The organism is Thalassotalea loyana, assembly GCF_030161435.1.
Classification (GTDB): Bacteria; Pseudomonadota; Gammaproteobacteria; order Enterobacterales; family Alteromonadaceae; genus Thalassotalea_G; species Thalassotalea_G loyana.
The window spans coordinates 173,014-229,006 of the sequence record NZ_BSSV01000008.1 but is presented as its reverse complement, the minus strand read 5'-3'; the positions used below and the strand labels follow the sequence as shown (position 1 = coordinate 229,006).

The window sequence follows — 55,993 nt, the reverse complement described above, 5'->3', positions numbered from 1 at the left end:
GGGCTTGAACCAGTGACCCCCGCCTTGTAAGGGCGGTGCTCTCCCAACTGAGCTAATCGTCCGATGCGGTATGCAAATAGAGATTTTAATTGGTGGACGATACTGGGCTTGAACCAGTGACCCCCGCCTTGTAAGGGCGGTGCTCTCCCAACTGAGCTAATCGTCCAAATTCAAAAATTATTGTCTTATTGGTGGACGATACTGGGCTTGAACCAGTGACCCCCGCCTTGTAAGGGCGGTGCTCTCCCAACTGAGCTAATCGTCCAATAAGAAATAATCTTTACAGAGAGTGGTGGACGATACTGGGCTTGAACCAGTGACCCCCGCCTTGTAAGGGCGGTGCTCTCCCAACTGAGCTAATCGTCCGTCTCTGTGGGGGCGTATTATAGGGGGTAGTTAAAAGCTGTCAACAAAATACCGAGATTTTTTTTGAAAAAGTGTTTGTTCGCTATAAATTTCAACATTTTGTTTGTTTTATCTACGGATTTGAAACAATCGCTAGATAAAGATGTATTCATTTTAATTGCTTGCTAAAATAACGCCCAATTTTTATCCCTCTTTATTAATAAGCACATAGCTTATTAAACGACTTTGTGAGCAAAATATGACTTTAACGACTCGATTTGCCCCTAGCCCAACAGGCTATTTACACGTTGGTGGTGCAAGAACGGCACTTTACAGCTGGTTATACGCGAAGAAAAACGGCGGTGACTTCATTTTACGTATTGAAGACACTGACCTTGAACGCTCTACTCAGGAATCTGTTGATGCTATTTTAGATGGTATGAACTGGTTAAATCTTGATTGGAACAAAGGCCCGTACTACCAAACACAACGATTCGACCGTTATAAAGAAGTTATCGCTCAGCTAATAGAGTCGGGTAATGCTTACCGTTGTTACTGTACACCTGAAGAAGTTGAAGCGATGCGCGAAGAAGCAAAAGCTAAAGGTGAAATTGAAAAGTACAACGGTATGTGGCGTGACCGCACGGATTACCCTGAAGACAAGCCATACGTTATTCGTTTCAAAAATCCTTTAGAGGGTGACGTCGTTATTAATGACGTAGTGAAAGGCGACATTACGATTAGCAATCAACAGTTAGACGACTTAATTATTGCCCGTTCTGACGGCAGCCCGACATACAATTTAACTGTAGTTGTAGATGACTGGGACATGAAGGTTTCTCATGTTGTTCGTGGTGACGATCATATCTCTAATACACCTAAACAAATTAACATCTTAAAAGCATTAGGTGCAGACATTCCTGTATATGCACATATTCCAATGATTTTAGGTGATGACGGTAAGCGTTTATCAAAGCGTCATGGCGCAGTAAGCGTTATGCAATACCGTGATGATGGCTACTTACCAGAAGCATTATTAAACTATTTAGTGCGTTTAGGTTGGTCTCACGGTGACCAAGAGATTTTCTCAATTGAAGAAATGATTGAATTATTCGACTTATCAGGTTGTAACCGAGCGCCATCAGCATTTAACACAGACAAGCTAATTTGGGTAAACCAACATTACATGAAAACAATGGATCCAAGCTACGTTGCTAAGCACTTAGCGTGGCACATGGCGGCTCAAGGTATTGAAACTGCAAATGGTCCAGCGTTGGAAGAAATCGTTAAAGTACAAGCCGACCGTGTTAAAACGCTAAAAGAAATGGCGCAAATCTCTAGCTATTTCTACCAAGACTTTACTGAGTTTGATGCAGCAGCAGCGAAAAAACACCTGCGCGGTGTAGCGCAAGAGCCACTAACATTAGTTAAAGAAAAACTAGCAGCGTTAGATAATTGGCAGCCTGAAGCTATTCATGAAGCAATCAATGCGACTGCTGCAGAATTAGAAGTTGGTATGGGTAAAGTTGGTATGCCTTTACGAGTAGCAGCGACTGGTGCAGGTAACTCGCCGTCGTTAGACGTAACTTTAGCGCTATTACCTCAAGACAAAGTTGTTGCACGTATCGATATGGCACTAGCTGTAGTAGCTGAGCGTATTGCAAACAGCTAATTGATGAAAATTTATCATCATGCAAAAGCCACGACATAGTTCGTGGCTTTTTTGTATTCGTGACAAAATACAATGCTTTTCCAAGTGGTACTTTACAAAAATGCTTGTGTTTTATTTGATCACCAGTTAACCTTTATTTAATTGATTTGAAAGCGCTTACATTTTTGTTGTGTTTTCAAGTTTAGCTAGTGTAGGTGGGGAAGCTAGCGCACAAAATTTGAATATTATGTTTGCTAATTAATAATAAAAGGAATTAGCTATGTCGCGTATTTCTGCGTCCCACCAATTGTCTCTCAAAGAAAAGCTTGGTTATGCCTGTGGCGACGTCGCCTCAAATTTTTATTGGCGTGTTTTTGACGTTTTTCTTTTTATCTTTTACACCGACGTTTTTGGACTTCCACCCGCTGTAGTTGGCACGATGATGCTCGTTACTCGTATCATTGATGCGTTTTCTGATCCCATTATGGGCGCCATCGCAGACAGAACAAATACAAAGTATGGCAAGTTCCGTCCATATTTGATTTGGGGCATTATTCCTATTGCGGCGGCAGGTATTTTGACCTTCACCGTACCTGATTTAAGTGATAATGGAAAAGTGATTTGGGCTTACGCCACCTACATTTTTATGATGTTGGCTTACACCTTTATTAACGTACCATATGGAGCATTGCTCGGCGTTGTTACTGCTGATGCCAAACAAAGAACCTCGTTAACTAGTTTTCGATTCATTGGTGCGTTCTCCGGCGGTAGCCTTGTGGCGTACATGACACCTGAACTTGTTGAGTACCTTGGTAATGGCAATGAGCAAGTTGGTTGGCAACTTACAATGGCCTTATATGGCTGTATTGCCGCGTCGTTATTTATTCTAACTTTCTTTTCAACTAAAGAGCGTATTTCGCCACCACAACATCAGCAAACAAGTGTAATGCAAGACATCAAAGATCTCGGCCAGAACAAGCCGTGGTTGGTGCTATTCGTTTTAGCGTTAGTCATCATGATGACCATATCATTACGTGCATCAACGGGTACATTTTACTTTAAATATTTTGTCGAAAGGCCAGATTTAATTGGTAGCTTTTCGATGACTTACCTCATCGCTTTAGCGCTTGGTGCTGCAAGTACCCCGATAATGATGCGTTTTTTTGACAAGAAGCGCTTGTTATTAATATTGATGAGCTTGGTGTCGGTTCTCTCGGTTGCGTTTTATTTCATCGATAAAAGCCAAATTACGTTAATGTTTGTAACACAAGCGTTGATTGGATTTTTCTTAGGTCCTAAATCACCACTCGTTTTCTCCATGTATGCGGACACTGCAGACTATTCTCAGTGGCGAACCGGGCGACGAGCTACCGCAATGATTTTTTCAGCCGCTGCTTTTTCACAAAAGCTAGGAGGCGCTTTAGCTGGCGCTATGATTGGCTATTTGCTTGCCTCTATGGGCTATGTTGCCAACCAAGAGCAAACGGCTCAATCGAATGAAGGCATCTTATTGTTGATGACGATCATTCCAGGAGTTTTTGCGGTTATTGCTGTTGCTATTATTAGCTTCTACCCATTATCTGACGACAAAGTTGCTCAACTTCAACAGGAAATTTTTGATGAAGACGGCGAGTTAGGTGAGGGGACAGCACGTGGCTAAAGAAGATGCAAAACTAGATGCTACAGCCCGTCTCGTCTCGGTAACTGACGAGCAGGTTACACTAACTAGCCCAGTTACTATGCCAAAGGCCAATGGCTATCTCTACAATGATAAAATGTTGTTGCAACTAAATTGTCGTGGCTATGCTATTAGCCAGTTTCTGCAACCAGAACCCGCAAAATATAGCTTTGGGCCAAATTTAGAGGCAACGACATTTATTCAGCCTGAGCATCATTATTATGCTCATCATCCGGGGCGATTCTTTTACTTAAAAGACTTGATTACTGGCGAGCTGATTTCACTACCGTATGAGCCTTGTAGAAAACGTACTGATTCATTTGTATTCATACAGGAAAAGGGCCAAATATCATGGCGAATTTCACATAATGACCTGAATATCAACATTAGGGTTTCACTCTGTAACGCACATATCGCTGAATGTTGGCATATCAGTATTGTTAATCAGTCAGGTAGTGTAAAACGGGTAGCACTTTATCCCTATTTTACTGTCGGCTATCAGTCGTGGATGAACCAAAGTGCAGACTATGACGAGACGTTAAATGCAATTATTGCCAGTGCGATAACGCCATATCAAAAAGTGTCGCAGTATTTTGAAAATCAAGAGTTAAAAGATAAAACCTTTCTTATCAGTGAGAGATCACCAGATGCTTGGTTGGCTAACCAAGAGTTGTTTGAAGGCGAGGGCGGCTTATCAAATCCAACGGCGCTTAGACAACGCTCACTACCTAATTGTGGGACACAATATCAAGTGGCATGTGCGGCGATGCAATATGACATCGAACTAGCGCCGAATGAAGCGTTTGAAAACAAATGGGCATTTGGTGCTGCTAAAAATGTGGATGAAATAGACGCAATCAAACACGTGGCCTTTAGCGATGAATCAAGCATATCGCCTTCATTGTCGGCCAATGTCAGTATACAGGAGCACACTGGCATTATTGGCAGTGAATCTTGGTTGTTTAACTATATCAACACATGGCTTCCAAGACAGATCGATATGCACGGTACAACCAACCGTTTGACCACAGATCCTCAAACACGAAATTATTTGCAAGATAATATGGGCTTGAGCTTTCTAGCGCCAACGAAAGCCAGACGAGCGTTTGTTAGAACTATGTCTCAACAGCACGCTTCTGGTGAGTTGCCAGATGGTATTTTGTTAAACGAAACAGCAGAGCTTAAGTATATTAATCAAGTACCACATAGAGATCATAGTGCATGGTTAAGTATCAGTTTATTGTGTTATTTGGATGAAACTAATGATACTGAGTTGTTGTTGGAACAACTCGATTTTCAAGATAGCGATGAGCAAGCACCGGTATACCTACACCTTACCAAGTCTATAGAATATTTGCTCGAGCAACGAGATGAACGGGGCTTGTGTTTTATTAACCAAGGTGACTGGTGTGATCCAATGAACATGGTGGGGCACAACGGAAAGGGGGTCTCTTCTTGGCTTAGTTTAGCGACTGCTTATAGTATTGAGTGTTTCATTCGATTGATTAATGATTACTTACCTGAAAATCTACAAGGCTCATTAGCGGATAAAATTGCTGAATTCAAAGAAGCTAAAACTGCGCTTAATAATGCGGTTAATACTCATTGTTGGGATGGTGATTGGTACGCGCGTGGTATTAATGACCATGGTCGAAGTTTTGGTATTAAATCTGATGTTGAAGGCAGAATTTACCTGAACCCGCAAAGTTGGGCATTATTGGCTGAAGCTGTTAGTCCGGCGAAACAATATAGTCTGCTCAATGAGGTACAAAAACAGTTATATACCCCGTTTGGCGTGACGATGCTTGCACCAAGTTACACCCAAATGGATGAAGGTATTGGCCGTTTAACTCAAAAATCAGCAGGGATTGCCGAAAATGGCTCGGTGTATAATCACGCCAGTGTCTTTTATGCCTATAGCCTTTATCAAATTGGTGAAAATGATATGGCGTTTGCAGTGCTCGCTAAAATGTTGCCCACGGAAACTGATCAAATCATCCGTGGGCAACTGCCTCATTTTGTGCCTAATTATTATCGTGGTGCCTATCACCAATTCCCTGAGCATGCAGGCAAGTCGAGTCACTTATTTAATACTGGAACTGTGGCTTGGTTTTATCGATGTATCGTCGAAGAGTTATGTGGTTTAAAAGGAAAGCAAGGTCGTTTACTTGTGCAACCTAAATTACCTAAGCATCTCACTAGGTTGTCGGGTACAAGACATTTTAGAGGTGCTGACATTAATTTTGAATATCAGCAAAAAGACATTGAAAGTATGCAATGTTGGCTCAATGGTACTTCGCTTGATAAGCCAGTTATTTGTAACGTAGAGGCTGGTGCGCGCTATCAGCTTGAAGTCCATTTACCGAGAAAACACCTTGAATAGCGCCGTTTATGTATTTGTGATGGGGGTCAGTGGTACGGGCAAATCAACATTGGCTCAAGAAATCGCAAACTCCCTTAACATTGAGATGGTTGATGCGGATGATTTTCATAGTGAAGAGGCCAAAGCAATTATGGCGAGTGGTCAAAGTATTGATCAAGCAACACGATTGAAATGGCTTAACAGGCTCACAACATTTTTGTTCACCCATAAATATAAGCCATGTGTGATAGCATATTCAGGCTTGTTTGCTGCACAGCGTAAACAATTGATGAGCATAAATAAAAATAGTTTAGGTATATTGCTTGAAGGTGACGAAGATATTATCTTTGAACGCCTTGAAAATAGAATAGGGCATTTTGCTCCAAGCACTATGTTAAAGAGCCAGCTTGAACTTTTTGAGCCGCTAGCGTCTGATGAAACGAACGTATTGTCGTTGCCAGTGCTAGACTCAACTGCCGAGCAAGCCCAACAAGCTATTGCTTATATAAATGAATTAGCCATATTTGAGACCAAGTAAATGAAGTTTTCTACCTTTTTTGCACCTATGTGTTTACTCGCAAGTATGCACTGCGTTGGCCAAGATGTACCTTATACACCGCTACCAATAGAAATTGATGGCAAGTTATCAGAAGCTGCATGGCAAACTACATCATGGAAACACCTTGAACATCACATTGTAGGAAGCATTCCTAGTGCAGAAGATTTTTCTGGTTCATACAAGCTCTTATGGGATGAAAATTACTTATATTTAGCTGCAAAGATCACCGATGATATTCTCTACGATCGTTACGCCAATCCACTAGAACGATATTGGGATGATGATTGTTTGGAAGTCTTTCTGGATGAAGATAACTCTGGTGGTGAACATCAGTTTAATTTTAACGCGTTTGCCTATCATATTGCCCTTGATAATCAAGCCGTTGACATTGGCCTACAAAAAAATGGGCAAGGACAATTTCTGTTATTAAATGATCACATAGATAGCGTTTGGAAGCGTCAGGCGGATAAGCCAAATGAAGTGATTTGGGAAGTGGCTATACAAGTGCACAATGACATGTTTTTACCACACGCTAGAATTAATTCACGCGTCCCATTAACGGAAAATAAAACGATGGGATTCATGTTGGCTTACTGTGACAACGATGGCTCCGAATCACGTGAGCATTTTATGGGATCACATAAGATTAGCCCGGTTAATGGCGATAAGAACTTGGGTTATAAAACAGCTGACGTTTTCGGTGAAATTAAATTAATTAAAGAATAATCACACCGCTTAGTGTTGATGGCGCGGATATTCGATATCCGCGTAACGCATCATTCTCTCGTTTTGAATGAATAGAAAGTTTTGTGAAAATAAATGTAGTAACCTGCTGCAACGCTGAGTGCTATATTAAGCGCATTGCCGTTATCGAAGTAACTAAGCCCTATAATTGCTGAGATGATAATCGCCCACAATAATCGCTTTTTGCGACTTACTGTTGCTACAGTCAGGTGGCCTTGTTTGATGGCATACCATTGCCCGAATAGAATAACAGCGATGAGGCCAAAATATAGCAACCAAGTTAATAACATTTCTGTTGGCATTGACGTATCTTCCTTGAGTCAGTTTAGTTTTTTTAAGTGACTATATTTATTCGCTTTTCATAAGCGCAAGCTTAGCACCAAACCCGATAAATACTACACCGGTTAATGAATCTAACCATCTTTTGAATTTAGGGGTTGTCGTAAGTGACTTTATCTGAGTTAACGCAAAAATCATCATTGTGAACCAAACAATGTTTACCAATGCATGAGCAGATATAAGCGTATATGCTGTTAGCGTGCTTTCACCCAACGTAATGAACTGTGGGAAAGCAGCTAGATAGAACATCGATACCTTTGGGTTCAACGCATTTGTTAGAAAGCCTTCTAGAAAAGATCGTTTAAAGCTTGGAGTACTATGACGAGATTGCTCGTTACTAATTTGAGGTGAGTTACTAGTGCTAAGTGCGTTGATAATAGCGTTGACACCAATCCATATCAAGTAAGCTGCGCCCACTATCTTTAGCAAGAAAAAGGCTTGTGCAGATTGAAGCAAAATAACGGATATACCGAGCAGAGATAGTGTGCCATGGAGGTAGAACGCTGCAACAAAGCCCCAAATATTGGCGAATGCTGATTTAACACCTGATGATGCAACAGTTTTCGTTATTAACAGACCATTAGGGCCAGGGGAGATAACGAGTAATGTTGCAACTGCAACAAATGTTAGCAAATTTTGAATATCCATATTTTCGCCTCAAATTAGTGTGATGAGGCCCGAGTGGCGAACCTCAGATATCCAATATGTTATCAGCTCGGCGAATAACTCGCCACAATACCCTAAATGGCCAAAATAGTAATTCAATTGGTAATTCAACAATGATTTCTAAGATATCAAGTAGCGCATTTTCACGCTTTCTCTGATTCTTCCGCTTACTTGGCCATATAAAATATGCCAGTAGAAATCCTGAAAAGATTATGACCAATTGAATCCAATCAAACGTGTTGTTGAATAGTACAATGAGTAAAACCGTTGAACAGATAAATAAAAGTAGGGCAATGAGTTCTCTTAATGCTTCCATTGACTGAGTGTTGATTCCTTGCGTCCGTTAATCATGCCAAATAGGGTAAATTTTCTCGCGTGATTACGCAATGCGATTTGGGTTATTTGCACACAACGCGATTCTTGTTCACTGTGATTGTTACTCGTTTATGCACTTCGTTATTGGTGACATAGCCACAGGTGCCTTCAAGCAGGGTATCGTTTGAGAGCATAAAGGCAAAGCCATATTGACCATCGGGTTGTTTAAGCATGTAATGCAAGGTGCTTTTTTGATTGGGCGCTAGTTGGCCATAGTCTAAGCGACTTGCAGGTAAATAAACATGAGCTGTTGTAATGGTTACTCCAGAGTTGTTCTCTACGCTAATACTCGGCAATACATAGAAACTCAGGTGATATATGGCTGCCGATATCACAATGAGTCCAATGAGGAGTTTGACAAGGTGCTGCTTTAGTTTGGCTATCATTGTGGGTCCATGTCTTAATCGTTTGTTAGATTGTATGAAAGCTCGTGACAGCTATATCGCTGGTTGTTGATACTGAGAAAGTCTTGAATTGTACGTGTTTTAACAAAGCCTGCTCTTTGAAGCAGATGCAATGAAGCTGGGTTGTTGTCGAGTACCTGGGCATGTAATCTACTTAACATTAACGACTCTTTAGCAGTAGATATTAGATGGGATAAACAATGCTTACCGAGACCCATAGAGGTTTTTTGATGCGCGACACGATAACCGACGGCTGCCGATCCTTGCGAAATATCTTTTAGATTTGCGCGAGCGACAATTTCATCTTCTTGAAGTACTACATAACTGCGTGATTTACCTAATTTATGCATAACATCTAACTGCTTGATGTGTTCTTCGATACCTTCAAGTGAATAAAATGTATTAGGCCTAGCTTCTATTAGTGATTCAAACCATTGCTTATTGGCAAGTTCAAAGGCAAGAAGCTTAGCGTCGTGATGATAGTTAAGTAACTCAAATTGCATGTGTATCTAGTTATTTTCTTCCTGACATTGCCAACAAATATCAAAGGAGGCGTCGTTAACCTCTTGGCAATTGTTACAGATCCAGTCAGATGAATAGGTATTTTTTTGTGAAGCTTCGATAATATTTGTTGCTCTTTCAAAGTCAGCATCATCGACTACCCAGAGTTCGGGCCAAGCATCAAACGCAGAAATATCGCCCACGGCACCTTGAGCAAACTCATTCTTAATAAATACCTCGATGCCTTGGGCTTCAACCATGTTTTTAACATTGTGAACGAGAAAGTTATTCTCGTTTGAGTAAATCTTTTTCATCAACTAGCTCTATGAATGTCTACCTAATAAGTTAAAAAACAGCGCAAAACCAAAAAGACTCCATCCACAAAACTTCAGTATTTTGGCAAACTGTTTATATTTGTGCTCGTTATCGCGTTCATCGTAATGATCAATTATCGTCGATAACATAACTAACACGCCACAAATAAACGCACCGTACATCATGATCGCAGGCGTATCTGTTAGGTGAATGCCACCATTTCTTTTGCCGGGTATGTATAAGTCATTGTTAATGATGCCATAACCACCGTAGCCGATTAAAAAAATAGAAGCAATTGTGTTCCATAAACGCTTGGACAAGGAGATTTTGTTGGGTAAATGACTCATCGACAAGCTAAGTTCGTTGATGGAACTCAGGCTTGATTAAGCCAAAGCACTTTAAATCATGGAAAGCGCCTTTCCAAAATCCACCGCTTCTACGTGTTCCTTCCTCTTTAAAACCAAGCTTTAATAAGACGGCCTGAGAAGCATGATTGCCAAGCATGGTATCGGCTTGTACTCGATACAATTCACCAAGTGGAAGTTCACCTGATAATCCCTTATCGAGAATTTCAGTTAGTGCCTCAGTCGCGTAACCTTGGCCCCACTGGTTTGAGGCGAGCTCATAACCAATACCTGCATTTTTCATTTTGGCATTCCAGGCGTTAAATCCACAGGTACCAATAAATTCATAGGTTTCCTTTATACGAATTGACCAACGAATGCCTATTTTGTCTTTATATCTTTTATTGAAAAAATCAATTAACTGGGTTGCTTGCTCTGGGCTACTGAATTGATCAATATCGTAATACTCGATAACCAATGGATCAGAAAAAATGCGAAAAAGCTCGTGACTATCGTCATGAGTCAACGGTTCAAGTATTAATCTTGGTGTTTGTAAAACAGGGATTGTCACCTAACTTCCTTGGTTAATTTTCTTAGAAAGGCTCCACGTTGACAAAACAATCGTGGAGCTAATTCATTTAATTTGTGAATAAATCAAACACATTACCTAACGTACTCGTACTGCCACGGTAAAACTCGGTATAGGTACAGTTTGAGCAAATAACCGCAGTAAATTTACGATTTTGCATATCAAATATTTTTGACCAGCCACTGCCCGTTGTCGCAATAGTATCGGTTTCGTAATCTGTGCAGTCACACTTTGGACATTTCCAACTTTTAGACATGATAACTCCTTGTTTTATAAATGGCTAAATACCTACTGTTAGGCAGTCTTATTTAACAAAAATAACACAAGTTCCTTGTATTCGTCATATGATTTTATGTTATCGAGTACCGGCTTATATTTGTTATTGATAATTAATGTTGGCACCGCGCGATGTCCTTGTGCACGAATAGCTTGAGTGTTTTTTTGCATTTGTTTTGCTTTAACATTTACGCTGAAGCTTGCAAAAGCTTTATCGAAGTCTTTTGCACTTACGCCATTTCGTAAAAACAAGTTTCTAATGTCATTGTCATTACTAAAATCTGCTCCTTTTACGTGAATGTAATTGAAGATTGCAGGTACTAATTTATCCTCAGATTTTAGGTGTTGAGCTGTCACAAGTGCTTTAGTCAAACTATGTTCAACCGACATATCTCGTTTCGGCATTCCGTCAACATGATTTTTTCTAAATACAGCACCCTCGGGCATACTTGCTTTTAGTTCGTTCATGAATGGCTCTTGTTTAAAGCAAGCCGGGCAGTAAAAAGAGAAATATTCTGTGATTTCCATTTTCTTCGACGGCTCACTTGCCAATGTTACATAATAATCACCCTCCGTAAATTTTGCTGCTTCAACAGGAAGGGTGGGTAATGCAAGACAAAAAAGTAAAGCGATAAGTGTGCGCATATCAATCCTTTTGCGTTGTTTTTAACTGTAATAGTTCTTTGACAAACCACCGGATAATAGTTCCACAGATTTTTTAGTTAATTGTCAGATAATTACTGGTTAGAGCGAGGTTTTCTTTATTCTTGGGTGCTTTCATAAAAGTTGTCTGAATTGATAGCAAGTGGCTAAATTACTTGTCGTTCAGCATATTTAGTGGATTATTTGAGTAAATATTTCTTTAAAAAATGATGATTTCGGCTATTTTTAAACCGAACAACCACTTATTTTTACATTAACCTTTAGATAGTTAAAAAAAACGAGTAGAATATCGGCGGCCTAAGTTAGGCCTTAATGGCTAACTTTCATCTATAGGAAAAAAATATGAGCACCAACCCAAAACCTGTTTATCGTAGAATTCTTTTAAAACTTAGTGGTGAAGCCTTAATGGGCGATGAAGGCTTTGGTATTGATCCAAAGATCTTAGATCGTATGGCACAAGAGATTAAAGAACTTGTGGAAATGGGTATTCAAGTGGGACTTGTTATCGGTGGTGGTAACTTATTCCGTGGTGCTGGTCTTGCTGATGCGGGTATGAACCGAGTTGTTGGTGACCAAATGGGTATGTTGGCAACTGTAATGAACGGTTTAGCTATGCGTGATGCTCTTCATCGCGCTTTTGTAAACGCACGTTTAATGTCGGCAATTGATTTAGCGGGTGTATGTGATACTTACAACTGGGCTGAAGCAATTAGCTTATTAAAGTCTGGCCGCGTCGTTATTTTTAGTGCTGGTACAGGTAACCCGTTCTTCACAACAGACTCTGCAGCGTGTTTACGTGGTATTGAAATTGAAGCAGATGCGGTATTAAAAGCGACAAAAGTTGATGGTATCTACTCTGATGACCCAGTAAAAAATCCAGACGCCGAGTTATACCAACACTTAACTTACACTGAAGTGTTAGACAAAGAATTAAAGGTTATGGACTTAGCTGCATTTACGCTAGCTCGTGACCACTCTATGCCAATTCGTGTTTTCAACATGAACAAACCTGGCGCATTAAAGAATGTAATTATGGGTGAAGACGAAGGTACAACTATCGATCACTCAGAGAATATTTAAATTAAAAACAATTATTAAGTGAGATAACCTATATTTGTATAGGTGAATTACCAAGGATATTTATTGTGATTGACGAAATTAAACAAGACGCTCATGAACGTATGGGCAAAAGCGTAGACGCGCTAAAAGTGAACTTAAATAAAGTACGTACAGGTCGTGCTCACCCTTCGTTATTAGATAACGTAACTGTTGAGTATTACGGTGTTGACACTCCACTTAATCAAGTAGGTAACGTTTCAGTGCCAGACGCACGTACTCTAGCGGTTACTGTTTTCGACAAAGGTCTTATCGGTGCTGTTGAGAAGGCAATCTTAAAGTCTGATTTAGGCTTAAACCCTGCATCTCAAGGTACGTTAATTCGTATTCCTTTACCACCATTAACAGAAGAGCGTCGTAAAGAGCTTGTTCGTGTTGTTAAAGGTGAAGCAGAAAATGGTAAAGTTGCGATTCGTAACATTCGTCGTGACGCCAACTCTGACATTAAGTCACTAAACAAAGAAAAAGAGATTAGTGATGATGAAATGCACCAAGCTGAAGATGAGATCCAAAAGATCACTGACACATTTGTTAAGCAGGTTGATGCAATTTTAGCCGAAAAAGAAGCGGAGTTAATGGAAATCTAAGGTTTTCATTGCTTATTCAATTACGCCGTAGATAATAACTACGGCGTTTTTGTATGAAGGAGATAACGTGAGCGAAAATACTGCCGCAACACAACAAGGTTTTATCATTCCCAAGCATGTAGCTATTATCATGGATGGAAATGGTCGTTGGGCGCAAATGCGCGGTAACAAAAGAGTCGCAGGCCATAAAGCAGGTGTTGAGAGTGTTCGCTCAACAGTAACAACTGCTCGTAAACTTGGTGTTAAAGCGTTAACCTTATTTGCATTTAGTAGTGAAAACTGGCAACGTCCAGAAAAAGAAGTATCCGTATTAATGGATCTCTTTATGTATGTCTTAACTAAAGAAGTTAAGCGCTTGCACAAAAATGATATTCGCTTCAAAGTGATTGGCGATAAATCACGTTTTTCGGAAAAGCTACAAAAAAACATAAGTAAAGCTGAAGAATTAACGTGTGAAAATACCGGCATGGTATTGTCCGTAGCTGCAAACTACGGTGGTCGTTGGGATATTACTCAGGCGGCAAAATCACTTGCACAAAAGGTTCAAAATAATGAAATGAGCCTAGATGATATTACCGAGGAAACTCTTGATCAACAAACATCGTTGGCGGAGTTTGCCGATCTTGATCTACTGATAAGAACCGGTGGTGACTACCGTATTAGTAACTTTTTACTATGGCAGTCAGCTTATTCAGAGTTCTATTTTACCGAGACATTGTGGCCAGATTTCGATGAGAGCCAATTCAACCTTGCGTTAGAGGCGTTTACTCAGCGAGAGAGACGATTCGGTAAAACCGGTGATCAAGTTAAACAGACATAATAAGAAAAGGATTAACCCTTGTTAATTAAACGCGTTTTAACTGCAGTAGTATTAGCACCTTGTGCAATTGCAGCTATTTTTTACTTGTCATTGCAGAATTTTGCATGGTTGCTCCTGCTCTTGATAGGCTTAGGGGCATGGGAATGGGGCCCGTTAATGGGCATAACGTCTAAAGTTAAACGAGCATTGTTTGCGTTATCTAATGTCGCATTGCTTGGCCTACTGTTTGATTTCATGCCGATCGACCAACTCTGGACCGCTCAAGGGACGATTCACCCTGATGCTAAATTGGTATTATGGTTAGCGTCAATCTGGTGGCTTCTATCTGCTTTCCTCACCTTTGTTTACCCTAAATGCAGCGCGTTTTGGTCAAGCCATCGCAGTGTTCGTGGAATTTTTGGATGGTTAACACTTGTCCCAGCGGGCTTTGCGCTCATGATTATTCGCAGTGTTGATTACGCAACCGACCCGTACCATGGTGCACAATTAATGATGTTTTTATTTGGCCTCGTATGGAGTGCTGATATCGGTGCTTATTTTGTTGGTAAGTCGATTGGTAAACACAAGTTAATGCCAAACGTAAGCCCTGGTAAAACGCTAGAAGGCTTTTTTGGTGGTGTCGTTAGTGCTTGTTTACTCGTTATCGCAGTAGGGTATGTTTTAGGTTGGAACTCAACCCAATTCACTCAAGTGCTTTTAGTGACTATGCTTATCACAACAATTTCAGTATTAGGTGACTTAAACGAGAGTATGTTTAAGCGCCAAGCAGGTGTAAAAGATTCAGGTAATATCCTACCTGGACACGGTGGGATTTTAGATCGCATCGACAGTTTAACGTCTACTGCACCTGTTTTTGCTCTTTGTTATATTTTTATTGGTTGGTAACTCATGCGTAAAATCTGTGTGCTAGGGTCTACAGGCTCTATCGGCGTAAGTACGCTAGATGTTATCCAACGTAATCCAGAGCGGTTTCAAGTTGTAAGCATCGCCGCTAACTCGAATGTTGATGTGATGTTCGAGCAATGCCTTACTTTTAAACCGCAAAAAGTTGTCATGGTATCTCAACCTCATGCTGAAGAATTGCAGGCTCGCTTGAGTGACCAAAATATCTCAATTGACGTTCTATCTGGCGAACAAGCGCTTTGTGATGTCGCCAGTGATGAAGAGATTGATACTGTTATGGCAGCGATTGTTGGTGCAGCAGGATTAATGCCTACTTATGCTGCAATCAAAGCGAACAAGCGTGTATTACTTGCTAACAAAGAAGCGTTGGTAACGTCTGGGCAAATCTTTATTGACGCGCTGAAGGCATCAAACGCGACGCTATTACCAATTGACAGTGAGCACAATGCCATTTTCCAATGCTTGCCGTGGGCAGAGCAAGAAAAGGTAGGTGATTGCCAGTTAAAATCTCAGGGTGTAAATAAAATTCTGCTTACGGGGTCGGGTGGTCCATTTAGAACTTATCCTTTAGACATGTTTAGCGATATTACACCTGAACAGGCATGCAAGCATCCAAACTGGGATATGGGAAAAAAGATCTCGGTTGACTCTGCAACTATGATGAATAAAGGCTTAGAGTTTATCGAAGCTAAATGGCTATTTAATGTTGAAGCTGATGACATCCAAGTTGTATTGCACCCGCAGTCAACGATTCATTCTATGGTCCAATATAAAGATGGTAGTGTTCTCGCACAAATGGGGAATCCAGATATGCGAACACCGATTGCTCATGCGTTAGCTTACCCTGAACGTGTTGATGCGGGAGTCGATAATTTAGACTTTTTCACCACGGCATCTTTTGACTTCCAAGCCCCAGATTTTGATCGCTATCCAAATCTAAAGTTAGCGATTGACGCATGTAAGTCTGGCCAAGCAGCTTGTACGGCATTAAATGCTGCGAATGAAATAGCTGTTGAAGCATTTTTAAATAACGAAATAAAATTTACTGATATTTTTAAAATAAATGAAACTTCAGTGAAAAAGTTTGTCTTAGAACAAGTAACATCAATTGATGAAGTGGTTGACTTAGATAGCCGCGTAAGACAATTTGCCATAACTATTCTAAAAGCAATGCAGTAGACCATGTTTGATTTTCTCTGGAATTTAGCCTCATTTGTAATCGCTCTCGGTATTTTAGTTACCGTGCATGAGTACGGTCATTTTTGGGTAGCCAGAAAAAATGGTATCAAGGTACTTCGCTTTTCTGTTGGCTTTGGTAAGCCGATTTGGCGAACCGTCGATAAACACGGCACAGAATATGTCGTTGCGCTAATACCATTAGGTGGCTATGTCAAAATGCTCGATGAGCGGGTTGACGACGTAGCACCAGAAGATAAAGATGTCACCTTTAATAGCAAGTCGGTTTACCAGCGAATAGCGGTTGTTGCCGCTGGACCAATGGCAAACTTTATCTTTGCTATATTCGCATTTTACTTGATGTTTTTAATTGGCGTGCCGAGCGTTAAACCGATTGTTGGCCCGGCAGAGCCGAATTCTATTTTCGCTCAAGCTGATATTCCTGAACGTTCAGAAATTGTCTCAATCGCAGGCCAAAGAACGAGGGACTGGCAAGATGTTAATTTGGCACTTGTAGGACAAATTGGTAGTGATGAAATTGCCTTCAAAGTGCAGCTTCCAGATAGTCAGTATCAAAAGTCCTATGTATTTGATACGCGCCAATGGAACTATCAGCCAGAAAACGAATCTTCGCTATCGAGTCTTGGTATCAAACCATATCAAACTAAAACGACGCCCGAGCTTATTGCTGTAGGGAAAGGTTCACCGGCAGAAAAAGGCGGTCTGTTAGTGGGTGACAAGGTTGTTGCATTTAATGGGATAGCTATCGGCGATGATTGGCAATTGCTATCAAACTCGATAAAACAGTTTGCCGATGAAGAAGTTTTATTTACGATTGAACGTAATCAAGGTTCAATGGTCGAACAAATCACAATACCTGTGAAGCTGGGCTCAAGAACAGTAAGCGGGAAAAAACAGGGCTACCTAGGTGTGTCACCTAAAAGTGAACCATATCCAAAAGCTTACTTAATTGACTTAAGTTATGGACCGCTTGATGCTATTCCACAGGCATTAAGTAAAACATGGCAGTTAATTACGCTAAGTTTCGATATGATAGGCAAGCTCATCACCGGTGATGTATCGGTAAATAATTTGAGTGGACCAATATCAATTGCGCAGGGCGCAGGTTCAAGTGCAGGGTATGGGGTCGTTTATTTTTTAAGCTTTTTAGCGTTAATTAGCATTAATTTAGGAATAATTAACCTTTTACCGCTTCCAGTACTTGATGGCGGCCACTTACTTTATTACCTTATAGAACTTTTAACAGGAAAGCCTGTACCTGAAAAAATACAAGAAATGGGTTTTCGATTCGGTGCGCTGATATTATTAGCACTTATGAGCATCGCAATAGTTAATGACATCTCACGGCTGTAAACAGAAGTAGAAAAACTGAGTATGACAATTAAAAAAATAGCCTTAGCCGTATTATTAGGCACATTAGGAACTACAGCGACAGCAGCTGAACAAGAATTTGTTGTTACAGATATCGACGTGCAAGGACTGCAACGTGTTGCACTTGGTGCTGCATTAACGCATATTCCTTTCAATGTTGGTGATACGTTAAACGAATTTCGTATTTCACAATCAATTAAGTCACTTTATCGTTCAGGTCACTTCAATAACATCGCCGTATTTCGCGATGGCACTCGTCTTATATTCAAAATTCAAGAGCGTGAAACAATTAGCGAAATTGAGTTTGAAGGTAACAAAGACTTAAAAGATGAGCAGTTAACGGAGAGCCTTGATAGCAGTGATATTCGTGTGGGTGAAACACTAGATAGCACTGTTATTTCTGGTATTGAAAAAGGTCTTGAAGACTTCTATCACAGTGTTGGTAAATACAACGCCGATGTAAAAGCTGAAGTCACGCATTTACCACGTAACCGTGTAAAGATTAAATTTATATTCGATGAAGGCGACGCAGCCTCTATTGAGCAAATCAATATCGTAGGTAATGAGCAATTCTCTGATCAAGAGATTTTAGAGAACATTGAGTTAACGTTTGACTCTCCTTGGTGGAACTTTATGGCGCAAGATCGCTACCAAAAGCAAACACTACAAGGTGATATGGAGACGATTAACTCTCATTATTTAGATAAAGGTTACTTGCGATTTAAAGTTGATTCGACGCAAGTATCAATGACACCTGATAAACAAGGTGTTTATATCACTTTAAATGTGACCGAAGGTGAGCAATACACGATTAGTGAAATTGATTACATGGGTGACATGGCGGGCTTTGAAAAAACCATCGAAGCGATTAACCCGCTACGTACAGAAGAGTTGTACAATGGTGCACTTGTTACGTACACAGAAGAAAGTATCAGTAAGTTCCTCGGTCGTTTCGGTTATGCTTATCCGAAAGTAACGGTTATTCCTGATATCAACGACGAAGATAAAACAGTAAAATTAACCTTATCTGTTGACCCTGGTAAACGTATTTACGTTAACCGTGTTAACTTTGAAGGCAACCATGTGACGGCTGACGATGTATTACGTCGTGAGATGCGCCAATTTGAAGGTGCTTGGTTGTCTAATTCAAATGTCGAAGCATCTAAAGCGCGTATTGCACGTTTGCCGTATATTGAAACTGTTGAATTTGAAACCAATCAGTTACCAGGCGAAGATGACTTAGTTGACGTTGACTTTACTGTTAAAGAGCAAGCTTCTGGTTCATTTACTGCAGGTATTGGTTATGGTTCAACAACCAAACTTAGCTTGAATGCGGGTATTCAAGAGAATAACTTCTTGGGTACTGGTAACCGCTTAGGCTTCAATATTAATACCGTGACTTATTCACAATCAGCATCGATTTCTTACACCGATCCATATTTTACCGTTGATGGTATATCGCTTGGTGGTAATATTTTCTATCAAGAATTCGACGCTGGAAATGCTAACCTTGTTCAGTACAATAACCAGACATACGGTATTGGTGCTACGTTAGGTTACCCAATTAATGAATACACTCGAATTAACTGGGGTGTGGCATATAAGAGTAATGGTATTACTCAGCTTGAGACTTACGAGCAAATTTCTAAGTTTTATGAAATTTACTCTGATCCAGCAAACCCAGATGCTCAGTTAAAGTTCAAAACCTTTGATTTATCATCATCGATCTCACGTGTTACCTTAAACCGCGGTACTTTCCCAACAGCGGGTTCATCGATGGCGTTATCAGGTAAGATAACAACACCAAATTCTGATGTTAACTACTTTAAAGTTAACTTCGATGGCAAGTGGTACTTCCCACTAACACGTAACCAAAAATGGTCATTCTTAACGCGATTAGAGTTAGGTTATGGTAATGGTTACAGCCAAGTAAATGGCAACGATCAGTTACTACCATTCTGGGAAAACTTCAGAGCGGGTGGTAATGACACATTACGTGGCTTCGAGAATAACACTGTAGGTCCTCGTGCGATTTACCGTTACCCACAACAAATTCCGGGTAGCCCAGATCCATCAGGTGGTGCAGGTGGTTGTTGTTTAGGCCCAGACCATGATGTTATTGATTTATCACGACGCTCTGTTGGTGGTAATGCATTAGCATTAGGTGGCATTGAGTTAATCTTCCCTGTGCCTGTTATCGACGAATCATACGGCAATAGCGTTCGTACAAGTTTATTTGTTGATGTGGGTAACGTATGGGATACTGAATTTAATATTGACGACTATAGCGATTTAGATCAGGATCAATTTGCAAAAATTGTTGATTACTCAGACGTAAATACGTTCCGTGCATCAGCTGGTTTATCGGTTCAGTGGATTTCACCAATGGGACCGATGGTCTTTAGTTTTGCTAAAGCGTTAAAAGAACAAGATGATGACGATACCAGTTTCTTCAGTTTCAATATTGGACAAACATTCTAATAAGAAAGTCTAAGAAAAAATTTTTTAGGAGATAGATTTGAAAAAGTTATTTAAAACAGCTGCAATCGCAGCAGTAGCATCAACTGCATTATTATCAAATGCAGCGTTTGCAGCAGACCAAAAACTAGGCGTAGTGAATGTTCAATCAATCATGAAGCAGTTACCTCAGTCTGCAGCAATGGTTCAAGCATTAAACGCTGAATTTAAAGATGAAACTGCAGAAGTTGCGCAAATTGAAAAAGACATTAAGTACTATCAAGAAAAGCAAAAGCGTGATGGTGCATTAATGAGTGAGAAAGAAAAAGAAGATTTAAACAAGCAAATTGCTGAGTTGTTCCAAAACTACCAAACTAAAGGTAAAGCGTTACAACAAAAAATCCAAATGCGTCAAAACGAAGAAACTAACAAAATCTTAGCGTTAGTTCGTCAAGCAGTAAACAACATTGCTGAGACTGAAAAGTTCGACGTTATTGTTGAGCAAAAAGCTGTTGTATTTGCTGCACCAGATGCTGATTTAACTTCAAAAGTTGTAGAGCAAGTTAGTAAATTACAGTAATGAATGATATTGAATCTTTCACGCTAGCCCAGCTAGCAGAAAAAATCGGAGCCACTGTTCATGGGAATGACAGTTGCTCCGTTTCTTCTTTAGCGACCTTAGCAAATGCTAGAGAAGGGCAAATTACTTTTTTAAGTAATGCAAAATACAAAGGCCAATTAGCACAAACGAAAGCGAGCGCGGTGATACTATCGCCTGATGCTGTTGCTGATTGTCCAACAAACGCACTCGTACTCGATAACCCATATGTCGGGTTTGCGAGAGTCGCGCAAATGCTTGATACCACGCCATTACCAGCAACGAACGTTCACAAAAGTGCTATTATTAGTGAGTCAGCAATCCTTGGAGAAGGTGTTGCTATAGGCGCTAATGCCGTTATTGAAGACGATGTAGTGCTAGGCAAGAACGTTGTTATCGGTGCAGGATGTTTTGTCGGTAAAGCATCACAGATTGGTGATAACACCAAGCTATGGGCGAATGTCAGCATTTATCATAGTGTAAAAATGGGTAAAGATTGCTTAGTGCAATCAAATACCGTGATTGGTAGTGATGGCTTTGGCTATGCCAATGAAAACGGTAACTGGGTAAAGATTCCTCAACTTGGTGGTGTCATTATTGGCGACCGAGTTGAAATAGGCGCAAGCACGACAATTGATCGTGGAGCGTTAGATGACACCATCATTGAAGATGGTGTGATTTTAGATAACCAAATTCAAATTGCCCATAACGTTGTTGTTGGGCAAAATACTTGTATGGCAGGTAGCTCTGTTATCGCTGGCAGTACAACCATTGGTAAAAACTGTGTCTTTGGTGGCATGGCTGGTATCAATGGTCACATTGAAATCGCAGACGGTACTATGCTTACGGGGATGGCGATGGTGACGAAAAGTATAACCAAAGCCGGTGTTTATTCTTCTGGTATCCCAGCACAAACAAATAAAGAATGGCACAAAACAAACGCAAGAATTAATCGTTTAGAGGCGCTACAAAAGCAGGTTAAATCATTAACTAAGCAAATTGAGTCTTTAACGCAAGAAGATAAGGAATAGCTTTGGAACGCAAGCAAATTAAATTAACTGTTGAAGAAATCCAACAATTAATCCCTCATCGTTATCCTATGTTATTGGTTGACAAAGTTGTTGATATGGAACCTGGTAAGTGGATCCATGCCGTTAAGAATGTTTCAATCAATGAGCCGGTATTTACGGGGCACTTCCCTGATTACGCCATTTTCCCAGGTGTCATGATTTTAGAAGCAATGGCACAAGCATCAGGTGTATTAGGTTTTAAAACTAGTGAGCTTGAAGGTAACCCGAAAAGTGAATCAGAAATGTTCCTTTTTGCATCAATTGATAACGCCAAGTTTAAACGTCCAGTGCACCCAGGCGACACAATTGATTTACATATAGAGTTTGTAAAAGAACGCCGCAACATGTGGAAGTATTACGGTGAAGCAAAAGTTGATGGAAAAGTTGTTTGTAGCGCAGATTTAATGTGTGCAAGAAGAGAGCTGTAGTAACCATGCAAAATAATTTGATTCACGAAACGGCCATTATTGACGAAGGCGCTACAATAGGTAACAACGTTGCAATTGGCGCTTATACCTATATCGGTGCAGATGTTGAAATTGGTGATGATTGTCAGATCAACTCGCATGTGGTCATCAAAGGGCCAACGACAATCGGTAAAAATAACCGCATTTTCCAATTCGCAAGTATTGGTGAAGAGTGTCAAGACTTGAAATATGCGGGTGAACCAACGCGATTAACGATTGGTGACAATAATATCTTTCGTGAATGTACCACGATTCAACGTGGTACTGTGCAAGACAATAGTCTAACGGCTATTGGCTCTAACAACTTATTTATGGCATACACCCATGTTGCTCATGATTGCATTATTGGCAACCATTGTATTATGGCAAACAACGCGTCTGTCGCTGGTCATGTTCAGGTTGGCGATTGGGTGATACTGGGCGGTATGTCGGGTGTTCATCAATTTTGTAAAATTGGCAGCCATGCCTTTGTTGGTGCAACGTCATTAGTACTTAAGGATATCCCACCTTACGTGATGGCTTCTGGTAACAGTGCATCACCGTTTGGCTTAAATTCTGAAGGATTGAAGCGTCGTGGTTTCGATAAAGAAACTATCTTAAACGTACGCCGTGCCTACAAAATACTTTATCGCCAAGGCTTACATGCTGATGAAGCGATTGAAAAAATGCAAGATCTTGCAGCACAAACTGAGCAAGTTGCTGAGTTTGCCGAATTTGTTAAAAACTCATCACGCGGCATTATTCGTTAATTGCCGCTATGCCTGAAAAAACTCAAAATACTGCACCTACCTTTGCGATTGTTGTTGGAGAGCACTCTGGCGATACCTTAGGTGCAGGTTTAATGTCGCAACTTAAGCACCATTATCCAGACGCAAAATTTGTCGGTATTGGTGGTCCAAAAATGCTCGCACTTGGCTTTGAATCGTTATTCGATATGGAAGAGTTAGCGGTGATGGGCATCATCGAAGTACTTGGTCGAATTAGACGTTTGCTGCACGTACGAAAATCATTAGTTGAGTATTTTACCGAAAATAAGCCAGATGTTTTTATTGGTATCGACGCACCTGACTTTAATTTAACACTTGAAGAAAAACTTAAAGCTAACGGCATTAAAACGGTTCAGTATGTCAGCCCTTCGGTTTGGGCGTGGCGAGAGAAACGTATTTTCAAAATAGAGCGAGCAACGAATATGGTCTTGTCTTTATTACCGTTTGAAAAAGCGTTTTACGATAAGTACCAAGTACCTTGTACCTTCGTTGGTCACACGTTGGCTGAACAAATTCCCATGAACAGCGACAAGTCTCAAGCAAGACAGTCATTGGGGTTAAACGTTTTACCTGAGCAGCATCTCGTAGCGCTTATGCCTGGTAGTCGTTCTGGTGAGTTGAAACTATTAGTTGAACCTTATCTGGAGGCTGCGAAAAAGTTATTGAACAAGCATCCAAATATGCGTTTTGTCGTGCCTATGATCAGTCAGGATAAAGCGGATATGTTTAACAAGCTGCATCAGGAACTTGCACCTGAACTTAAGCTTGATGTTATTGTTGGTAAGACACAAGATGTGATGGCGGCAAGTGATGTATTGTTAATCGCGTCCGGTACGGTAACGTTAGAAGCGGCATTAGTTAAACGACCTATGGTTGTGTGCTACAAGGTAAACGCGCTAACGTGGCAAATTGCAAAGCGTATGGTTAAGCTTAAGTGGGTGTCGTTACCTAATTTGCTTGCCAATGAAGAAATTGTGCCAGAATTCTTACAGCATGATATCAAAGTAGATGATCTTGTGAGTGCGTTGGAAGAACGTTTATTTCAAGACCAAACAGCGTTGCTGAGCCGCTTTGAACAAATTCACCATGAGCTAAAACAAAATGCTGATGAAAAGTCTGCACAAGCTGTAATTGCGTTAATGATGGCTAATATTTAAAAAACATGACAACTAAAACCAAATCTCCTCGTAAAAAAAAAGCTGAGTTGCCACCTTTCGTCTACCCTGTAGCCTACTGTATTGCAGGTGTTGACGAAGTAGGGCGTGGACCACTTGTTGGCGATGTGGTAACTGCTGCAGTCATTTTAGATCCAGATAATCCTATCGAAGGGTTAATGGATTCAAAGAAATTATCAGAGAAAAAACGCCAAATCTTAGCTGAAGAGATCAAGGAAAAAGCAACCGCTTGGGCTATTGGTCGATGCACGCCAGAGGAAATCGATACGCTGAACATTTTACATGCAACGATGTTAGCGATGCAAAGAGCGGTTCAAGGGTTATCTGTAACACCCGACCACGTGCTTATTGATGGCAATCGTTGTCCTGAACTTGGTATTCCATCGCAGGCTGTTGTCAAAGGCGATGCGCGGGTTGCTGAAATTAGTGCTGCCTCAATCTTGGCTAAAGTTGAGCGTGATAATGATATGATCGTGCTTGATGAACAATACCCTGAATATGGTTTTGCTGGCCATAAAGGGTACCCAACTAAAGCACATTTAGAAAAAATCATTGAACTTGGTGTCTTAGACAATTACCGTAGAAGTTTTAAACCTGTTGCGAATGTAATTGCCAACCAAGCCAACACTGTTAGTGAATGACAAGACCTAAAAGAATTATAAATGTCTGAGCATATCGAAGAAGAAAACGTCCAGTTACCTCCACCTAAGTTTGTTCACTTGCGTGTGCATAGTGACTTCTCTATGTGTGATGGCTTAAACAAAGTTAAGCCAATTGTCGCAAAAGCGGCTGACTTGAACATGCCAGCCATTGCGCTCACCGATCAAATGAACCTTTGTGGTCTTGTTAAGTTTTACCACGCAACACATGGCGCGGGTATTAAGCCAATAATCGGTACTGATTTTTATGTAAAAAGTGACTTGCTAGAAGATGAGTTATCTCGTTTGGTCGTCATTGCGTACAACAATCAAGGCTATAAAAACTTAACCGAGCTTATTTCTAAAGGGTATTTAAGAGGCCATATTCAAAATAAAGCGGTTATTGATCGTGATTGGCTCATTGAATACGCTGAGGGCTTAATTCTTTTGTCGGGTGCAAAAGAAGGCGACATAGGTAAAGCGTTATTGAAAAATAACGTGGAGCAAGCCAATGAGATGCTTAGCTTTTATCAACAGTACTTTCCGAATAACTATTACCTTGAATTGATTCGTACGGGTCGCGACGATGAAGAAACTTATCTTCATTTAGCCGTTGATTTTGCGAGCCAACATGACATTCCTGTGGTGGCGACCAATGAGGTCATGTTCTTAACGCCTGAGTTATTTGACGCCCATGAAATTCGTGTCGCAATTCATGACGGTTTTACGCTAGATGACAAACGTCGACCAAGAAAATATTCTCCTGAGCAATATTTACGCTCAGAAGAGGAAATAGTTGAACTTTTTAGCGATATTCCAGAAGCATTAGAAAACTCGGTTGAAATTGCAAAACGCTGTAATGTGACGGTGACACTTGGCGAGTACGTTTTACCTGATTTCCCTACTGAAGGTCTCTCAATTGAAGATTACTTAGTAAAAGTATCAGAAGAAGGCCTGCAAGAACGGTTAGAGTTTTTATTTGATAAAGACGCACCTGACTTTGAAGAAAAACGTAAACCTTATGATGAGCGTTTAAAAGTTGAGCTCGACGTAATTAATAACATGGGGTTCCCTGGTTACTTCCTTATCGTAATGGAGTTTATTCAGTGGAGTAAGGACAACAATATCCCGGTTGGCCCAGGTCGTGGTTCAGGTGCTGGTTCCTTAGTCGCTTATGCGCAAAAAATTACCGACCTTGATCCGCTAGAATATGATCTACTTTTCGAGCGATTTCTAAACCCTGAGCGTGTCTCGATGCCTGATTTCGATGTCGATTTCTGTATGGACAGACGTGATGAGGTAATTGACCATACAGCCGAGCTTTATGGCCGTGATGCGGTATCGCAAATTATTACCTTTGGTACCATGGCGGCTAAAGCGGTAATACGTGACGTAGGCCGTGTACTTGGTCACCCATATGGCTTTGTTGACCGTATTTCAAAGCTTATTCCACCAGATCCGGGTATGACCCTCGCTAAAGCATTTGAAGCGGAACCTCGTTTACCAGAAGTCTATGAACAAGATTCGGATGTTAGAGACTTAATTGATATGTGTCGCACCTTAGAAGGTACGACACGTAACGCCGGCAAACACGCCGGTGGTGTTGTTATATCACCAACCACAATTACCGACTTTGCGCCGCTTTATTGTGATGAAGAAGGTAAAAACCCTGTTACTCAATTTGATAAAAATGACGTTGAGGATGCAGGTCTTGTTAAGTTTGACTTCTTAGGTTTACGTACCTTAACCATTTTACAGTGGGCAATTGAGATGGCTGATAAAAAGCTACTCAAAGAAGGTAAAGAGCCAATCAATATTGCCGCTATACCACTGGATGATAAAAAATCATTTAAGATGTTATTAGCATCTGAAACTACCGCTGTATTCCAGCTTGAATCAAGCGGTATGAAATCCCTGATCGATAAGCTTCAGCCAGACTGTTTTGAAGATATTATCGCACTGGTAGCCTTATTCCGCCCAGGTCCTCTGCAATCAGGCATGGTAGATAACTTTATCGAACGTAAGCACGGTCGTGAAGAAATATCATACCCAGATTCGACCTGGCAGCACGAATCTTTACAGCCCATTCTAGAGCCTACTTACGGTATTATCTTGTATCAAGAGCAGGTCATGCAGATTGCACAGGTACTTGCTGGTTATACGCTCGGTGGCGCTGATATGCTTCGTCGAGCAATGGGTAAGAAAAAGCCCGAAGAAATGGCTAAGCAACGAGCGGGCTTCGAACAAGGTGCGGTAGAAAACGGTATCGATGGCGAACTCGCCATGAAAATCTTCGACTTGGTTGAAAAGTTCGCAGGTTATGGTTTTAACAAATCTCACTCGGCTGCTTATGCCTTAGTTTCATATCAAACGCTTTGGATGAAAGCTCATCATCCTGCACCATTTATGGCGGCAGTTATGTCTGCTGATATGGATAACACCGACAAAATTGTAACCCTAGTTGATGAATGTAAGAACATGGGGCTTACGTTATTACCACCTGATGTAAATTCAGGTCTATACAAGTTTACCGTGAATGAAAACGACGAAATTGTTTATGGTATCGGTGCAATTAAAGGCGTAGGTGAGGGACCAATTGATGCGATTATCGCAGCCCGAGAAGAAGGTGGTCCATTTGTAGATTTATTCGATTTTTGTGCCCGTGTTGATATAAAGAAAACTAACAAGCGAGTACTAGAACGTTTAGTGCGAGCCGGCGCAATGGATGCACTTGGCCCTAAAACTAAAGATGGTGGTCCACACAGAGCTGCACTATTCGAAAGTTTAACGGAAGCGATAAGAGCGGCAGATCAACACGCAAAAGCACAAGCGATCGGTCAACATGATTTATTCGGTCTTATCAATGAAGAGCCAGATGATACGCGACAAGCGTTCAAAGAAGTCACGCCATGGCCAGAAGAGGTTTGGCTTGATGGTGAGCGAGAAACGTTGGGTCTTTACTTAACTGGCCATCCTATCGATCGTTATTTAAAAGAAAGTAAGCGATATGCAAGCTCAAGGCTGGTAGGAATGCAACCAACTGGCAGAGACGCCAGTGCTACAGCTGTAGGCTTGGTTATCGGTGTGCGTGTTTTAGTTAATAAACGTGGTCGTCGTTGGGCACTAGTGACCCTTGACGACAAGAGTGCACGCATCGATGTACGACTCTTTCCAGACGATTTTGATAAGTTCCAAGATATCCTTGTAAAAGATGCAATTTTGGTGTGTAGCGGACAGGTCAGCTTTGATGATTACTCGGGTGGTATTACAATGTCGGGTCGCGATATAATGACGATTACCGATGCCCGTGAAAATTACCTTCAAAGCATTGATTTATCATTAGATCGACAAGTTGTTAATGACAACTTTTTTGAACAATTTAGTCAGGTATTGTCTGAATATAAAGACGGTACTTGTCCGGTTAAAGTGAATTACTTGCGAGAAGAAGCGCAGGCAACACTTGAATTGGGCGTTCAGTGGAGGGTTACCCCTGCTGATAAATTATTACATGAATTAAAGTTATTGTTGGGCGAAGATAACGTCGCCTTACAGTTTAAATAAATTAAGCAGTAAGTTAACCTCTCTATTATTCGGTTGACTTAACAACAGGTTAGAATACAAATATGTCGTTAAATTTTTTAGATTTTGAGCAACCAATTGCCGAACTAGAAGCAAAAATTGAAGAATTACAATTGGTAAACAATGGTCAAGACTTAGATCTTGATTTAGAAGATCAAATTCGCCAATTAAAAGAAAAAAACAAAGAACAAACTCAAAAGATTTTTTCTGATTTAGATCCTTGGCAAACGGCGCGTGTTGCACGTCATCCACAACGTCCATACACGTTAGACTATATTCCACGTATTTTTGAAGAGTTCGATGAGTTAGCTGGCGATAGAGCATATGCTGATGATGCGGCGATTGTTGGTGGTACCGCCCGCTTAGACGGTGTACCAGTGATGGTCATCGGTCAACAAAAGGGTCGTTCTACTACTGAAAAAGTTAAACGTAACTTTGGTATGCCACGCCCAGAAGGTTACCGTAAAGCTAAGCGCTTAATGGAAATGGCTGAGCGTTTCAATATGCCGATTATTACGTTTATCGACACACCTGGCGCATACCCTGGTATTGGTGCAGAAGAGCGTGGCCAGAGTGAAGCGATTGCAATGAACTTAAAAGTTATGTCACGCCTTACGGTGCCAATCGTTTGTACCGTTATTGGTGAAGGTGGTTCTGGTGGCGCTTTAGCGATTGGTGTTGGTGACCGTGTTAACATGCTACGTTACTCAACTTACTCGGTAATTTCACCGGAAGGTTGTGCGTCGATTCTTTGGAAAACAGCTGAAAAAGCATCAACTGCCGCGGAAGCAATGGGTATTACAGCTCCTCGTATCAAAGAGCTAGAATTAATTGACAATATCGTTGATGAACCATTAGGTGGTGCTCACCGTGATATGGACGAAATGGCAGCAATCTTAAAACAAGCTATTAAGAAAGACTTAGCTGATATTCAAGGCCTTTCAAAAGAAGAGTTAATTGAACAACGTTACCAACGTCTAATGACTTACGGTTACTGTTAGGATCACTCAATGTAGAAAAGCCAGCATGATGCTGGCTTTTTTATTTGATAACAGGCAAATTATCCACGCTATTGCATGGTGTAACCCACCGTTTTCGTGTTAAATTTCCAACCCAAGTACTTCATCCAACAACATTTGTTAGCATTTTATGCATTTAATTGAGCAAGCCATTTTATCCACGGTTAAATTGATGCCAGAAAGGCCAATCGCTATCGCATATAGTGGCGGCGTGGATTCTCAGGTTTTGCTCCATGCTATTAGCCAATTAAAACAGCGTGGCGATATTACCAATGAAATAGTTGCTTGCCACATTCACCACGGTTTGAGCCGTTTTGCGGATGATTGGCAAGTGTTTTGTCGTCAGCAAGCTGAAGTGCAAAATGTTGGGTTTGTTACGGCAAATGTTGAGCTTAAAATAACAGCTCAACAAAGTGTTGAAGCAATTGCTAGAGAAGCTAGGTATCAAGCATTTAAACGTTTATTACCTGAAAACTCTGTCATTCTTACCGGGCATCATTTAGATGATCAAGCTGAAACTGTCTTATTGGCTTTAAAGCGTGGCGCGGGTGTTGCCGGTTTAAGTGCAATGAAATCATCAACATGTCTCTTTGACCGTGAAATATGTCGGCCTTTACTGGCGATTAGTAGGGAGCAAATTGAGCAGTATGCGAGCACCAATGACATTGAATACATTGACGATGATTCCAATACTAATGAACAGTTTGACCGTAACTTTATTCGTCACCAAATAATGCCTGTTTTGAGTGAGCGCTGGCAGAGTATTACTCACACCATTGCACGCTCAGCGATGCACTGTCAGCAAAGCCAAGCCTTGTTAGATGAGTTAGCGCAACAAGATCAAGAAAGCGCCTGTAATCACGATAGTGCTTTGGCAATTGATAAGCTGATGTCGTTATCATTGGAACGTCGTAATAATTTGCTACGGTTTGTTTTAAAGCGTGATTATGACGTTGTCCCATCTTCAGCTCAATTAAATGAGATTAATGTGCAGATGATTGCCCAAGGTGACAAAACGCCAGAAGTGCGCATCTCTGACATCATGGTTCGTCGTTTTCAACAGGCATTATATTTTACTCCCGTATTTGGTGATGTAAGTCACTGGTTATATACTTTCGCTGCCGAACAAATAGCTGATGTGGTTGTTGAACTCCCTGACAACATCGGGCGCATCGAGTTTAAAGATACGCCAACAAACTGCACAGAAAAAGTACAAGTTATAGCCCCTAAAGACGGCCAACAAGTTGAGTTGCGATTTACGCACAATAACCCTAAATGCTTGCCTGATTATCGCAACCACTCTAAAGAATTGAAGAAAATTTTGCAGGAGCTGAAAATTGCGCCTTGGCAACGAAAGCGAATTCCTTTCTTGTATTACGATGATGAATTGGTTGCCGCGATGGGTTACTTTGTCTGTAAACCATTTGCGCCAAACACGTCATCAACAAATTTAACCCTTAACTATTATTTCGAGCAAGATTCACGTTAGAATCTGAAGAATAACAAAAACAATAGGAGACTCCATGAACCTCATTTTAAAACTCATCGCGGGTATTGTTGCCGGTATACTTATCGGTCAATTCGCGCCTGATGTTGTTATCCAATTTGTCTTTACTGTACAAAACATAATTGGTCAGCTAATTAAGTTTACTATCCCATTAATTATCTTGTTTTATATCGCAAGTGGTATTGCATCATTGCCACAAGGTTCAGGATCTTTACTCGGTAAAACCGTTGGTTTGGCTTATGGCTCAACGATTATTGCCGGCACATTAGCTTATCTTGTTGCAAGTGCCGTATTACCGGGGTTAACTGAAGGCAGTGCAGTACAAGCTACGACAGAAGCTGCTAAGTTGTCAGGCTTTATTGATATCCAAATTCCACCGTTATTCGACGTGATGACGGCATTAGCATTAGCGTTTATTTTTGGTATTGGCATTAGTGCAATTAATGCAACTAATTTAAGAACGGTATTAAATGAATCAAGAGACGTTATTGAGCTTTTGTTATCGAAAGTCATTATTCCTGCGCTACCAATATACATTGCGGGTGTATTTGCCGAAATGACGCATGCAGGTACAGTCTTTGATACGTTAAAAACCTTTGGTGTTGTTTTAGTGCTTGCGCTAGTTATGCATTGGCTATGGATTACCGTGTTATATGTATCAACTGGATTAGCGCTAGGCAAAAGCCCAATCAAGCTACTGAAAAACATGTTGCCAGCGTACTTTACTGCATTAGGCACGATGTCGAGTGCGGCAACTATCCCGGTTTCTTTAAAAGCAACAAAAGCAAATGACGTAAAAGATGGCGTAGCCAACTTTACTGTGCCGTTATGTGCATCTATTCACTTAAGTGGTTCAACAATTACTATCGTAACGTGTGCTACGGCAGTAATGTTATTAACGCCTGAACTGGCATTACCATCGTTCGGCACCATGATTGGCTTTATTCTTGTGTTAGGTGTCACAATGATTGCGGCACCTGGTGCACCAGGTGGTGCAGTAATGGCCGCGCTTGGTTTACTTGCTAGTATGTTAGGGTTTACCGATGCAGCTTTAGCGTTAATGATTGCACTATACTTAGCGCAAGATAGCTTTGGCACAGCATGTAACGTGACTGGTGACGGTGCGATTGCATTATGGGTTGATAAGTTCGCCGATGAGGAATTTACCACTCACGATAGCTAATAAGCTAAACGCGTTATCTAAAAAAGCAGCTTCGGCTGCTTTTTTGCTTTTTGTCAGCAATAAAACTTTCATACTCAAGCACGATTACAAATTGATGCATTTGCGTAACAAAGCTCTCCAATAGTTTGTTAATAACTCATCTAGAATGTTGGCATAGTGTAAGGAGAAGGCCCTATGGTTAACGGTATTTCATCAACAAGTTCAAGTGTATTGCTTAACCAGCAATTAGTGCGCAATGATCAGGTCGACACTAAACCATTGCCAGAAAACGGCTTGGCGACAATCGCTCAACAGCCAGAAACTTACACGGTTGCAAATAAAACATTGCAGCTTGGTCTAGCAAAAAATCAGTTCCAACATACGCAAAATATGATTGATGCGTATATTCAAGACGAAGATGAAGCGTCAAGTGAATTGGTGACGGAACTGTCGTTAACAGATTTATATAAACAGGCTTACAAGCTCGAGCATGGTGAATTTCCGAGGCGTGATGACGAGATGACATTACCGTCAAAAGGAGACTACATGACTATTCAACATGCTCGAGAGAATGGGTTTAGTAAAGCGATCAATGCTTATGAAAATAACCAGCCAGGTGTATCGTCATTGTTCTCTACTCAGGTTTAAATTGACTTATTCAATGCTCGCTCCTGCCACCTTAATGGTGGCTTTTTTCTATTTAAAATTTGTAATTATTCAGTAAATCGATATAGTGTGCTTACTCTAATTTTGCAGTGAAACACTATGTCTACAATTGAAGCAAATTTCGATGGCCTTGTTGGTCCAACTCATAATTATGCTGGTTTATCAGAAGGTAATGTTGCGTCTTTAAAAAACGCAGAAGACGTTTCTAACCCTAAACAAGCCGCTCTTCAGGGGTTGTCGAAGATGAAAGCCTTACATGATTTAGGCTTAACGCAAGGGGTTTTAGCTCCGCAAGAAAGACCTGATGTGGAAACACTAAAACGCATTGGTTTTTCAGGCAATGACAGTCAGGTCATTGAACAGGCATTTAAGCAAGCGCCAGGTATTTTGGCCAGTTGTTACTCTGCGTCAAGTATGTGGACAGCCAACGCGGCAACGGTATCGCCGTCAGCTGATTCTGCCGATGGAAAGTTGCATTTCACACCCGCAAATTTAACGAACAAATTCCACCGTTCAATCGAACCTACGGTTACTGGTAATGTTTTAAAAGCAGTCTTTAATAACGATAAACATTTTAGTCACCATTTACATTTGCCTGATAACGAACACTTTGGCGACGAGGGCGCAGCAAATCATACGCGTTTATGTGCTGATTATGGCCAAGAAGGTATCGAAGTATTCACTTATGGCCGTTATGCCTTTAGAAAAGGGATGCCAGGGCCACAGAAATTTCCTGCTCGTCAAACATTTGAGGCATCGCAAGCTGTCGCTCGAATGCATCAACTAACGGATAGTAATACGGTATTTGTTCAGCAAAACCCTGATGTTATCGATCAAGGTGTTTTCCACAATGATGTCATCGCAGTAGGTAACCAAAACGTCTTGTTTTATCACCAGCAAGCATTCCTAAATGAGACGCAGTTTGTTGAAGAAGTGAAGCGTAAAGCAAACTACGACGTTCATTTTGTTAAAGTGTTGAATGACCAAGTGAGTGTACAAGACGCCGTTGATACGTACTTATTCAATACGCAAATCGTTACTTTACCGTCCGGTGAAATGGCGATTATTGCGCCTATGCATTGTCATAACCATACAGGGGTTAAAGCGTATTTAGATGACCTCGTCACTCAAAATACGCCAATCAAACAAGTAAAGTACTTTGACGTTAATGAAAGTATGAAAAATGGCGGTGGACCGGCATGTCTTCGTTTACGCGTCGCGATGAATCAAGACGAGTTAGCTGCGGTAAATCCAAATTGTTTACTCAACGATGATTTGTATAGCAAGTTAACAACTTGGGTAGAAAAACACTATCGTGACCGTATTTCAAGTCAATGTTTAGGCGATCCTCAATTGCTGGTGGAATCTAGAACTGCGTTAGATGAATTAACGCAAATCTTAAACATCGGCAGCGTTTATCCTTTCCAAAAGGCGTAATCGATCATTTATTGCAAGGGGTAATTGCAATATTTGTCTTGCTTTTTAATAGAAGTCTTTTAAGTTTATAAAAGACTTCTATTTCAGCGAGATACCATGTCATCGATCGGTAAACCCATAACCATTCAAGAGCAATCAGCACTCGAAGAAAGTGGTGAAGAAGTGCACCTCAATGATCAACGCACCAAACCAGACAAAATGTCAAAAGCTGAATATGACAAGCAATTACATTTGCTTAATATTGAATTGGTGAAATGGCAACGTTGGGTAAAAGAGCACGGTATTAAAGTTGTGGCATTGTTTGAAGGCCGTGATGCCGCGGGAAAAGGTGGTACGATAAAACGAGTAATCGAACATCTAAATCCAAGAATTTGTAGTGTTGTCGCATTAGAGAAACCCTCAGAAAGAGAGCAAAGCCAATGGTATTTTCAGCGTTACATTCATCACTTGCCAGGTGCTGGTGAAATTGTGTTGTTTGACCGAAGTTGGTACAACAGGGCTGGGGTCGAGCGAGTGATGGGCTTTTGCAACAAAGATCAAGTGATGGAGTTTTTACGCACCGTTTCAACGGTTGAAAACATGATTCAGCGTTCTGGTATTCACTTAATCAAGTTTTGGTTTTCTGTGACTAAGGAAGAGCAAGCGAAGCGGTTCAATAGCAGAGCAACAGATCCATTAAAGCAATGGAAACTAAGTCCTATTGACCAAGTTTGTCAGGAAAAGTGGGATGATTACACAAAAGCAAAAGAGGACATGTTTTATTATACCTCGGTGCCTGATTCTCCATGGGTTGTTGTAAAGTCGAATGATAAAAAAAGCGCACGAATCAACGCCATCAAGTATTTGCTCAACCAATTCAATTATACGGGGAAAAATGACGATGTTATCCATATAGATCGTCGTATTATTCGTACCGTTAAAGACGAGTTATCAAGTTAACCTATACCATGAAAAATCAACGTAAAAAGTCGAAACGCTCGATTCGACAGTTTTTTGAAGAACAGATCAAGATCCTCGACTTTAAACAGTCATGGTGGCAGCGATATAAGCAGCGTGGGAAAAGACGTGAGCAAGTTGATGAGTCGATTGAACTGCTCGTTAACCACACGAATAAACGTATAAAGATTATTGCAAATTATCGTAAAAAGCTCAGAAAGTCAGTTGCCGTGTTAGACAGTTATATTCTCTCGTTGGTCGACCAAGTTATTGATGAGATGGTGTTAACTACTGAGGCTTATCCTCATAGTGCTTTGCTCCAAGCTATGTTTTTTGAAGAAAAGCTCTGTCATCAATTCTTTTCTGTTAATCGTGCTAAGCAAGGAAGTGATGCTCTGCAGCATATTTTTATCGCGACACCCCATTACAAAGAAGTTTTTATGCCAGCGATAGAGGGTGAAACGGTGATCCAAGACGCCCGCAAATTGGTACTTAATTTTAAACACAAACGAATTATTGAATCTTTACCTATAATTGATGGTAACAAGAAAAAATTAAAGTCTAGGTTGTACGAGTTTCTCTTAGACAAATTTGTTGAGCAAATTAAGCAAGAAGTTGAACCGTATATGTCAACAGGTTATAGCGCATTAAAGGAGCAGGGCGCATTAATTAAGCCCATTGCACCCAAAGAGTATTTAAAATCGATCGTGACGCTAATCAAACATCCAGAGCGTCTCTTTTTTGTCTCAAATGTTGCATGCATTACGGACAAGTTTGGTATGGTCGCGCACGAGCTAACGGACTCAAGTTATCGACAATTCAATTATTTTGCCTTTCACAGTAAACATGAGCCCACGATAACACTTTGTGTTGTTAACACGTTTAACAAGGAGGAATAGATGGACGAATTTACCAAGTTATCGATGGCTCTTTCTAAACCTAAGCTCCCAGTTGAAGGCAAGTTACGTGAAATATGTGTTGCACTTCACAAGCTCATCCCACAAGCAAACCGAGTAAGTTTATGGAGCTTGAATCCCGAAAAAGATTCGATTACATGCCACTTACTTATTGATGATGCAGGCAACGTTAGCCATGGATTTAGTCTTGCTAAAGCTGATTTTCCTGAATATTTTGACGCAATAATTAAGCACCAAGTCGTCAATGCGCCAGATGCCCGAAACCATAAAGCGACAGCTTGTTTCAATGAGGTTTACTTTGAGCCAAATGATATTTATTCGCTACTTGATTACATTATTCATCATGATTTCGAACCTGTAGGGATTCTTTGTTGCGAAGTTACTGGTAGTAAGTTTGAATGGCAAGAAAATCAAATTAAATCACTGAAAAGAGTAGCTAATATTTCTTCTATTTTCTTTGCTCAAGAGCTTCAAAATATCGCTTCTTAAAAAAATGACTTGCCATTATTTAGCAAGCTAGCTTACTATGCCAATCAGTCTTGTTACATTTGGGTTACATTTTATTCAAACTGTAATGAGTCGACACCTAACTTTAATGGATGCGCGCCAATTGGGAACCAAGGAGTGGTTTTAAGTAAAGTTTAGGAGCTCCGTTATGGGCTACTCAAAATTTATAAAACACTCTCTAACAGCTGCGACGTTTGCGGCTTCTTTTGGTGTTTCAGCAACACCTAACACGACGATAGACATCATGGTTTTATACTCTGATGGTATCGCAAATCAATATGGCTTAGGCCTTGATTCACGAATTAATCAAATCATAAATGTCTCAAACTCAGTTTTCGAAGACAGTTTGCTTGATGTTGAGTTACGTCTTGTCCACAAACAACAGGTTTCATACGATGATAACGCGCAGCCACAAGCTGTGCTTGAAGATTTAACGTGTGATTTTAACGAGCTTCAAATTCAAGGCAGTTGTTCTCGAGGTAACGCTTTTAGTCAAGTCACCGAATTACGAGCACAATACGGTGCAGACATGGTAGTTATGCTTCGCCCATACAGTAGCAGCCACGGTGGTGTGTGCGGTATTGCTTGGATCGGTGGTTCTAATACTGAAGGTGACTTTAGCCATAGCATTTGGAAAGAAACTGCGATGAGTGTTGTAGGTGTTGATGGTCCTTGTGCTGATTGGGTTACCGCGCATGAATTGGGACATAACATGGGGTTGACGCATTCTGCATATCAAGATAGCCGAGGTGGCACCTTTTCTTGGGCTTGGGGTCACGGCCAAGCCAACGACTTTGCTACGATCATGTCATATGCATGGGTGTATGGTAATCAAACGCGTAAAGTCTATAACTTTTCTACACCTAATTTAGATTGTTACGGCAGCCCTTGTGGTATTGATCGCAATGAAGCTAATGGAGCTGACGCCGTTCATGCCTTAAGTCATACCGCACCTCTTATCGCAAATTATGTTGAAACCGTTGTTGATGAGATTGATGAGGAGGTTCCTGACAATCAACCACCGGTAGATACGACCGATTCGCTTAAGGAAAAGTGGCAACAAGAAAAGGCTAAATTACAGGAATTTAAACAAGTCCGCGCTGAAAAAAAAGAGATTCTGAAACAAGCTAAGGCGGACTTTAAAGCAGCAAATAAAGCTTACAACAGTGCATTTAAAGCGTATGAAAAATCAGTGAAACGCCTAAATCGTCTACTTGAAAAAGCCAACCAAGCTATTGAAAACTACAACGCTAGTGGTGACCTAAGTGCTACAAAACAACAACGTTTATACAATAAAGCGATGAATGCTGTTAATGCATACAACGCACAAGTTGACGTGGTTAATGCTAACGCAGAGGAAGTTAACAACTTAGCACCTGTATTTGAGGCAACTATTGAAAGCTTTAACAATGCTCAAGCAGATTTTGAGCAGGCAAAAGCTAATGTAATTGCTCAAAAAGAAATCGTTAAACAAGCGCGCGATGCCTACATCGCTGCACAGGGTTAATTGGGAGGTATCGACTTACCATGAGTCGAAATATAGGAAAAAATATGAAACCTATTATTATTTTATCTACCATAGCGATTGCAGCGGCGGCATTGATTTATTTGACGATCGATGGCTATCGAGATTTTCAAGCGTTAAAGCGTAAAGATATTGGCGCTGATGACAAAAAGCCGCTAATGGGATTACTGGAAGCGATTGAACCTGAGGAAGAAGCTTCGCTATTAATTGCACAGGAAAATGATCACTTATTAACGCTCAGAAATTTAGATCTTAGTGACGGAGAGTTGATGCAGTCTGCATGGCAGGTGTCGAACAACAATGTCGAAGGTCTTGAACAGCAAATTGCCGTTGAAGAATATAAGACCGTTGAGTTTAATCAAACCATGTATTTGGATATTGGTAAGGGTGATGACATCACGCTTGAGCTACCAACGGGTGAGTCTTTGGTTGTCTCAGTAACGTCTGAACAGTTAAATGATAATGGAGACTTCACTTGGCAAGGCGAAGTGACCCAGGACGGGCAGACATTTCCTGTTGTGATGACACAAGGTGAATTTGGCACCTATGGTTCAATTGCAACAAAAGAAGGCACGTTTACCGTAACAACAACAGCGCAAGGTGTTGGTGTTATTTATAAAAACCCACCATTACCACATACCCATCAAGACGACTTTTTAGAAGTACCTATTCACACTGAATAGGCTTCTCCCCTGACTTTAACCACCGGAGTTTTTATGTACGGCTTTGGTGGTTCTTTTTCTTATCAATAAAGAATATTCGGTTAATTTATAGCGCGCCAAGCCTGCGGATTTAAAAGCATTTAAAAAAAAATTTCAAAAGAAGCCGTTTTTTTTGTTCTTGCACAAGAAATCAGACTTGTGCGCTTTCAGGTGAGCTTGTATAGTGTGGGCTTTTAAAGAAACCGTCAAAAACATTTAGGGTCAAAGCGATATGCGCATTATTTTATTAGGTGCACCAGGTGCAGGCAAGGGCACTCAGGCACAGTTCTTAATGGCTAAATTCGGCATTCCACAAATCTCAACTGGTGACATGCTTCGTGCTGCGATTAAAGCAGGTACAGAGCTTGGCAAGAAAGCCAAAGAAGTAATGGATGCAGGTCAACTGGTATCAGATGAACTGATTATCGGCTTAGTTAAAGAGCGTATTGCGCAAGACGATTGTAAAGCGGGTTTCTTATTAGATGGTTTCCCTCGTACAATTCCACAAGCTGATGCGATGAAAGCAAATGGTATTGATGTCGATCACGTGATTGAATTTGATGTACCAGACGAAGTGATTGTAGAACGTATGGGTGGACGTCGTGTTCACGCTGGCTCAGGTCGTGTTTACCACATCGTGTACAACCCACCAAAAGTTGAAGGTGTTGACGATGAAACTGGTGAAGAATTATCTATTCGCCCTGATGATGAAGAAGCGACAGTACGTAAGCGTTTAGGCATCTACCACGAGCAAACTAAACCATTAGTAGATTACTACCAAGGTGAAGCTCAAGCGGGTAACTGTCAGTACCTTACTGTAGATGGTACACAAGCGGTTGAAAACGTGAGTGCTTTGCTTGCTGAAAAGCTAGCATAAAATAATTTATAGATTAAAGCCCGCTTAAGCGGGCTTTTTTTTTGTCTGTTATTTTGTTGAAAGTTTGATAAGGTAAAATCTTTAGTTCAAATTATAAAAATAATAGAGAGTACTCATGGTAGTTATTGATTTAACAGCATTTTACGCTGCAATTTTAACGCTAGTTTATATTGGATTGGCGGTTCACGTTATTCGTATGCGCTTTAAACATAAGGTTGGTTTAGGCGATTTGGGAAAAATTGAAGTGTTAAAAGCAATTCGTATTCACGGTAATTTTGCTGAATACATTCCTTTAGCACTGCTATTGATGGCGTTCTATGAAGTAAACGGTGGTGATTCAACAATGCTTCATGGTTTTGGTATTGCTTTGATTGTAAGTCGTTTAGCTCATGCAGTTGGTCTAACTAAATCATATAAAACATCATTACCTAGAGCGATAGGGACCTTATTACTATTTGGTGTGTTGATTACACTGAGTGTTTTATTACTGATGCGCTAAATTTAATGGCTGCACCCATTTAACTTTTGGGTGCGGCATATAATAACTTCATTCCTATGTGTTCGATCCCATCTTCTAAATACATTTCAGAACACGTTTCAAAACCATGATTTTGATAAAACCTTTCTAAATACAACTGGGCAGAAATCTTGATGTCCTGCTTAGGGAAGGCTTTATCAGTTGTTTCTAATGCCAGTGAAATAAGTTCATGACCAAGTGCTCGTCCGCGGAACTTTGGCGCGATAATCACACGTCCGATACTGACAAAATCTTGATAGGTTGTCTCTTTAGGTAAAATGCGTAAGTAAGCTGCTATTTCATTATCAATGTACTTGAAGACATGAAGTGTTTCGCAATGGCGATCGAGATCGTCTAAATCAGGATAGTAGCAGGTCTGTTCTACAACAAAGACATCAATTCTTAGTTTTAGAAAGTCATACAGTTCATCAGTGGTTAATTGGTTAAAGTGCTTTACTTGCCAGTTTTCAGACATAAAAAAAATACCTCTAGAAATTCTAAAGGTATTTTTTATTAAAATGGCTTTGCCCGCAACGAAAAATTTGCAACGAATTAACTATGCTTAAGTTCGTACAACTTGCCTGAATACTGCTTTTTACCAAGATAATCTAACATTTCGTTTTTATACGCTTGAATATCTAATTCTGGAAACTCTCGTTCAAGAGTTTCGTTCAATTGAGATCTTTCGAGATATAAGAGATAACCTAATGGTAAATAGCTAGGCTTATAATTGCATTGGTAAATCGTAGCTCTGATTTGAGATGCATTGTAAAAATGCTTTTCACCATAGCGCTTTGCTAATCTATTCGCGAGATTATCGCCATATTTTTTAATATGCCAATATTTAAACATTGCCTTTCCTTAGCTTGTTATTGTTTCAATAGTCATTGAACGGCGCTTATTGTACGGATAATCAGTTAAGGATCAATTAAAAAAGTGTTAAAAGGCAGACTATTTTGCTCTAAGAATTAGGTTGAAATAACCATTTGTTCAGCTTTTTCTAGCCTGCCAATGTTAACTTATTGTTTAGTATGACGTTCTTGTAAAACGGCCATTACTTCTGACAATGCGATGTCTTTGTGTTGAAGTAACACTAAGGTGTGAAAAAATAGATCTGCACATTCGCCCAATAGATCTTCTTTTGTTTCTGCAACCGCTGCTAACGCCACTTCCACACCTTCCTCGCCCACTTTTTGCGCAACCTTGTTTAGCCCTTTAGCCATCAGTTGTGCCGTGTAGCTTTCATCTGGTGAAGCACCTTTTCGTTGTTCAACGACTTGTTCAAGTTGAGAAAGAAAGTTTTGTTGCGTTAACTTCTCTTCAGGAAAACAAGATCTGACGCCCAAGTGACATGCAGGTCCTCTTGGTACTGCACTAATCAAAATTGAATCTTGATCGCAATCAGCGAGTACTTGTTTAACCATCAAAAAGTTATCTGAGGTTTCACCTTTTGTCCATAATCGGTTTTTAGAGCGACTAAAAAATGTCGCCTTGTTTATTTCCAATGTTTTTTGCAACGCCTCTTGGTTCATGTAACCCTGCATTAAAATGGCGCCAGTTGCACTGCATTGAACAATCGCTGGTAACAAGCCATCCATCTTTTCCCAAGCGAGTGTGTCGATATTATCTAACGTGACAATCATTATTGTTCCCTATGGTCTAATCGAGATCTTTTGATTTATTAATGTTTCTTTAAGGTCTTTTATTGCTATAACTTGCTTATGAAAGACACTAGCGGCTAGTGCACCGTCTACATCAGCTAGAGTAAAGACATCGCTAAAGTGTGATATTTCTCCCGCACCACCAGACGCAATAAGTGGAATCGTCGTGATTGCTCGTGCTTTGGCTAACTGTTCAATATCATACCCTTGACGTACACCGTCTTGATTCATGCAGTTCAAGACAATTTCGCCAGCACCACGAGATTGAACTTCTTGAATCCAGTCGAACGTTTGCCACTTTGTTTTCTGGGTACGAGATTCATCCCCTGTAAATTGGTAGACTTGGTATTGTTTAGTCTCTTCATCAAAGTAGCTATCAATACCCACCACAACACATTGTTGTCCGAACTGGTCTGCTAGACGTGTAATAAGTTCAGGATCTAACAAAGCAGGGGAGTTGATACTGATTTTATCGGCGCCCATGTTAAGTATTTGCTGCGCGTCTTCTGCTGTTTTAATACCACCGGCGACACAAAACGGAATATCGATAACTTGTGCTATTTTACTGACCCAGCTTTTATCAACGACACGTTGGTCTGCACTGGCGGTAATGTCATAGAAGACAAGCTCATCTGCACCTTCTTCTGCGTAACGCTGTGCCAATGGTACAATATCGCCAATGATTTCGTGATTTCTAAACTTGACACCTTTAACCACTTTACCGTTTTGAACATCTAAACAAGGTATTATGCGTTTGGCCAGCATGCGATTGCCTCCTCTAGCGTGAACTTACCTTCAAGTAATGATTTACCCAAAATGACGCCGCTCACGCCCGTAGGAATAAGGGCTTTGATATCGTCAAGACTACCAATGCCTCCGGACGCTTGCCATGCGATGTCAGGATATTCTTGGCAAAGTTCACTGTATAACTCAACATTACTACCTGACAAGGTGCCATCTTTTGATATATCAGTGCATAGCACGTGCTTGATACCGGCGTTCTGATATTGAGCAAGCAGGTCTTCTAATACGACACCAGAGTCTTCAATCCACCCATGGGTAGGTAGCGTTTTATTGCCATGTTCATCAATTTTTAAATCGAGTGCGAGTACGATTTTTTCACCACCAAATTTCTGCAACCACTGGCTAACAAGCTCAGGTTGTTTGATGGCAAGAGAGCCAATCACAACACGGTCTGCACCAAGTTCAAGGAGTTGTACAACATCCTCTTCACAGCGCACACCACCACCAACTTGTATGATCATCCCGTCAAAGTTAACCAGAGTTTTTAACGTTTCAAGCTGGCGCTTAGCACTGTCTTTAGCGCCATCCAAATCAACAAAATGCATAACGTTAGCACCCGCATTAAAGTAGGCTTGCTGACGTTCTTGTGGGGTAAATTGGTACTCAGTTTTTTGCCCGTAATCGCCCTGAAAAAGTCGTACGACTTGACCATTAATCAGGTCAATAGCTGGAATCATCATGTTGTTACATTTCCAAAAAGTTTTTAATTATTAAACTGCCGATATCACTTGAACGTTCAGGGTGAAATTGACATCCGATAAAGTTATCTTTAGCAATTGCCGCGCTAAAGCCTTGACCATATTCACAGCTTGCAATGGTGTACTCGCTTATTGGTGCACAATAACTATGGACAAAATAAACATAGGCATCTGATGTTATGCCCTTAAAAATAGGGTGAGCCTTTGGAAAACGTAACGTATTCCAACCCATGTGCGGTAATCGTAAATCGCCCACTTCCATAGCCTTTACTTGCGTTGGAATAACGCCGATACAGTCGATTACTGTATTTTCATTAAGGCCAGCTTCTTCTGATTGACTGCACATTAATTGCATACCTAAGCAAAAGCCAAGTACTGGCTGTTCTAGCGACTGAATAACTTCAACTAAGCCCTTATCACGAATGTTTTTCATTGCATGCTTAGCACTGCCAACACCGGGTAAAATAACTTTGTCTGCTCGTTTTATTTCGTCTGCTTGGTCTGACACTTGGACGTCATATCCAAGACGCTCAACAGCATACCTAACTGAAGATATATTGGCGCAACCCGTATCAACTATAACAATCGCTTGACTCGAAAGAAGGGATGACGCAGTCATTATAAGCTTCCTTTTGAGCTTGGTAGTTCATTACCGTTGACTAAAATTGCCTGACCAAGTGCACGACCAAACACTTTAAATAAGCTTTCTACTTGGTGGTGACAGTTGCCTTCAGTTGTCGATAGGTGGATAGTTGCAGCCATTGAATCAGCAAGGCTGCGGAAAAAGTGCGAAACCATTTGTGTCGACATCGTGCCAACATTGTCGGCGGTAAATTTCGCATCAAACTCGAGCCAAGGACGACCCGATAAATCAAGAGCCGCTTGCGCTAAACACTCATCCATTGGCAAGACAAAACCAAATCTGCCGATACCACGTTTATCACCTAGTGCTTGCTTTAAAGCTTGACCGAGTGCAAGTGCTGTATCTTCGACACTGTGGTGCTCATCAATGTGGTAATCTCCTGTGACATTAACTTGCATAGCAAATCCACCGTGAGTCGCAATTTGTTCAAGCATGTGGTCGAAAAAGCCTAAACCGGTGTTAATGCTTATAGGTGCTTTTTTGTCTAGGTCCACATCGATGGTGATGTCCGTTTCCTTCGTCGTTCTAGTGACGCTACTTTTACGATTGTTTGATAAAAGCTGATCGGCAATCGCCAACCAGTTGTTTTCATTTCGATCATATCGAATACCTACAATCCCCATGTTTTTGGCCAATTGAATATCAGTTTCTCGATCGCCGATAACGTAAGAGTCTTGAAAATTAACTTTGCCTTGTTGCAAGTAATCCGACACTAAGCCAAGTTTAGGCTTACGACAGTTACAATTGTCTTCTTCAAAGTGAGGACACAGTAACACGTCATCAAATACAACGCCTTGCGAGGTAAATAAATCCATCATTTTGTCGTGTGGCAAATCGAAATCTGCTTGTGGGTAACTATCAGTACCTAGGCCGTCTTGGTTTGATACCATGACAAGTCGGTAGCCTTTGGCTTGCAGCTTTAACAGTGTAGGAATAACCATAGGTTCAAAGACAAGTTTCTCAAGTGTGTCTACTTGCTTGTCGCTAACCGGTTCTTCAATGAGTGTTCCGTCTCTGTCGATAAATAAAATGTTTTGCTGTGACATGGTAATTCCTAAACGTTTGTTTGAGCAGGCGCTCTTTGTGTTAATGGTTGATTGAAAGCCTGTTCTAATAGGGTTTTCACTAATGTTAATTCTTTCTCGCTACCAATACTGATGCGTAAGCAGTTGGCAAGCTGTTGTTGTTTTGATTGATCGCGAATTAAAATATTCTGTTCTTTTAACGCGTTAAATATTTCGTCTTTTTCGGTGCATTCAAATAAGATGAAGTTAGCACTACTGTCAAAAACACGAACACACCAAGCTTGTTTTTCAAGCCAATCGCTAAACTCATTTCGCAATGTGTTGGTGATTGCCACTTGTGATTGCATACGTGCAACACCTGCATCGTTGAGTGCCTGACTGGCAATTTCAGCAACAGGTGCTGAAATAGGGTATGGCGCAATCACCTTAGACAGCATGGTAATAATGGTTTCGTTTGCAAGAGTGAAACCACAACGAAGACCTGCCAACGCAAAGGCTTTTGACAAGGTACGTAATACGACTAAGTTGTCATATTCATCAATAATACCTTGCATACTATCTGTTGGTGAAAACTCGATATACGCTTCATCAACGACGACAATGGCATCATTTTTAAATATCTCTAATACCTGTAATAACTGTGCTTTCGGTAGCAAGTTACCGGTTGGGTTGCCAGGCGAACACAGGAATAAAACCTTAGCTTGGCCTTTTTGTTTGGCAATTTCCTCAACATTTAGCAAATTATTTACCAGGGGCACTTCAATGATGCCAACCCCTTGGGCTTGAGCACTGATACCGTACATGCCGTAGGTGGGAGGGCAAATTAGAATGTTATCTTGGTATGCGCGACAAAAGGCTTTGATAACAAGTTCGATTCCTTCGTCTGCACCACGTGTCGCTAATATTTGGCTTGGTGGCAATGCACTGTAGTTGCTGTAACCATTTATCAAGCTATCTGGTTGAAAGTCAGGGTAGCGGTTAATACAACTCGCTTCTACTGAGTAATCACCAGCACCAGGAGCTTCATTAGCATTTAGCCAAATATTGTTGGCGGCGCTATCGTCACCGGAAGCAAATAATCGTCTTGCTGATTGATATGGGACCATATCAACAAGTTCATTGCGAGCAAGGCGATTAATTAAATCAGTTTGTTTGGTCATTGTTATTCCTTACGTCGTCTATGCTTCATTTTCCAAGCGAATTGTTACTGCGCGTTGGTGCGCATCTAACCCTTCAGCATCGGTCAATTCAATCAAGCATGGCGCCAAATTAGCCAGCCCTTGTCTTGTGATTTCTTGCACCGTATAACGACGCGAGAAGTCCGCTAATGACAAGCTACTAACAACTTTTGAGTAGCCATAAGTTGGCAACACATGGTTCGTTCCACTGGCATAATCGCCAGCTGATTCCGGTGTGTAGTCGCCTAAAAATATCGAGCCAGCGTTGCGTAATTTTCCGACTAAGCCATTTGGGTTTTTGGTCTGAACAATTAAGTGCTCCGGTGCATACTGATTTGATACATCAACGGCTTCTGCAATGTTCTCAACCAAAATAAAGCGAGAGTGTTCAAGTGACGCTTGTGCGATTTCTTTGCGAGATAACTGAGCCAGTTGCTCTATTACTTCTTTTTGAACCTGCTCGATGAGGTCGCTATTCGTTGCCACAAGTACAACTTGAGAGTCTACACCGTGCTCGGCTTGCGATAGTAAATCAGCGGCAACAAACGCAGACGTTGCCGTTTCGTCAGCAATGACCATGACTTCTGATGGGCCAGCAGGCATATCAATCGCGAAACCAGGCACTTGTTGAGATAGTTGTTTTTTTGCTTCAGTGACATAACTATTGCCAGGACCAAATACTTTATTAACTGGTTTAATGGTATCTGTGCCCAGTGCCAATGCAGCAATTGCCTGTGCACCGCCCACGGCGTATATTTCGTCGATGCCACATAATTGCGCAGCGGCCAAAACTTCATTTGCAATATTGCCGTTTTGATCCGGTGGCGACACTAACACTTTACGATCACAACCGGCTATTTGTGCTGGCACACCAAGCATTAATACCGTTGATGGTAGTGGAGCCGTGCCTGCTGGAATGTACAAGCCTACACTTTCAATAGCTTCAGATTTCAGCGTGCACACAACGCCAGGGCTCGTTTCTACACGAACATCTTGGAAGGTTTGTGCTTGGTGAAATGCTTTAATTTGGCAATAAGCTTTTTCTAAGGCCGCTAAGCGTTGAGATGATAAGCTATTTACCGCATTTTCAATCTGCTCAGTGGTAATTTGTAAGCTCGCTAATTTCGCACCATCAAATTTTTCCGTCAGTGACAGTAACGTGTTGTCTCCACCTTCAGCAACTTGATCGATAATGCTGGCCACTTGTTCCGATAATACTTTGTTATTAGCGATTGCCGGGCGAAGCAAAAGCTCCGCCTGCGATTGCACTGTTAAATCAGACCAACGAGTTGTGCTTTGCATGTCTTACTCCATCATCTTTTCAATTGGCATGACGAGAATGGAGTTACAGCCTAGTGCCTTTAATGCTTCCATTGTTTCCCAAAAGAAGGTTTCAGTCGCAACAACGTGAACAGCAACTAAGTCATCACGTCCTGCAAGCGGCAGTACTGTCGGTGTTTCTTTGCCCGGCATTAGCTCGCTCACTTGGTCAATTTTGTCTTTAGGCGCGTGCAACATAATGTACTTGCTTTCCTTAGCTTTCATAACGCCTTGCATACGCTGAAGTAATGTGTCGAAAATTTCCTGCTTTTCTCCACTCAATGGCGTCGGATTTTGGATTAATGCTGCCGTAGAGCGGTAAATGACTTCCACTTCTTTTAAACCATTTGCTTCGAGTGTTGCGCCGGTTGATACCAAATCACAAATACCATCGGCTAAACCAACGCGTGGGGCTACTTCAACAGAGCCTTTTAGTAAGCAGAAATCGATATCAATGTTGTTTTCTTGAGCGTAGCGCTTCAACAATTGAGGGTAGGTAGTCGCAAATCTCAAGCCGTTTAATGACTCAATACCTTGGTAGTTAAATTCTTCAGGCATGGCCAGTGACAAACGGCAGCCGCCAAAGTTTAAGCCTTTAGTGCGGATATACTCGCAGTTACTGCCAAGGAGCTTCCTCTCAAGGGCTGCTTCTTCTAAAGTGTTGTCTCCAACAATACCGATGTCACACACACCATCCATAACAAGACCTGGAATATCACTTGAGCGAACGCGCATGATATCGATTGGCATATTCGCTACATGAGCAAGTAAGCGTCTATCTTGGAGATTTAGTTTTAAACCACAGCGTTTTAGTAGAGCTTGCGTATCATCGCTTAAGCGACCTGACTTTTGCATGGCGATTGTTAAGCGTTTTGAACTTGTCATGATATTTCCTTTAATTTATCACTTTTAAAAAATTTGAAACCTAATACGAAAAAACCCCCGAAAGAGATGGACTCTTTCGGGGGTTTTCTAAATATTTGTTTCCCGCTGAAAGGTCCATAGCCCCTCAGCGATTAAACCTGAGCAGCTAACCGTGAAAATGATGGTGATGATGTAAGTTGCTTAGGTTGTACATATTGCTTGAATCTCTTTAACTTTTACTTGTCTATAATAAATATGTATCGTTAATTTTTTATTTTTTTTGGCTAACGATTACTCAATTGCTAATTACAGTATCGAGATTTTTATCGTAACGCAAGCGGTGTTTGTTAATGTTTTATGAAAAAATTCTATAAGTTATGTGCAAAATAGTTCTAAGGTTGTTCGTTATTTGACCGATATAAAGATGTGTTTTTACATTTTTAATTCGTAAGCCAATAAATAATATGCGGTGATTATGGATATTTTTACTACTCAACTTCGACGTGTTGTCCCTGTCAGAATTAAGCCAGAAAAGCTTAAGGTTAAGGCGTTGGCGAAAGATGATAAGGTCGGTAAGCTATCTGAAGAACAAGACCAGAGTATCAAGGACGAAGTTGATATTTATATTCATGCTGAGCGCGATGAATCAGATCAGGAAGAAATACTCGACCAACAAGGCCATCAATCTTCATCAACAGAATCGTCAGAAAAAGACAATCAGCCACACAAAGGAACTAAACTCGATATTTTTGTTTAGCTTGTTATCAATATTTACGTTTATAATGAGCGAAAAATTCTTGTTCAAATTATTCCATGGCACAAGTCGAACACGCTTTTTCGGCATCAGGCGCATTAGCGCAAATCATTCAAGGTTATAACCCAAGACAAGCCCAGATAGATATGGCGCTTGAGGTTGAGCGTGCGATTGCCAATCAAAGTTCATTAGTTGTAGAAGCGGGCACAGGTACAGGTAAAACATTTGCTTATCTAGTGCCAGCGTTACTTAGTGATAAAAAGGTTATCGTTTCCACAGGGACTAAAAATCTCCAAGAACAGCTATTTCACAAAGATTTGCCGTTAATCCGTAAAGCCCTTAAATATGGGGGTCAAGTTGCGTTGCTAAAAGGCCGAGCAAACTATTTGTGTTTACAACGTCTCGATCAGTTTTCGCAAAGCCGTGGTCAACTCGATGCACAGGGCCTCCAAGATCTTGTTAAAGTAAAAACATGGTCAACAGCAACCATTAGTGGTGATATTGGTGAACTGGTAGATGTGGCAGAAGATTCTGCGATATTCCCACTCATCACATCGACGGTTGATAATTGCTTGGCAAAAGACTGCCCGTTTATTAAAGATTGTCATTTGGTAAAAGCCAGGCAACAAGCGATTGACGCTGATGTTATTGTCGTCAATCATCATTTGTTTTTTGCCGATATGGCGTTAAAAGACACTGGCTTTGGTGAGTTAATTCCAAAAGCTGAAGTTGTCGTCTTTGATGAAGCACACCAGATCCCAGATATTGCTAGCGAATATTTTGGTGATGCGTTTTCTACGCGTCAAATTCATGAACTTTGCAGTGACGTAATCGCCCAATTTAAAACAGCGTTAACGGATGTTAAGCAATTAGGAAAAGCCGCCGAAAAGCTGGATAAAACAGCACAAGAATTTCGCTTGTTGTTTGCTTATGATCCAGAGCGGGGGAATTGGCGAGAAAAAGCTGCGTTATCCCAATTTAATGCGCAATACCAAGCGATTAAAGATGATTTAGATTTCTTGTATCAAGTGCTGAAGCTATGTGTTGGCAGAACGGAAGAGATTGATCATTGTTTCGAGCGAGCGGTGACGCTTCTGCAAAAGCATGATTTGATGGCCAATACCGACAGTTTTGGTATTAGTTTTTGGTATGAAACGACACGTAGGCATGTCGTGTTACACCAAACGCCGTTATCGGTCGCCGACAAATTTAGTGAATATGTCGATCAATCGCACGCAGGATGGATTTTTACTTCAGCGACGTTAGCCGTAGATGGTCATTTTGACCATTTCAACGATCAATTAGGTATTAAGGCACAGTCATTATTTTTGGATAGTCCCTTTAATTATTTGGAACAGTCTCAATTGTTGGTGCCTAGGTACCTGCCTAGCGCTAATCATCCTAATCGCGCAAAAAAATTAGCAGACCTTGCAACAAAATTGATTGATGCAAGTGACGGAGCATGCTTTATGCTTTTCACGAGTTACCGAATGATGAATATGGTAGCTGAAATATTGAGTGAACAAATTGACAATGAATTACTTGTTCAAGGGCAAATGAGCAAGCGTAAAATCTTAGATAATTTTATTGAATCCCAAGATGCCGTGTTATTGGCTACCGCGAGTTTTTGGGAAGGGGTCGATGTGCGAGGCGATAAACTTACCTGCGTGATTATCGATAAACTGCCATTTGCATCGCCCGATGATCCTCTACTGCAGGCTCGCAGTGAAGACGTAAAGCGCCAAAATGGTGACCCTTTTGCTCAAATCCAAATGCCACAAGCGGTTATTGCTTTGAAGCAGGGAGTAGGGCGACTCATTCGAGATGTGAATGATAAAGGTGTCTTAGTTATTTGTGACGATCGCATTGTTAATCGACCTTACGGTGAAGTTTTTGTAAAATCTCTTCCTAATATGCGACGCACCCGAAATTTAGAAAACGCGATTGCGTTTTTAAACATGATTAAAGAAGACGAGAGTTAATGAACTTTTTAGCTATTGATGCTTCAACCGAAGCTTGTTCTGTTGCTTTATCTTTTGATGGCAATATTTACGAAAAATTTGAATTATGTCCTCAATCACATTCATTGCTGCTATTGCCAATGATTGATGAGGTATTAAAAGAAGCTAGTATCAAACTGAATCAATTGGATGGGATTATTTTTGGTCGCGGACCCGGCAGTTTTACGGGTGTTCGAATTGGTATTGGTGTGACTCAGGGCCTTGCGTTCTCTGCTGATTTAAAAGTCTACGGTGTTTCAACCTTGCAGGCGATGGCACAGCAAGCGTTTGAAGAGCAAGGCGAAGCGAATGTGCTTGCTGGTATTGATGCGAGAATGGCAGAAATTTATTTAGCGCAGTTTAAAGCGGACGAACAAGGCATCATGCAAATGATAGCAGACGAAGTTGTCATTAAACCGGCGCTGGCAAAGGATCATTTAGCGCTAGAAAGAGTTGCGCATACTGTGGGTACCGCTTGGCAAGCGTATGAGGCTGAACTGAATGAATTACGATCAAACCAAGGCGAGCCTAAGGTACTGTTTCCACATGCGAAATACATGTTGAAAATAGGCCAAAAAGCGTTTGAAGCAGGCCTGTCGGTGTCAGCTGAAGCTGCGCAACCTGTTTATGTGCGTGATACGGTTTCTTGGAAAAAATTACCTGGAAGGGAATAACTAGTAAGAGAAACTCAGCAATAGAATTTGTAGCTTGTTGTTAAGTCTGCTAAATTGATCTTATGCAAATAAATTCACCAACTAATACCTTTGCCACAGGGCAGGCGGTTAATGCGACTCAAAGTGTCTCTCGAGACCAAGTTCGTATCGAACGCGCACGTGAGCAAGAAGTAGAAACCAGCTCGCGCCCAGCTCAACGTCTTGACGTTGACGAACAAGCGTTGGCGGTTGTTGATGAACAGCGTCAACAGCAGGCTGAACAACAAAATTTTCAGCAAGCTATTGTCCTTTCAAATGATGAAGGCGGCAACAACACGACACGTGAGCAAGTCAGCAATAGTAACCTAACAGCTGTCTCGACCTATCAAGGCGTAGAAAACTTGCAACAACGTAGCAATATCGAACAGCTCTTTGGTGTTGATCTCTACGCGTAATGCCGTCTAGCAGTCAATCACTCTTTACTAAATATCAATTCTACTGGCTTTTGTTAGCAGCCATCATCATTCGTCAAATTCCTATTGTATCCTTGCCATTTAATTGGCTTGAAAGCTTCTTTCATGAGTTGAGTCATGGGGTTGCTGCGATCGTTACTGGCGGACGAATAATAAAAATAGAATTGTTTCCTAATGGTGCTGGCTTGTGCACCACACAAGGGGGCATCCGGTTTTTCGTGACAGTGATGGGGTATTTAGGCGCGACCTTGTTTGGTATTGCATTATATCAGTTAGCCGGACAAACAATTACCCGTGCCAAATTCGTTTATGGTTTTTTGATTGGTTTGTTATCAATCACGCTCGTGTTGTGGACGCGCGATGTGCTCACCGCAATAATATTATTGTCATTAATCGGCTTATTGGTTGTTAAATGGCGGTTTAAAAACATGTATTCACTGAACATATTGTTGAAATTCACCGGAATCATTGTTCTATTAAATAGTGTTTATTCACCATTGTATTTGATTGATGGACGTCATATGGGGGACGGAGCAACACTAGCGTCGCTGACGTTTATCCCTGAAATTGTGTGGGTTATTGCATGGACCGCATGTGGTATCTGCGCGCTGTTTTATTTAGCTAAGCGCAAAAATTAGTGGTAAATAGTTATTGTAATGTTTGATATCAAAATCCCTTTAAGCCAGTTGAATATCGCGGCTATATCTAATCACCAGTCTTTTGAGTCAAATAAACCAAAAGTTATCTTTTTACATGGTTGGCTTGATAATGCAGCAAGCTTCACTGACGTATTGCCTGCATTTAATGATTATCACGTAATCGCAATTGATTGGCCAGGCCATGGTATGTCTGATCATAAAAGCAAAGGTGCGTATTATCACTTTGTTGATTGGGTGGATGATTTATATCAAGTACTCAAGGTCACAGGGTGGGATAAGGTGCATTTAGTCGGCCACTCTATGGGGGGCATGATAGCGACCGCGTTCTCGGCCGCGTTTCCTGAGCTTGTTCATACTTTGTCGGTAATCGATGCATTTGGCATCATTAGTGATGACGAGAAAAATACCACCAAACAAATTAAAGAAGGTATCGAAAGCCGCTTTAAACAGCAGAATAAATCCACTAAGTATCATCCTGATTTAGCGTCCGCAGTAAAGGCAAGGTTAGCAGTATCTGACTTTTCTATTAAAGAGGCTAAACTGATAGTGGAGCGCGGGGTAGAGCAGACTGAAAATGGCGTTGTTTGGAGAACAGATAGCCGATTACGAAACGTCTCACCTTATCGATTTACTTTTGGGCAAGCTAAACAGTTGATGAGTGATGTTCAAGTACCCATGCTATTAATTTATGGTGATAAAGGTATGGCTTTTGTGAGTAAAATGCTTGAAAAATTTAAGCCATTAGTACCACAGCTTGAAGCCATAAAGTTAGTTGGTGGGCATCATGTTCACATGGAGCAACCGGATAAGACAGCAAGTTATATATTGTCCTTTATTTCAGCAAAGTAACGTATTTTATTAACAAAGTACTGGGCTTTTACCTCAAAATGTGAAATTATGCGCAACTTTAGAGTAAAAACTCAGTTTAGAAATTTAAGTGCTCAGCTATAAAAATCAAAGTAAAAAATCAATAAATGAGCCCAACGAGTCGTATTAACAGGAGGAAGAAGTGGATAAAATTTGGCTAGAGAAGAGTTACCCGCCTGGTGTACCCCACGATATCAATCCAGATAAATATTCATCACTTGTTGAAATGTTTAACAAGTACGTTGGCATCTACGCCAATCGAACGGCATTCATCAATATGGGTGCGGAAATCTCTTATCAAGAACTAGAAGAACAAGCAAAAGCATTCGCGGCATACCTTCAGCAAGACCTTGGTTTAGTAAAAGGCGATCGTTTTGCGATTATGGTGCCAAATACCTTGCAGTACCCAATTGCTTTGTTTGGCGCATTGCTTGCTGGTTTAACGGTAGTAAACGTTAACCCGTTATACACTGCTCGTGAGCTTAAGCATCAATTAAATGATTCTGGCGCGAAAGCGATGTTAATCATTGAGAACTTTGCTGCAACGTTGGAAGAAGTGATTTCCGATACGCCTGTTGAACACGTTATCCTGACATCGTTAGGTGACCGTTTAGGCTTTGTTAAAGGTAGCATCGTAAACATGGTAGTTAAACATGTTAAGAAGATGGTTCCTGCATTTCACTTGCCTAACACTATTCGCTTTAACAGTGTGATTAAAGCCGGTTCGAAAATGTCTTATACGCCAGTGGAATTAGACGGTGATGACTTAGCATTCTTGCAATATACCGGTGGCACAACAGGTGTATCAAAAGGCGCGATGTTAACGCACCGCAATATGGTCGCTAACCTTGAACAAGCAAAGGCGATGATCAAAGAAATGCTGCTTGAAGGCGAAGAGCTCGTAGTGACAGCATTACCGCTTTACCATATCTTTGCTTTAACGGCGAACTGTCTTACGTTCATGACAATTGGTGGCACTAACCTGTTAATCACTAACCCACGTGATATGCCAGCTTTTGTTAAAGAATTGGTCAAATACCCATTTACTGCATTAACGGGCGTAAATACCTTATTTAATGGCTTACTTAACACACCAGGCTTTAGTGATATTGATTTTAGTCGATTAAAATTAGCACTAGGTGGTGGTATGGCGGTTCAAAAAGCCGTTGCAGATCGTTGGCAGCAGGTAACTAAAACGCGTTTACTTGAAGGATATGGTTTAACCGAGTGTTCTCCAATGGTATCAATGAGCCCATATGATCAAGACGGATATAACGGCACAATTGGCGTACCAGCACCGTCAACTAACATTAAAATTATGTTAGAAAATGGTGAAGAAGCGCCAATGGGTGAACCAGGAGAAATGTGGGTTCATGGGCCACAAGTGATGAAAGGCTATTACAATCGTGAAGAAGCGACTAACGAAATCTTAAAAGATGGTTGGTTGGCAACGGGTGATATTGCTAAATGTCACGAAAACGGCCACTTTTCAATTGTTGATCGTAAGAAAGATATGATTATCGTATCTGGATTCAATGTATTCCCTAATGAAATTGAAGATGTGATTGTAATGCACCCCGCAGTGGTTGAAGCTGCCGCTATCGGTATTCCACATGAAGTGAGCGGTGAAATTGTTAAAGTGTTTGTTGTTGTTAACGACAAGAACGTGACAGAACTGGAATTGATTAATCACTGTCGTGACAATTTAACAAATTACAAGGTACCTAAACTGATTGAGTTTAAGGACGAGTTACCAAAAACAAATGTTGGTAAGATTCTTCGTCGAGAACTACGTTAGTTCAACATTGACACAAAAAAGCCACTCAATTGAGTGGCTTTTTTATTGGCGAATATTCGGTTTTATTGCGCGTTGATACGCTGGCCATTGACGTCGATACTGTCATCAGACATTAAGTAAACGTATAGTGGCATAATATCTTTTGGTGTCGCAATCGTATCTTTATCTTCTGCTGGATAAGCACTGTTGCGCATTGGTGTATTGGTTGCACCAGGGTTAATAGCATTACAACGTAAATTCGACTCGTCGTACTCATCAGCAATGACTTG

At 40.9% G+C, this 55,993-nt stretch carries 59 protein-coding genes, 3 tRNA genes and 1 other annotated feature (1 of these 63 cut by a window edge); of the genes, 38 read left to right on the top strand and 24 right to left on the bottom strand.

Annotation, left to right across the window (positions count from 1 at the left end):
* Window positions 1–90: 90 nt before the first annotated feature.
* The 3 genes from QQK05_RS16840 to QQK05_RS16830 all read right to left on the bottom strand — a co-directional run bounded on the left by QQK05_RS16840 (window position 91) and on the right by QQK05_RS16830 (window position 366).
* Window positions 91–166: transfer RNA gene (locus QQK05_RS16840), tRNA-Val, on the bottom strand.
* A 23-nt stretch (window positions 167–189) separates the two neighbouring features.
* Window positions 190–265, bottom strand: a tRNA-Val gene (locus tag QQK05_RS16835).
* A 25-nt stretch (window positions 266–290) separates the two neighbouring features.
* Window positions 291–366, bottom strand: a tRNA-Val gene (locus tag QQK05_RS16830).
* 238 nt (window positions 367–604) lie between these two features.
* Between QQK05_RS16830 and gltX the strand changes: the two genes are divergently transcribed.
* The 5 genes from gltX to QQK05_RS16805 all read left to right on the top strand — a co-directional run bounded on the left by gltX (window position 605) and on the right by QQK05_RS16805 (window position 7,321).
* Window positions 605–2,017 carry a glutamate--tRNA ligase gene (gene gltX / locus QQK05_RS16825; protein ID WP_284300784.1) on the top strand — a complete coding sequence of 471 codons (1,413 nt, stop codon included), beginning with the start codon at window positions 605–607 and terminating at the stop codon, window positions 2,015–2,017.
* 259 nt (window positions 2,018–2,276) lie between these two features.
* On the top strand, window positions 2,277–3,656 hold the full coding sequence (locus tag QQK05_RS16820) for an MFS transporter (RefSeq protein ID WP_284300781.1): 1,380 nt from the start codon (window positions 2,277–2,279) through the stop codon (window positions 3,654–3,656).
* On the top strand, window positions 3,649–6,057 hold the full coding sequence (locus QQK05_RS16815) for a GH36-type glycosyl hydrolase domain-containing protein (protein ID WP_284300779.1): 2,409 nt from the start codon (window positions 3,649–3,651) through the stop codon (window positions 6,055–6,057). Before QQK05_RS16820 ends, QQK05_RS16815 begins: the two co-directional genes overlap by 8 nt.
* The gene (locus QQK05_RS16810; protein ID WP_284300777.1) at window positions 6,050–6,574 is read left to right on the top strand and encodes a gluconokinase; all 525 of its coding nucleotides are present in this window, start codon (window positions 6,050–6,052) and stop codon (window positions 6,572–6,574) included. The genes QQK05_RS16815 and QQK05_RS16810 overlap by 8 nt, the downstream gene beginning before the upstream one ends.
* Window positions 6,575–7,321 (top strand): sugar-binding protein, encoded by a 747-nt coding sequence (locus tag QQK05_RS16805; protein ID WP_284300775.1) that lies wholly within the window; start codon window positions 6,575–6,577, stop codon window positions 7,319–7,321.
* Between the two features lie 50 nt (window positions 7,322–7,371).
* On the opposite strand, the gene QQK05_RS16800 is transcribed toward QQK05_RS16805, so the two are convergent.
* The 10 genes from QQK05_RS16800 to QQK05_RS16755 all read right to left on the bottom strand — a co-directional run bounded on the left by QQK05_RS16800 (window position 7,372) and on the right by QQK05_RS16755 (window position 11,793).
* Entirely contained in the window at window positions 7,372–7,641 is a 270-nt protein-coding gene (locus QQK05_RS16800; protein WP_284300774.1) for a hypothetical protein, read from the bottom strand.
* A gap of 46 nt (window positions 7,642–7,687) precedes the next feature.
* Window positions 7,688–8,326 (bottom strand): LysE family translocator, encoded by a 639-nt coding sequence (locus QQK05_RS16795; protein WP_284300771.1) that lies wholly within the window; start codon window positions 8,324–8,326, stop codon window positions 7,688–7,690.
* Between the two features lie 43 nt (window positions 8,327–8,369).
* The gene (locus tag QQK05_RS16790) at window positions 8,370–8,660 is read right to left on the bottom strand and encodes a hypothetical protein (protein WP_284300768.1); all 291 of its coding nucleotides are present in this window, start codon (window positions 8,658–8,660) and stop codon (window positions 8,370–8,372) included.
* An 82-nt stretch (window positions 8,661–8,742) separates the two neighbouring features.
* Window positions 8,743–9,105, bottom strand: a complete 363-nt coding sequence (locus QQK05_RS16785) for a hypothetical protein (protein WP_284300766.1) — start codon at window positions 9,103–9,105, stop codon at window positions 8,743–8,745.
* A gap of 14 nt (window positions 9,106–9,119) precedes the next feature.
* A complete protein-coding gene (locus QQK05_RS16780) occupies window positions 9,120–9,626 on the bottom strand; it encodes a GNAT family N-acetyltransferase (RefSeq protein ID WP_284300764.1) in 507 nt (168 codons plus the stop codon).
* A gap of 6 nt (window positions 9,627–9,632) precedes the next feature.
* On the bottom strand, window positions 9,633–9,938 hold the full coding sequence (locus QQK05_RS16775; protein ID WP_284300759.1) for a putative signal transducing protein: 306 nt from the start codon (window positions 9,936–9,938) through the stop codon (window positions 9,633–9,635).
* A 9-nt stretch (window positions 9,939–9,947) separates the two neighbouring features.
* Window positions 9,948–10,286: a hypothetical protein gene (locus tag QQK05_RS16770; protein WP_284300757.1), complete on the bottom strand. Its 339-nt coding sequence runs from the start codon at window positions 10,284–10,286 to the stop codon at window positions 9,948–9,950.
* A gap of 7 nt (window positions 10,287–10,293) precedes the next feature.
* Window positions 10,294–10,854: a GNAT family N-acetyltransferase gene (locus tag QQK05_RS16765; RefSeq protein ID WP_284300755.1), complete on the bottom strand. Its 561-nt coding sequence runs from the start codon at window positions 10,852–10,854 to the stop codon at window positions 10,294–10,296.
* 67 nt (window positions 10,855–10,921) lie between these two features.
* Window positions 10,922–11,128 carry a zinc ribbon domain-containing protein gene (locus QQK05_RS16760; protein WP_284300753.1) on the bottom strand — a complete coding sequence of 69 codons (207 nt, stop codon included), beginning with the start codon at window positions 11,126–11,128 and terminating at the stop codon, window positions 10,922–10,924.
* Window positions 11,129–11,166: 38 nt separating this feature from the next.
* The gene (locus QQK05_RS16755) at window positions 11,167–11,793 is read right to left on the bottom strand and encodes a thiol:disulfide interchange protein DsbA/DsbL (protein ID WP_284300751.1); all 627 of its coding nucleotides are present in this window, start codon (window positions 11,791–11,793) and stop codon (window positions 11,167–11,169) included.
* Between the two features lie 360 nt (window positions 11,794–12,153).
* Between QQK05_RS16755 and pyrH the strand changes: the two genes are divergently transcribed.
* The 26 genes from pyrH (at window position 12,154) to QQK05_RS16625 (ending at window position 40,309) form a co-directional block, all read left to right on the top strand.
* Window positions 12,154–12,891, top strand: a complete 738-nt coding sequence (pyrH, locus tag QQK05_RS16750) for a UMP kinase (RefSeq protein WP_284300749.1) — start codon at window positions 12,154–12,156, stop codon at window positions 12,889–12,891.
* Window positions 12,892–12,956: 65 nt separating this feature from the next.
* Entirely contained in the window at window positions 12,957–13,514 is a 558-nt protein-coding gene (frr, locus tag QQK05_RS16745; RefSeq protein ID WP_284300747.1) for a ribosome recycling factor, read from the top strand.
* Window positions 13,515–13,581: 67 nt separating this feature from the next.
* On the top strand, window positions 13,582–14,334 hold the full coding sequence (locus QQK05_RS16740; RefSeq protein WP_284300745.1) for an isoprenyl transferase: 753 nt from the start codon (window positions 13,582–13,584) through the stop codon (window positions 14,332–14,334).
* Between the two features lie 18 nt (window positions 14,335–14,352).
* Window positions 14,353–15,219: a phosphatidate cytidylyltransferase gene (locus QQK05_RS16735; protein ID WP_284300743.1), complete on the top strand. Its 867-nt coding sequence runs from the start codon at window positions 14,353–14,355 to the stop codon at window positions 15,217–15,219.
* A 3-nt stretch (window positions 15,220–15,222) separates the two neighbouring features.
* On the top strand, window positions 15,223–16,416 hold the full coding sequence (ispC, locus tag QQK05_RS16730; RefSeq protein ID WP_284300741.1) for a 1-deoxy-D-xylulose-5-phosphate reductoisomerase: 1,194 nt from the start codon (window positions 15,223–15,225) through the stop codon (window positions 16,414–16,416).
* A gap of 3 nt (window positions 16,417–16,419) precedes the next feature.
* Window positions 16,420–17,787: a sigma E protease regulator RseP gene (gene rseP, locus QQK05_RS16725; RefSeq protein WP_284300739.1), complete on the top strand. Its 1,368-nt coding sequence runs from the start codon at window positions 16,420–16,422 to the stop codon at window positions 17,785–17,787.
* Window positions 17,788–17,808: 21 nt separating this feature from the next.
* Window positions 17,809–20,286: an outer membrane protein assembly factor BamA gene (bamA, locus tag QQK05_RS16720; protein ID WP_284300737.1), complete on the top strand. Its 2,478-nt coding sequence runs from the start codon at window positions 17,809–17,811 to the stop codon at window positions 20,284–20,286.
* A 37-nt stretch (window positions 20,287–20,323) separates the two neighbouring features.
* Complete coding sequence (locus tag QQK05_RS16715; protein WP_284300735.1) at window positions 20,324–20,842, top strand: OmpH family outer membrane protein; 519 nt, start codon at window positions 20,324–20,326, stop codon at window positions 20,840–20,842.
* Window positions 20,842–21,891, top strand: coding sequence for a UDP-3-O-(3-hydroxymyristoyl)glucosamine N-acyltransferase (gene lpxD / locus QQK05_RS16710; protein WP_284300733.1), 1,050 nt, complete (start codon window positions 20,842–20,844; stop codon window positions 21,889–21,891). The genes QQK05_RS16715 and lpxD overlap by 1 nt, the downstream gene beginning before the upstream one ends.
* A 2-nt stretch (window positions 21,892–21,893) precedes the next feature.
* Complete coding sequence (gene fabZ, locus QQK05_RS16705; RefSeq protein ID WP_284300731.1) at window positions 21,894–22,358, top strand: 3-hydroxyacyl-ACP dehydratase FabZ; 465 nt, start codon at window positions 21,894–21,896, stop codon at window positions 22,356–22,358.
* A 5-nt stretch (window positions 22,359–22,363) separates the two neighbouring features.
* A complete protein-coding gene (gene lpxA / locus QQK05_RS16700; protein ID WP_284300729.1) occupies window positions 22,364–23,146 on the top strand; it encodes an acyl-ACP--UDP-N-acetylglucosamine O-acyltransferase in 783 nt (260 codons plus the stop codon).
* 8 nt (window positions 23,147–23,154) lie between these two features.
* Entirely contained in the window at window positions 23,155–24,321 is a 1,167-nt protein-coding gene (gene lpxB, locus QQK05_RS16695; RefSeq protein ID WP_284300726.1) for a lipid-A-disaccharide synthase, read from the top strand.
* A 5-nt stretch (window positions 24,322–24,326) separates the two neighbouring features.
* Window positions 24,327–24,980, top strand: coding sequence for a ribonuclease HII (rnhB, locus tag QQK05_RS16690; RefSeq protein ID WP_284300724.1), 654 nt, complete (start codon window positions 24,327–24,329; stop codon window positions 24,978–24,980).
* Window positions 24,981–25,001: 21 nt separating this feature from the next.
* Window positions 25,002–28,538 carry a DNA polymerase III subunit alpha gene (gene dnaE, locus QQK05_RS16685; RefSeq protein WP_284300722.1) on the top strand — a complete coding sequence of 1,179 codons (3,537 nt, stop codon included), beginning with the start codon at window positions 25,002–25,004 and terminating at the stop codon, window positions 28,536–28,538.
* A 62-nt stretch (window positions 28,539–28,600) separates the two neighbouring features.
* The gene (gene accA / locus QQK05_RS16680) at window positions 28,601–29,557 is read left to right on the top strand and encodes an acetyl-CoA carboxylase carboxyl transferase subunit alpha (protein ID WP_284300719.1); all 957 of its coding nucleotides are present in this window, start codon (window positions 28,601–28,603) and stop codon (window positions 29,555–29,557) included.
* Window positions 29,558–29,705: 148 nt separating this feature from the next.
* Complete coding sequence (gene tilS / locus QQK05_RS16675) at window positions 29,706–31,064, top strand: tRNA lysidine(34) synthetase TilS (RefSeq protein ID WP_284300717.1); 1,359 nt, start codon at window positions 29,706–29,708, stop codon at window positions 31,062–31,064.
* 34 nt (window positions 31,065–31,098) lie between these two features.
* Window positions 31,099–32,265: a dicarboxylate/amino acid:cation symporter gene (locus QQK05_RS16670; RefSeq protein WP_284300715.1), complete on the top strand. Its 1,167-nt coding sequence runs from the start codon at window positions 31,099–31,101 to the stop codon at window positions 32,263–32,265.
* Window positions 32,266–32,439: 174 nt separating this feature from the next.
* On the top strand, window positions 32,440–32,892 hold the full coding sequence (locus QQK05_RS16665; protein ID WP_284300712.1) for a hypothetical protein: 453 nt from the start codon (window positions 32,440–32,442) through the stop codon (window positions 32,890–32,892).
* 117 nt (window positions 32,893–33,009) lie between these two features.
* A complete protein-coding gene (astB, locus tag QQK05_RS16660) occupies window positions 33,010–34,347 on the top strand; it encodes an N-succinylarginine dihydrolase (RefSeq protein ID WP_284300710.1) in 1,338 nt (445 codons plus the stop codon).
* 96 nt (window positions 34,348–34,443) lie between these two features.
* Window positions 34,444–35,286, top strand: a complete 843-nt coding sequence (gene ppk2 / locus QQK05_RS16655; protein ID WP_284300708.1) for a polyphosphate kinase 2 — start codon at window positions 34,444–34,446, stop codon at window positions 35,284–35,286.
* 8 nt (window positions 35,287–35,294) lie between these two features.
* Complete coding sequence (locus tag QQK05_RS16650; protein ID WP_284300705.1) at window positions 35,295–36,182, top strand: hypothetical protein; 888 nt, start codon at window positions 35,295–35,297, stop codon at window positions 36,180–36,182.
* Entirely contained in the window at window positions 36,183–36,689 is a 507-nt protein-coding gene (locus tag QQK05_RS16645) for a GAF domain-containing protein (RefSeq protein ID WP_284300704.1), read from the top strand.
* A gap of 166 nt (window positions 36,690–36,855) precedes the next feature.
* Window positions 36,856–38,214 carry a M12 family metallo-peptidase gene (locus QQK05_RS16640; protein ID WP_284300701.1) on the top strand — a complete coding sequence of 453 codons (1,359 nt, stop codon included), beginning with the start codon at window positions 36,856–36,858 and terminating at the stop codon, window positions 38,212–38,214.
* 44 nt (window positions 38,215–38,258) lie between these two features.
* Window positions 38,259–38,915 carry a hypothetical protein gene (locus QQK05_RS16635; protein ID WP_284300699.1) on the top strand — a complete coding sequence of 219 codons (657 nt, stop codon included), beginning with the start codon at window positions 38,259–38,261 and terminating at the stop codon, window positions 38,913–38,915.
* Window positions 38,916–39,165: 250 nt separating this feature from the next.
* Window positions 39,166–39,810, top strand: a complete 645-nt coding sequence (gene adk, locus QQK05_RS16630; RefSeq protein ID WP_284300697.1) for an adenylate kinase — start codon at window positions 39,166–39,168, stop codon at window positions 39,808–39,810.
* A 115-nt stretch (window positions 39,811–39,925) separates the two neighbouring features.
* Window positions 39,926–40,309, top strand: coding sequence for an MAPEG family protein (locus tag QQK05_RS16625; RefSeq protein ID WP_284300695.1), 384 nt, complete (start codon window positions 39,926–39,928; stop codon window positions 40,307–40,309).
* Between the two features lie 19 nt (window positions 40,310–40,328).
* On the opposite strand, the gene QQK05_RS16620 is transcribed toward QQK05_RS16625, so the two are convergent.
* The 10 genes from QQK05_RS16620 to hisG form a co-directional block, all read right to left on the bottom strand.
* On the bottom strand, window positions 40,329–40,802 hold the full coding sequence (locus QQK05_RS16620) for a GNAT family N-acetyltransferase (protein ID WP_284300693.1): 474 nt from the start codon (window positions 40,800–40,802) through the stop codon (window positions 40,329–40,331).
* 77 nt (window positions 40,803–40,879) lie between these two features.
* Complete coding sequence (locus QQK05_RS16615) at window positions 40,880–41,179, bottom strand: DUF6559 family protein (RefSeq protein WP_284300691.1); 300 nt, start codon at window positions 41,177–41,179, stop codon at window positions 40,880–40,882.
* Window positions 41,180–41,346: 167 nt separating this feature from the next.
* Window positions 41,347–41,970, bottom strand: a complete 624-nt coding sequence (gene hisIE / locus QQK05_RS16610; protein WP_284300689.1) for a bifunctional phosphoribosyl-AMP cyclohydrolase/phosphoribosyl-ATP diphosphatase HisIE — start codon at window positions 41,968–41,970, stop codon at window positions 41,347–41,349.
* Window positions 41,971–41,979: 9 nt separating this feature from the next.
* On the bottom strand, window positions 41,980–42,753 hold the full coding sequence (hisF, locus tag QQK05_RS16605; RefSeq protein ID WP_284300687.1) for an imidazole glycerol phosphate synthase subunit HisF: 774 nt from the start codon (window positions 42,751–42,753) through the stop codon (window positions 41,980–41,982).
* Window positions 42,735–43,472, bottom strand: coding sequence for a 1-(5-phosphoribosyl)-5-[(5-phosphoribosylamino)methylideneamino]imidazole-4-carboxamide isomerase (hisA, locus tag QQK05_RS16600; RefSeq protein WP_284300685.1), 738 nt, complete (start codon window positions 43,470–43,472; stop codon window positions 42,735–42,737). Before hisA ends, hisF begins: the two co-directional genes overlap by 19 nt.
* 4 nt (window positions 43,473–43,476) lie before the next feature.
* Complete coding sequence (gene hisH, locus QQK05_RS16595) at window positions 43,477–44,109, bottom strand: imidazole glycerol phosphate synthase subunit HisH (protein WP_407704904.1); 633 nt, start codon at window positions 44,107–44,109, stop codon at window positions 43,477–43,479.
* The gene (gene hisB / locus QQK05_RS16590; protein WP_284300682.1) at window positions 44,109–45,179 is read right to left on the bottom strand and encodes a bifunctional histidinol-phosphatase/imidazoleglycerol-phosphate dehydratase HisB; all 1,071 of its coding nucleotides are present in this window, start codon (window positions 45,177–45,179) and stop codon (window positions 44,109–44,111) included. The genes hisH and hisB overlap by 1 nt, the downstream gene beginning before the upstream one ends.
* Window positions 45,180–45,187: 8 nt before the next feature.
* Window positions 45,188–46,318, bottom strand: a complete 1,131-nt coding sequence (gene hisC / locus QQK05_RS16585; RefSeq protein ID WP_284300680.1) for a histidinol-phosphate transaminase — start codon at window positions 46,316–46,318, stop codon at window positions 45,188–45,190.
* Between the two features lie 18 nt (window positions 46,319–46,336).
* A complete protein-coding gene (gene hisD / locus QQK05_RS16580) occupies window positions 46,337–47,638 on the bottom strand; it encodes a histidinol dehydrogenase (RefSeq protein ID WP_284300679.1) in 1,302 nt (433 codons plus the stop codon).
* Window positions 47,639–47,641: 3 nt separating this feature from the next.
* Window positions 47,642–48,541, bottom strand: a complete 900-nt coding sequence (gene hisG / locus QQK05_RS16575; RefSeq protein ID WP_284300677.1) for an ATP phosphoribosyltransferase — start codon at window positions 48,539–48,541, stop codon at window positions 47,642–47,644.
* Window positions 48,542–48,586: 45 nt separating this feature from the next.
* Window positions 48,587–48,714 (bottom strand) — a sequence feature (His leader region).
* A gap of 281 nt (window positions 48,715–48,995) precedes the next feature.
* Between hisG and QQK05_RS16570 the strand changes: the two genes are divergently transcribed.
* The 7 genes from QQK05_RS16570 to fadD all read left to right on the top strand — a co-directional run bounded on the left by QQK05_RS16570 (window position 48,996) and on the right by fadD (window position 55,724).
* Entirely contained in the window at window positions 48,996–49,277 is a 282-nt protein-coding gene (locus QQK05_RS16570) for a hypothetical protein (RefSeq protein ID WP_284300675.1), read from the top strand.
* Between the two features lie 56 nt (window positions 49,278–49,333).
* A complete protein-coding gene (locus QQK05_RS16565) occupies window positions 49,334–51,256 on the top strand; it encodes an ATP-dependent DNA helicase (protein WP_284300673.1) in 1,923 nt (640 codons plus the stop codon).
* Window positions 51,256–51,948, top strand: coding sequence for a tRNA (adenosine(37)-N6)-threonylcarbamoyltransferase complex dimerization subunit type 1 TsaB (tsaB, locus tag QQK05_RS16560; protein ID WP_284300671.1), 693 nt, complete (start codon window positions 51,256–51,258; stop codon window positions 51,946–51,948). Before QQK05_RS16565 ends, tsaB begins: the two co-directional genes overlap by 1 nt.
* A gap of 62 nt (window positions 51,949–52,010) precedes the next feature.
* Complete coding sequence (locus tag QQK05_RS16555) at window positions 52,011–52,382, top strand: hypothetical protein (RefSeq protein WP_284300669.1); 372 nt, start codon at window positions 52,011–52,013, stop codon at window positions 52,380–52,382.
* Window positions 52,382–53,038 (top strand): M50 family metallopeptidase, encoded by a 657-nt coding sequence (locus tag QQK05_RS16550; protein WP_284300667.1) that lies wholly within the window; start codon window positions 52,382–52,384, stop codon window positions 53,036–53,038. The genes QQK05_RS16555 and QQK05_RS16550 overlap by 1 nt, the downstream gene beginning before the upstream one ends.
* Window positions 53,039–53,056: 18 nt before the next feature.
* A complete protein-coding gene (locus QQK05_RS16545; protein ID WP_284300665.1) occupies window positions 53,057–53,908 on the top strand; it encodes an alpha/beta fold hydrolase in 852 nt (283 codons plus the stop codon).
* Window positions 53,909–54,068: 160 nt separating this feature from the next.
* Window positions 54,069–55,724: a long-chain-fatty-acid--CoA ligase FadD gene (gene fadD, locus QQK05_RS16540; protein ID WP_284300662.1), complete on the top strand. Its 1,656-nt coding sequence runs from the start codon at window positions 54,069–54,071 to the stop codon at window positions 55,722–55,724.
* A 62-nt stretch (window positions 55,725–55,786) separates the two neighbouring features.
* On the opposite strand, the gene QQK05_RS16535 is transcribed toward fadD, so the two are convergent.
* Window positions 55,787–55,993, bottom strand: the 3' portion of a protein-coding gene (locus tag QQK05_RS16535; protein ID WP_284300660.1) for a YciK family oxidoreductase. It continues 531 nt past the right edge of the window; 207 of the gene's 738 nt are visible here — the last part of the coding sequence; the start codon falls outside the window, past its right edge; its stop codon occupies window positions 55,787–55,789.

Excerpts from the sequence above, each read along its gene's own strand:
- gltX (WP_284300784.1), top strand. The coding sequence starts at position 605 with ATGACTTTAACGACTCGATTTGCCCCTAGCCCAACAGGCTATTTACAC.
- QQK05_RS16640 (WP_284300701.1), top strand. The coding sequence starts at position 36,856 with ATGGGCTACTCAAAATTTATAAAACACTCTCTAACAGCTGCGACGTTT.
- QQK05_RS16780 (WP_284300764.1), bottom strand. The coding sequence starts at position 9,626 with ATGCAATTTGAGTTACTTAACTATCATCACGACGCTAAGCTTCTTGCC.
- hisA (WP_284300685.1), bottom strand. The coding sequence starts at position 43,472 with ATGATGATTCCAGCTATTGACCTGATTAATGGTCAAGTCGTACGACTT.
- QQK05_RS16790 (WP_284300768.1), bottom strand. The coding sequence starts at position 8,660 with ATGGAAGCATTAAGAGAACTCATTGCCCTACTTTTATTTATCTGTTCA.
- QQK05_RS16800 (WP_284300774.1), bottom strand. The coding sequence starts at position 7,641 with ATGCCAACAGAAATGTTATTAACTTGGTTGCTATATTTTGGCCTCATC.
- QQK05_RS16760 (WP_284300753.1), bottom strand. The coding sequence starts at position 11,128 with ATGTCTAAAAGTTGGAAATGTCCAAAGTGTGACTGCACAGATTACGAA.
- dnaE (WP_284300722.1), top strand. The coding sequence starts at position 25,002 with ATGTCTGAGCATATCGAAGAAGAAAACGTCCAGTTACCTCCACCTAAG.
- hisH (WP_407704904.1), bottom strand. The coding sequence starts at position 44,109 with ATGACTGCGTCATCCCTTCTTTCGAGTCAAGCGATTGTTATAGTTGAT.
- ppk2 (WP_284300708.1), top strand. The coding sequence starts at position 34,444 with ATGTCATCGATCGGTAAACCCATAACCATTCAAGAGCAATCAGCACTC.
- QQK05_RS16645 (WP_284300704.1), top strand. The coding sequence starts at position 36,183 with ATGGACGAATTTACCAAGTTATCGATGGCTCTTTCTAAACCTAAGCTC.
- hisC (WP_284300680.1), bottom strand. The coding sequence starts at position 46,318 with ATGACCAAACAAACTGATTTAATTAATCGCCTTGCTCGCAATGAACTT.
- QQK05_RS16565 (WP_284300673.1), top strand. The coding sequence starts at position 49,334 with ATGGCACAAGTCGAACACGCTTTTTCGGCATCAGGCGCATTAGCGCAA.
- tsaB (WP_284300671.1), top strand. The coding sequence starts at position 51,256 with ATGAACTTTTTAGCTATTGATGCTTCAACCGAAGCTTGTTCTGTTGCT.
- QQK05_RS16770 (WP_284300757.1), bottom strand. The coding sequence starts at position 10,286 with ATGAGTCATTTACCCAACAAAATCTCCTTGTCCAAGCGTTTATGGAAC.
- QQK05_RS16775 (WP_284300759.1), bottom strand. The coding sequence starts at position 9,938 with ATGAAAAAGATTTACTCAAACGAGAATAACTTTCTCGTTCACAATGTT.
- QQK05_RS16805 (WP_284300775.1), top strand. The coding sequence starts at position 6,575 with ATGAAGTTTTCTACCTTTTTTGCACCTATGTGTTTACTCGCAAGTATG.
- accA (WP_284300719.1), top strand. The coding sequence starts at position 28,601 with ATGTCGTTAAATTTTTTAGATTTTGAGCAACCAATTGCCGAACTAGAA.
- lpxB (WP_284300726.1), top strand. The coding sequence starts at position 23,155 with ATGCCTGAAAAAACTCAAAATACTGCACCTACCTTTGCGATTGTTGTT.
- lpxD (WP_284300733.1), top strand. The coding sequence starts at position 20,842 with ATGAATGATATTGAATCTTTCACGCTAGCCCAGCTAGCAGAAAAAATC.
- rnhB (WP_284300724.1), top strand. The coding sequence starts at position 24,327 with ATGACAACTAAAACCAAATCTCCTCGTAAAAAAAAAGCTGAGTTGCCA.
- QQK05_RS16620 (WP_284300693.1), bottom strand. The coding sequence starts at position 40,802 with ATGTCTGAAAACTGGCAAGTAAAGCACTTTAACCAATTAACCACTGAT.
- pyrH (WP_284300749.1), top strand. The coding sequence starts at position 12,154 with ATGAGCACCAACCCAAAACCTGTTTATCGTAGAATTCTTTTAAAACTT.
- QQK05_RS16545 (WP_284300665.1), top strand. The coding sequence starts at position 53,057 with ATGTTTGATATCAAAATCCCTTTAAGCCAGTTGAATATCGCGGCTATA.
- hisB (WP_284300682.1), bottom strand. The coding sequence starts at position 45,179 with ATGTCACAGCAAAACATTTTATTTATCGACAGAGACGGAACACTCATT.
- QQK05_RS16570 (WP_284300675.1), top strand. The coding sequence starts at position 48,996 with ATGGATATTTTTACTACTCAACTTCGACGTGTTGTCCCTGTCAGAATT.
- QQK05_RS16625 (WP_284300695.1), top strand. The coding sequence starts at position 39,926 with ATGGTAGTTATTGATTTAACAGCATTTTACGCTGCAATTTTAACGCTA.
- adk (WP_284300697.1), top strand. The coding sequence starts at position 39,166 with ATGCGCATTATTTTATTAGGTGCACCAGGTGCAGGCAAGGGCACTCAG.
- hisD (WP_284300679.1), bottom strand. The coding sequence starts at position 47,638 with ATGCAAAGCACAACTCGTTGGTCTGATTTAACAGTGCAATCGCAGGCG.
- QQK05_RS16820 (WP_284300781.1), top strand. The coding sequence starts at position 2,277 with ATGTCGCGTATTTCTGCGTCCCACCAATTGTCTCTCAAAGAAAAGCTT.
- QQK05_RS16615 (WP_284300691.1), bottom strand. The coding sequence starts at position 41,179 with ATGTTTAAATATTGGCATATTAAAAAATATGGCGATAATCTCGCGAAT.
- lpxA (WP_284300729.1), top strand. The coding sequence starts at position 22,364 with ATGCAAAATAATTTGATTCACGAAACGGCCATTATTGACGAAGGCGCT.
- hisIE (WP_284300689.1), bottom strand. The coding sequence starts at position 41,970 with ATGATTGTCACGTTAGATAATATCGACACACTCGCTTGGGAAAAGATG.
- bamA (WP_284300737.1), top strand. The coding sequence starts at position 17,809 with ATGACAATTAAAAAAATAGCCTTAGCCGTATTATTAGGCACATTAGGA.
- astB (WP_284300710.1), top strand. The coding sequence starts at position 33,010 with ATGTCTACAATTGAAGCAAATTTCGATGGCCTTGTTGGTCCAACTCAT.
- QQK05_RS16650 (WP_284300705.1), top strand. The coding sequence starts at position 35,295 with ATGAAAAATCAACGTAAAAAGTCGAAACGCTCGATTCGACAGTTTTTT.
- QQK05_RS16670 (WP_284300715.1), top strand. The coding sequence starts at position 31,099 with ATGAACCTCATTTTAAAACTCATCGCGGGTATTGTTGCCGGTATACTT.
- QQK05_RS16555 (WP_284300669.1), top strand. The coding sequence starts at position 52,011 with ATGCAAATAAATTCACCAACTAATACCTTTGCCACAGGGCAGGCGGTT.
- QQK05_RS16665 (WP_284300712.1), top strand. The coding sequence starts at position 32,440 with ATGGTTAACGGTATTTCATCAACAAGTTCAAGTGTATTGCTTAACCAG.
- tilS (WP_284300717.1), top strand. The coding sequence starts at position 29,706 with ATGCATTTAATTGAGCAAGCCATTTTATCCACGGTTAAATTGATGCCA.
- hisG (WP_284300677.1), bottom strand. The coding sequence starts at position 48,541 with ATGACAAGTTCAAAACGCTTAACAATCGCCATGCAAAAGTCAGGTCGC.
- QQK05_RS16635 (WP_284300699.1), top strand. The coding sequence starts at position 38,259 with ATGAAACCTATTATTATTTTATCTACCATAGCGATTGCAGCGGCGGCA.
- hisF (WP_284300687.1), bottom strand. The coding sequence starts at position 42,753 with ATGCTGGCCAAACGCATAATACCTTGTTTAGATGTTCAAAACGGTAAA.
- QQK05_RS16795 (WP_284300771.1), bottom strand. The coding sequence starts at position 8,326 with ATGGATATTCAAAATTTGCTAACATTTGTTGCAGTTGCAACATTACTC.
- rseP (WP_284300739.1), top strand. The coding sequence starts at position 16,420 with ATGTTTGATTTTCTCTGGAATTTAGCCTCATTTGTAATCGCTCTCGGT.
- ispC (WP_284300741.1), top strand. The coding sequence starts at position 15,223 with ATGCGTAAAATCTGTGTGCTAGGGTCTACAGGCTCTATCGGCGTAAGT.
- QQK05_RS16785 (WP_284300766.1), bottom strand. The coding sequence starts at position 9,105 with ATGATAGCCAAACTAAAGCAGCACCTTGTCAAACTCCTCATTGGACTC.
- QQK05_RS16550 (WP_284300667.1), top strand. The coding sequence starts at position 52,382 with ATGCCGTCTAGCAGTCAATCACTCTTTACTAAATATCAATTCTACTGG.
- QQK05_RS16755 (WP_284300751.1), bottom strand. The coding sequence starts at position 11,793 with ATGCGCACACTTATCGCTTTACTTTTTTGTCTTGCATTACCCACCCTT.